Below are 57,143 nucleotides of genomic sequence, written 5' to 3' on the forward strand. Positions count from 1 at the left end.
GGCCACGCCCGGGGGGGGCCGCCCCCCCCCCCGCCCCCCGGGGGGGGCCCCCCCCCCCCCCCGGGGGGGCCCCCCGGTCCTGCATTCCGGACACCTCACTGTGGATCGAGTGAATTACATCGGTGTAGTCGTCAAGCCGACACGCCGACGTTTCGCAAAAAGATTGCGTCAGATGTTTCGGATGTGACGAAAGTTCCCTACCGTGACGGACGTGATCAGCCCCCAGAGCCGCCCCGCCCGCCTCGGACGGCGACCCGTGCGCCCCTCGGTCGCACGCGTCGCCCGCCGGGGCGTGGCCGGGCGGACGCCGGCCGTCCGCACCACCGTCGCCGCTCTCACGGGCTCCCTGGCGCTCACCGCCGTGCTGGGTGCCGGCGCGGCCCCCGCGTCGGCCCGGGACAGCGACGACTACCCCAGCCGCACCGACGTGCAGCGTGCCCGCCAGGCCGTGCAGCAGGGCGAGGCCGACGTCGCCTCCGTGCGCGCCGAGCTGGCCGCGGCCGCCCAGCGACTGGAGCAGGCGCAGGTCGCCGCGGCGCAGGCGGCCGAGGCCTACAACGGGGCCCGCTACGAGGCGCAGCAGGCCCGCAAGGCCGCCCGCGCCGCCCAGCAGCACGCCGACGACGCGGCCGCCACGCTCGAGGACCGCCGCTCGGCCTACGCCGACGTCGTGGTCGCCAGCTACCAGATGGGTCCGCAGCTCTCCGCACTCGGCGCCATCGCCGGCGCGGACGCGGCGGCGGACAGCAGCGCCGAGACCGACGGCTCCGCGGCCACCGTGGGCCTGGACGGGCTCCTGGCCGCCATGGCGACCGTGCAGGAGGCGCAGGACGCGATGGACCGCCGCGTCCAGCAGATCACCGCCACCTCCACCCTCGCCGACGTCGCCTCCGACCAGGCCGAGGAGGCCGCCGAGAAGGCCGAGCGGCTCGAGGCGAAGGCCCGCGAGGCCAAGGTCGAGGCCCAGGCCGCCCAGGACTCCGCGGCCGCCGAGACCGCCTCCGTCGCGCAGCGCCGCGACGCGCTCATCGCCCAGCTCGCGGTGCTCCAGGAGACCAGCGTCCGGATGGCCCGCCAGCGCCAGGAGGCCCTCGAGGCCGCCGCCCGCGCCGAGGCTCGCCGTGCCGCACGCCAGGCTGCCGCGGAGGCCGCTGCGCAGGCCGAGGCCGCCGCGCGGGCCCAGGCCCGCCGGGAGGCGCGTCGCGAGGCCCGCCGCGAGGCGCGGCAGCAGGCCGCGGCCTCGTCGTCCTCCTCCTCTTCCTCGTCGTCCTCGTCGTCCTCGTCGTCCGGGGGGTCGAGCTCGTCGGGCTCCTCGTCGTCCTCGGGCTCCTCGAGCTCCTCCGGCTCGTCCGGGTCCTCGGGGTCGAGCGGCGGCAGCACCACCGTGCCGTCGGCCGGCGGCGTCTCCGCCGTCCTGGCCTACGCCCGCGCGCAGTTCGGCGAGCCCTACGTGTGGGCCGCGGCCGGCCCGGACTCCTGGGACTGCTCCGGCCTGACGATGATGGCCTGGGCCCAGGCGGGCGTCTCGCTGCCGCACTACTCGGTGGCGCAGTACGAGGCCACCACGCCGGTCAGCATGAGCGCGCTGGAGCCGGGCGACCTGCTGTTCTGGGGCACCAGCTCCGACCCGTCGTCGATCTACCACGTGGCGATCTACTCGGGGAACGGGATGATGATCCACGCCCCGCGCACCGGCGACGTCGTCAAGGAGGTCTCCATGTACGAGTGGACCCTCCCGAACTTCGCCGGCCGTCCCTGACCCGGCCGTCCCTGACCCGTCCCGGCTGGGCCGTCCCCGTCCGGGGAGGCCCGCGGGACGGTGAGCACACCCGTCCACCGGGTGGTTCCGCCCTTTGCTACTCGGGAGTAGCCTGGCTCACATGGCCACGCACGTGGAGACTCCCGCCCCGTCCGCCTCGCGCCCCGACGAGGGTGCCCCCGCCCCTGCTCCCGGCGGTGCGCCGGCCGGGGTCGCCCCCTTCGACGTCGCGGAGATGACCGCGGCGCTCGACGGCCGCTGGGCCCAGGTGCGCCGCGACGTGCGCGCCCAGCTGCCCCTGGAGGCGGAGCTGATCGCCTCCGCGGACGACCTCACCCGCGCCGAGTACCGCGAGCGCGTCAAGGACGTGCTCCTCGAGCTGGCCGCGACCGGCCAGACCGGGCTCGGCTTCCCGACCTCCCACGGCGGGGGAGGGGACGTCGGCGCCTCGATCGCGGCCTTCGAGACGCTGGCGATGGGCGACCTGTCGCTCATGGTCAAGGCCGGCGTGCAGTTCGGCCTCTTCGGCGGCGCCGTGCTCCAGCTCGGCACGAAGGCCCACCACGACGCCTACCTGCGCGACATCGTCGAGGGTCGGCTGCTGGGCTGCTTCGCGATGACCGAGACCGGCCACGGCTCCAACGTCCAGGCGCTCGGCACCACCGCCACCTACGACCCGGCCACCGACGAGATCGTCGTGCACACCCCCGACGCCTCGGCCACCAAGGACTACATCGGCAACGCCGCCGCCCACGGCACGATGGCGGCCGTCTTCGCCCAGCTCGTCGTGGACGGCGAGGAGCACGGCGTGCACGCGGTGCTGGTGCCGATCCGGGTGGACGGCGAGCCGGCGCCCGGCGTCACGCTCACCGACGACGGCCCCAAGCTCGGCCTCAACGGCGTCGACAACGGCCGCATCGCCTTCGACCAGGTGCGCGTGCCCCGCGGCAACCTGCTCGACCGGTTCGCCGAGATCACCGACGAGGGCCGCTACACCAGCACCATCGCCAACCCGAACCGCCGCTTCTTCACGATGCTCGGCACGCTCGTCCAGGGCCGTGTCTCGGTCGGCGGCGCGGGCGTGAGCGCCGCGAAGGCCGCCCTCACGATCGCCGTGCGCTACGGCGACCACCGGCGCCAGTTCGACACCGGGGACGGCGAGGAGCAGGTGCTGCTCGACTACGGGATGCACCAGCGCCGCCTGCTCCCGCGGGTCGCCCGCACGTACGCGCTCTCGGCGGCCCAGGAGGTGCTGGTCGAGCGGCTGCACGAGGTCTCCACCGCCCGCAACGGCGGCTCCGGCACGGAGGTCGACGACCACGCCCAGCGCGAGCTGGAGTCCCGCGCCGCCGGCACCAAGGCGCTGGCCACCTGGCTGGCCACCGACGTCATCCAGGAGTGCCGGGAGGCCTGCGGCGGAGCCGGCTACCTCGCCGAGAACCGGTTCGCCGCGCTCAAGGCCGACACGGACGTGTTCACCACCTTCGAGGGCGACAACCACGTGCTGCTGCAGCTCGTGGCCAAGGGCCTGCTCACCGACTACGCCTCGTCCTTCGAGGACCTGGACCAGTTCGGGCTCGTGCGCATGGTCACCGGCCTGGCGGTCGAGACGGTCGTGGAGAAGACCGGCGCGCACGCGCTGCTGGAGCGGGTGCGTGACCTGCTGCCCGGTGGCGACGACTGGTCCAGCGAGGCCCGGATCACCGACCCCGAGTACCACCTGGCCATGTACCGCTTCCGTGAGGAGCACCTGGTCAGCGGCGTGGCGCGCCGGCTCAAGCGGGGCATCGACCGGGGCGAGAAGGCGGGTGCGGTGTTCTCCCGCGTCCAGGCCCACGTCATCGCGGCGGCCCGCGCCCACGTGGAGCGGCTCGTGCTGGAGGCGTTCGTGGCGAAGGTGCGGGCGCAGCCGGCCGGCCCCGTCCGCGACGCCCTGGCCGCGCTGTGCGACCTGCACGCGCTCGCGGGCATCGAGTCCGACCGCGCCTGGTTCCTCGAGCACGGCCGGCTCACCGTCGCCCGCTCCAAGGCGATCACCCGCGAGGTCGAGACGCTGTGCGCCCGCCTGCGGCCCGTCGCCGTCGACCTCGTCGACGCCTTCGCGGTGCCGCGCGAGGTGCTGCGCGCCGAGGCGCTGCTCGGCTGAGCCCCACGCGGACCCCCGGCCGGAGGAGCGCCCTCCGGACGGACGACGGCCCCGGACCTGCTGGTCCGGGGCCGTCGTGCACGGGTGGGGCGAGCGGTCAGTGACCCTCGGCCTTGTGCCGGTCGAAGGAGGCGTGGATCTCGGCCTCGGCGGCGGCACGGTCGACCCAGTCGGCGCCCTCGACGGACTTGCCGGGCTCGAGGTCCTTGTAGACCTCGAAGAAGTGCTGGATCTCCAGGCGGTCGAAGTCGGAGACGTCGCCGATGTCCTGGAGGTGGGCCAGGCGCGGGTCCGAGGACGGCACGCACAGCACCTTGTCGTCGCCGCCGGCCTCGTCGGTCATGCGGAACATGCCGATCGCGCGGCACTTGATCAGGCAGCCGGGGAAGGTCGGCTGCTGGAGGATGACCAGCGCGTCCAGCGGGTCGCCGTCCTGACCGAGGGTCTCCTCGATGTAGCCGTAGTCGGCGGGGTACTGGGTCGAGGTGAACAGCGTGCGGTCCAGCCGCAGGCGCCCGCTCTCGTGGTCGACCTCGTACTTGTTGCGCTCCCCCTTGGGGATCTCCACCAGGACGTCGAACTCCAGCACGCGCGCTACTCCTCCGTTGATCCCGAGCCTCGGTGCCCGGGTGTCGTTGCGGTCAGATTCGAGTCGACCAGCCGCGGCAAGTCAACAAGACGACGGGCCCCAGGATCGGGGCCCGGGTCCAGTGTCCCGCACAATGGCCGCTCCACGCGAGAGAGGGGGCACCCGGTGCCGCGGAGTGACGCACGCCACACGTCGGGCGGCGGTCGACGCACCGCTCGTCGGGCCGCGCGTGCCGCCCGTCGTGACGCCCGTGCGCGCCGCCGCTGGCCGCGCCGTGTCGGGCTCACCGCGCTCGCCCTCGTCCTGGTCGCCACCGGCGTCGTCGTGAGCGGGGTCGCGGACCCCGTCGTGGCCCCCGTGGCCGAGCCGCTGCGACGGGCCGCGGAGGACGCCTTCGACTCCGTGAGCGACTCCGTCACCGGCTCCCTGCCCGGCGCCTCGCAGGACGAGGACCCGACCGACCCGCTCGCGGTGGCCGCCCCCGCGGCCCTGGGCCTGACCACCCCGACCCCCGCCGCCGTGCCCGCCGAGCCGGTCACCGACCAGCCCGTCGACGCCGCCGCCGTCCGCCGGGCCCTGCGCGGGCCGCTGGCCGCCGACGTGCTGGGGCCGCACGTCTCCGTGGCCGTCGCCGACCTGGACGGCGACCTGGCCCTGAGCCGCGGGGGAGCGGCGATCCCCGCCTCCACCACCAAGCTGCTCACCTCGGCCTCCGCGCTGCGCCTGGTCGGCGCCGGCACCACGTTCTCCACCACGACGGTGCTCCAGGGGCGGCGCGTCGTGCTCGTCGGCGGCGGCGACCCGCTGCTGGCCTCGTCGCCCGTCGACGACGACACCTGGCCGGCCCGCGCCGACGTGGTGACGCTGGCCCGGCGCACGGCCGCGACGCTGGTGCGCGACCTCGCCGACGCCCCGGCGGGGCGCCGCACCCTGCGCGTCGGGTACGACGACACGCTCTTCTCCGGCCCCGGCTTCAACTCCACCTGGCCGCTGGGCTACCGCGGCGAGGTGGCGCCCCCGACCTCGGCGCTGTGGGTGGACGAGGGGTCGTCGCTGACCGGCTCGGGCTACTCCACGGACCCCGCGGCCGATGCGGCCACGGTCTTCACCGCAGCGCTGCGGGACGCCCTGGCCGCCCAGGCGCGGACGGGGCAGGTGCGGGTGCGCCTGGTGGGCTCGGCGTCGCCGGTGACCTCCACGCAAGCCGCCGCCACCCTGGCCTCGGTCGAGAGCGCCCCCGTGGGCCAGCTGGTGGAGCGGCTGCTCCAGGTCAGCGACAACCAGGTGACCGAGGTGCTCCTGCGCCACGTGGGCCTGGCCGCGCGCGGCACCGGCTCCATCGCGGCCGGGCTGGCCGGGGTCCGCCGGGTGCTGACCTCGCTGGACGTGCCGCTGCCGCGCCGCCAGGAGGACGGCTCCGGTCTCTCGCGGCGCAACCGCATCGACCCCCGCACCTTCGTGGGCCTGCTCGCCGCCGCGGCCGACAGCGACGAGGACGACCCGCTGCGCGGGCTCTTCCCCGGGCTGCCCGCCGCGGGCTCCACCGGCTCGCTCACCTACCGGTTCGCCGACGCCCCCGCCGCGGCGGTGGGCCACGTCCGCGCCAAGACCGGCACCCTCAGCAACGTGACCTCGCTGGCCGGCGTCGCGCTGGACGCGGACGGCACGCCGTTGGTCTTCGCGCTCCTGGCCGACCGCGTCGCCGACGTCGACGAGCTCTCCGCGCGCGACGCGCTCGACCGTGCCGCCGCCGCGCTGGGCGCCTGCGCCTGCGGGGGCTGAGCGCTCGGCGAGCGCGGGGCGGGCCGTGACCGGCGCGCCGGTGCGGTGCACAGCGCGTTCCCCGCTGCGGGGGATGGTGCGTCACCGCCTGCTGACTAGGGTCTGTCCATGACCTCCACGGCCTCGTCACCCGAGATGATCGACTGGGACCTCGCGGTCTCCCTGGGCGGTCGCCTCGCCGGCGACGGCCCCACGGTCACCCCCGCCCAGGCCCGCCGGGCCGTGGGGGACCTGCGCAACGGCGCCGAGCGCGCCACCGACCTCGTCCGCGCCTACACCGGGCTCGACGGCGGCCGCGACACCGCGCCCGTGCTGGTCGTGGACCGGCCCGGCTGGGTGCAGGCCAACGCCGACGCCTTCCGGCACGTGCTGGGCCCGGTCGCCGGCCGCCTGGCCCAGCGCAAGCCCCCGGGCCGGCTCAGCCTGGCGGTGGGCTCGAAGATCACCGGCACCGAGGTGGGCGGCCTGCTCGGCTTCCTGGCCGGCAAGGTGCTCGGCCAGTTCGACCCCTTCCACGAGCCGCACGGCCGGCTGCTGCTGGTCGCGCCCAACATCGTGCACACCGAGCGCGAGCTCGACGTGGCGCCCCGCGACTTCCGCCTCTGGGTCTGCCTGCACGAGGAGACCCACCGCGTGCAGTTCACCGCGGTCCCGTGGATGCGCGACCACCTCTTCGGCCTGGTCGAACGGCTCTCCGCCAGCCTCGAGGACACCTCGGCCATCGAGGACGGCCTCAAGCGCGTCACCTCCGCGCTCAAGCAGCGCGGTGGCGGCGACCAGCCCGGCCCCGGCGGCGCGCTGTCGCTGCTGGCCACCCCGGAGCAGAAGGCCGTGATGGACGACGTCACCGCCGTGATGTCGCTGCTCGAGGGGCACGCGGACGTGGTGATGGACGGCGTCGGCCCCGAGGTCGTGCCCACCGTCGACACGATCCGCGCCCGCTTCAACGAGCGCCGCAAGGGCGTCGGCGTGCTCGACCGGGCGCTGCGCCGCTTCCTCGGCCTCGACGCCAAGATGGCGCAGTACCGCGACGGCGCCGTCTTCGTGCGGCACGTGGTCGACACCGTCGGCATGGACGGCTTCAACGCCGTCTGGTCCGGGCCGGCCTCGCTGCCCACGCGGGACGAGATCGCCGACCCGGCCCTCTGGGTCGCGCGCGTCCACGGCTGAGGTGGGCCTGCACCCCAGCGTCGCGGCGGTGCGCCGGGCGGTGCGCGAGGGCGTCGCCGACCTGCCCGAGGACGCCACCCTCGTCGTCGCCTGCTCCGGTGGGCCCGACTCGCTCGCCCTCGCCGCGGCCGCCGTCGCGGAGAAGCGCGACCGCCGGGTCGTCGGCGCGACCGTCGACCACGGCCTCCAGGAGGGCTCGGCCGCCCAGGCCGCCCGCGTCGTCGAGCAGCTCGCGACGCTCGGCGCGGACGAGACGATCACCGCCCGGGTCACCGTCGACCCCGGTGGCCTGGGCCCGGAGGCGGCCGCCCGCCGCGCCCGGTACGCCGTGCTCGACCAGGTCGCCGAGCACACCGGCGCCGCCGCCGTCCTGCTCGGGCACACGCGCGACGACCAGGCCGAGACGGTGCTGATGGGGCTGGCCCGCGGCTCCGGCGGACGCTCGCTGGCGGGGATGCGCCGGGCGTTCGACGTCTACCGTCGCCCGCTGCTCGACGTGACCCGCGACGACACGGTCACGGCCTGCCAGGTGCTCGGGCTGGAGGCCTGGGACGACCCCCACAACAGCGACCCCGGTTACACCCGGGTGCGGGTGCGCCGCCGCGTCCTGCCCCTGCTCGAGGAGGACCTCGGGCCCGGCGTCGCCGCCGCGCTCGCCCGCACCGCCGACCAGCTACGCACCGACGCCGACCTCCTCGACGACCTGGCCGACGCGGCCTGGGAGCGGCTGCGCCCCGCGGACCCCGTTGGCGGCCTGGACGTCGGCGCCCTCGCCGACCTGCACCCCGCCCTGCGCCGACGGGTGCTGCGCCGGCTCGCGCTGGCGGCCGGGTCGCCGGCCTCGGAGCTGTTCCACGAGCACGTCCTCGCCGTCGAGCGACTCGTCACCGCCTGGTCCGGCCAGCGCTGGATCGACCTGCCCGGGCACCTGCGCGCCGTGCGCGCCGACGGCGTGCTGCGCGTGGTGCCCGCGGACTCCTGACCCACCGCGCCCGACCCACCGCGCCCGACCCACCTGTCTGGCCCGTCCGGGCCACCCCGGGTGACCCGCACGGGCCATCTGGCCGGGGACAGCCGTAAAAGAACACGAACTCACTCAGTCGCGCCCCTCGCGCGCCCGATACTCCGAGCGGACCATTCCGCGCGCCGGATCGCACCCCGATTACCCGATGCTGGGTACGCGCCAGACCTCGAGGACAACCATGACCCGCCTTCGTCGTGCCCTGGCCGCCGTCACCGCCGTGTCGGTGACCGCTGTCGGTGGCTTCGCGTTCACCACCCACTCCGCCACCGCTGCCGGCGGCTCCGTCACCTCCGCGCAGGCGGAGGTCGCCGCCGCGGACACCAGGATCTCCGGCTACCTCGTCGACCCGCAGACCCTCGAGTACCTCGACGACGTCTTCATCGTCGCCAAGCAGGGCGGCGAGATCGTCGCCACCGCGCTGAGCTACGGCGCAGACGGGTTCGAGCTGTGGGTGCCGGCCGGCGTCACCAAGGTCGAGGTCAAGGACCCCGACTACATCGACGTCACCCGCACCTTCGACACCACGACCGGCAACAAGACCGGCGTCACGATCTTCCTCAACCGCGCCCGCTACCTCGCCGGCTACGTCACCGACGACGCCGGCAACCCGCTCCTCGACGCCTCGGTCGTCGCCGTCACCGGCAGCCAGACCGTCGCCAGCCAGCTCACCTACACCGACGGCGACGACGCCGACGGGTTCTTCAACCTCGAGGTGCCCGCCGGCCGTTACAAGGTCGTCGTGGACGCCGGCGACGCCTACTACCCCCGCGTCGACACCGGCGTCCAGGTCACCGAGGCCAGCTCGGGCGTGCCCGGCGACTACACCGTCTATCGCCGCAGCAGCGTCTCCGGCGTCGTCAGCGACGGCCTCGGCGAGGTCGCCGGTGCGAGCGTCGTCCTCACCGCGCGGGCGGACGACTCGCCCACGCCCGAGGTCACCGCCACGAGCAAGCGCAACGGCAGCTGGTCCGCCGACCTCGCCGCCGGCAAGTACACCTGGAAGGTCACCAAGCGCGGCTACCCGGCCGAGCGCGGCACGCTGGCCGTCGGCGGCCGCCCCGCCACCCAGGACGTGCTGCTCACGACCACCCTGCCGACCCGCACCTCCCTCGAGGGCCCCGGTCGGCTGCGCCCCCGCAAGCTGATCGAGCTGGACATCGACGTCGCCGCCAAGGGCGCGACCCCGACCGGCCGGGTGCGCGTCGTCGCCCCGGCGCTCGACGTCGACGAGGTCGTGACGCTGCGCCGCGGTGCCGCCACCCTGACGCTGCCCAAGCCGCGGGACCTCGACCGCGTCGTGGTGAAGGCCGTCTACGGCGGCAGCACCAAGCCCGGGCTCGTCCTCCAGGGCTCGAGCACCCGCCTCGTCCTGACCCGCTGAGCCTGACCCGCTGAGCCCGACCCGCTGAGCCCGACCCGCTGAGCCTGGTCCGTCGGGACCGACCTCCGGCCCCGTCCGCCGGCACCTCGCGTGCCGGTGGGCGGGGCCGAGGCGTCCCCGGTTCTGTGCTCCGACCCGGGGGCCGTAGGCTGCCGCCCATGGACTCTGCCCACGTGGAGAACGACCTCGTCAACGTGCTCTTCACCGAGGCCCAGATCCAGCAGCGGCTGGGCGAGCTGGCCGACGAGATCGAGCGGGACTACGAGGGCGAGGAGCTGCTCGTCGTCGGCATCCTGCGCGGCGCCGTGATGGTGATGGCCGACCTCGCCCGCTCGTTCGACCGGCACGTCGAGATGGACTGGATGGCCGTCTCCTCCTACGGCTCGGGCACCCAGTCCAGCGGCGTCGTCCGCATCCTCAAGGACCTCGACACCGACATCTCCGGGCGGCACGTCGTCATCGTGGACGAGATCATCGACACCGGGCTGACGCTGTCGTGGCTCACCTCGAACCTGTCGAGCCGCAACCCGGCCTCGGTGGAGATCTGCACCCTGCTGCGCAAGCCGGAGGCCCTGCAGATGCCCGTCAACGTCAAGTACGTCGGCTGGGACATCCCCAACGAGTTCGTGGTCGGCTACGGCCTGGACTTCAACGAGAAGTACCGCAACCTGCGCGACATCGGCACCCTGGCGCCGCACGTCTACTCCTGACGGACGGCCGGGCACCACCCGGCGTACCCAGCGCGGGGGTTCCTCCCCCGTCCGGGCGCTCGTCCGCTACCACTCGCCTGAGACACTGGGCCCAGCGTCGGCGTGTACCGTCGTCGATCCGGAACGTCTGCACAACGAGAGAAGCACGTGAAGCGCATATTCAAGGGCCCCTGGCTGTGGATCGTCGTCGCGGTGATCGGCGTCTTCGTGGCGCTCCAGTTCCTCGCCCCCAGCAGCGGCGGCGACGAGATCTCCTCCTCGGAGATGACCTCCTACATCACCGACGGTGACGTCAAGGAGATCACCTTCGTCGGCGGCGACCAGGAGATCCGGGCGACCCTCGACGACGGCGTGCGCTCCGAGGGCGCGGACGTGATGACGTACTGGATCACCGGCACCCAGTCGCGCATCTACCAGCAGGCCATCAAGCAGTTCGAGGCCGGCACGATCGACGAGGTCAACACCGAGATCAGCGAACCCAGTCTGCTGACCTCGCTGCTCGTCTCGTTCCTGCCGTTCGTCATCCTGCTGCTCGTCTTCCTCTGGCTGCTCAACAACATGCAGGGCGGCGGCGGCCGCGGCGTCATGCAGTTCGCCAAGTCCAAGGCGAAGCTGATCTCCAAGGACATGCCGAAGTCGACGTTCTCCGACGTCGCCGGCGCCGAGGAGGCCATCGAGGAGCTCGGCGAGATCAAGGAGTTCCTCCAGGAGCCCGCCAAGTTCCAGGCCGTGGGCGCCAAGATCCCCAAGGGCGTGCTGCTCTACGGCCCTCCGGGCACCGGCAAGACGCTGCTGGCCCGCGCGGTCGCCGGCGAGGCCGGCGTCCCCTTCTACTCCATCTCCGGCTCCGACTTCGTCGAGATGTTCGTCGGCGTCGGCGCCTCCCGCGTGCGCGACCTGTTCGAGCAGGCCAAGGAGAACGCCCCCGCGATCGTCTTCATCGACGAGATCGACGCCGTCGGCCGCCACCGCGGCGCCGGCATGGGCGGCGGCCACGACGAGCGCGAGCAGACCCTCAACCAGCTCCTGGTCGAGATGGACGGCTTCGACGTCCGCGGCGGCGTCATCCTCATCGCCGCGACGAACCGCCCCGACGTGCTCGACCCCGCGCTGCTGCGTCCGGGCCGCTTCGACCGGCAGATCCAGGTCGACGCCCCCGACCTCGCCGGCCGCCACATGATCCTCAAGGTCCACTCCCGCGGGAAGCCCGTGGCCGAGGACGTCGACCTCATGGCCGTCGCCCGCCGCACGCCCGGCTTCACCGGTGCCGACCTGGCCAACGTGCTGAACGAGGCGGCGCTGCTGACCGCCCGCAGCAACGCCAAGCTCATCACCAACGAGTCCATGGACGAGGCGATCGACCGCGTCATCGCGGGCCCGCAGCGCCGGACCCGGCTGATGAACGACAAGGAGAAGCTGATCACCGCCTACCACGAGGGCGGCCACGCCCTCGTCGCGGCGGCGCTGCCGGGCAACGACCCGGTCCACAAGATCACGATCCTGCCGCGCGGCCGCGCGCTCGGCTACACGATGGTGCTGCCCGACTCGGACAAGTACTCCCAGCCGCGCAGCCAGATGCTCGACCAGCTCGCCTACATGCTCGGCGGCCGCGCCGCCGAGGAGCTGATCTTCCACGACCCGACCACGGGCGCGGGCAACGACATCGAGAAGGCCACCAGCGTGGCCCGCGCGATGGTCACCCAGTACGGCATGACCGAGCGCCTCGGCGCGATCAAGCTGGGCGAGTCCAACTCCGAGCCCTTCCTGGGCCGCGACATGGGCAGCAGCCGGAACTACTCCGAGGAGGTGGCCGCCGCCGTCGACGCGGAGACCACCCAGCTGCTGGCGTCCGCCCACCAGGAGGCCTTCGACATCCTCGAGGAGAACCGGGACGTCCTGGACGCCCTCGTCCTCGAGCTGCTCGACAAGGAGACGCTGGACAAGGAGCAGATCGCCCGCGTCTTCGAGCCGCTGCGCCGCCGTCAGCCGCGCCCGGCCTGGACCGGCTCGGCGACCCGCCGTCCCTCCGACATCGCGCCCGTGGAGATCCCGCAGGAGATTCGCGACCGCGCGAACAGCAACGGCAAGGTCGAGCAGGGTGCCGGCGCGGTCGTCACGCCCCCGGGCGAGGGCGGCGACGTGCACGGCGGCCCCGGTGGCCCCGGCAGCCTCCCGGGCGGCCCCACCCCGCCGTCCGGCCCCTCCGACGGCGCGCTCTGAGCTCGTCGCCCCCACGCAGGAGACCCCCCGCATGACGGACCCCGTCACCCTCCCCGAGCGCTCGCGCGCCGACGTCCCCGAGTTCGACCACGCCCGTGCCGAGGCCGCCGTCCGCGAGCTGCTCGCGGCCATGGGCGAGGACCCCGACCGCGAGGGCCTGCACGAGACCCCCGCGCGCGTCGCCCGGGCCTACGCCGAGCTGACCCAGGGCCTGCGGCAGGAGCCGGAGGAGGTGCTCACCACCACCTTCGACCTCGGCCACGACGAGATGGTGCTGGTGCGCGACATCGAGCTGTGGTCGATGTGCGAGCACCACCTGGTGCCCTTCACCGGCGTCGCGCACGTCGGCTACATCCCGGCGGCATCCGGCAAGATCACCGGCCTGTCCAAGCTGGCCCGGCTGGTCGACGTCTACAGCAAGCGCCCGCAGGTGCAGGAGCGGCTCACCACCCAGGTGGCCGACGCCCTCATGGACATCCTCGAGGCCCGCGGCGCGATCGTGGTGATCGAGGCCGAGCACCTGTGCATGACGATGCGTGGCGTCCGCAAGGCCGGCGCCCGGACCATCACCTCCGCCGTGCGCGGCATCATGCACAACGCCGCCACCCGCTCCGAGGCGATGGCGCTGATCCGGGGCGGGACGCGCTGAGGATGGCTGTCTCGCAGGAGGCCGCGGCGCTGCTGGCGCCGCTGGGCCGCCCGCGCGTCATGGGGGTCGTCAACGTCACCCCCGACTCCTTCTCCGACGGCGGACGCTTCCTCGACCGCGACGCGGCCGTCGAGCACGGTCTCGCGCTGCTGGCCGAGGGGGCCGACGTCCTCGACATCGGCGGGGAGTCCACGCGCCCCGGCGCGACCCGCCCGCTGGTCACCGAGGAGCTGGACCGGGTGGTGCCCGTCATCGAGCGCCTCGCCGCGGCCGGCGCCGCCGTCTCGGTGGACACCATGCGCGCCGAGGTGGCCCTCGCGGCCGTCCGGGCCGGCGCCGTCGTCGTCAACGACGTCTCCGGCGGCCTCGCGGACGAGGCGATGGCCGGCGCGGTCGCCGGCACCGATGCGCTCTTCGTGGCCATGCACTGGCGCAGCCACTCCGACGCCATGTACGACCTGGCCTCCTACGACGGTCCCGGCGGGGTCGTCGGCGCCGTCGTGGGCGAGCTGCGGGCCCGCCTGGACGCGCTCGCCGCGGCCGGCCTCCCGCCCGAGCGGGTCGTGCTCGACCCCGGCCTGGGCTTCGCCAAGCGCGGGGAGCAGAACTGGGAGCTGCTGCGCGGCCTCGACGTCCTCGAGGGGCTCGGTCGTCCGCTGCTGGTGGGCGCCAGCCGCAAGTCCTTCCTGGGGGCCCTGCTGCCGGGGCCCGACGGCTCCCCGCGGCCGGTCGAGGGGCGCGAGCACGCCCACCAGGCCGTCGTCCTCGACTGCGCGCGCCGAGGCGTGTGGGGGGTCCGGGTGCACGACGTCCGGGCGGCCCGTGACACCCTCGCAGCGGCGACGGCGCTGGGCCTCGCCGTGAGCGAGGAGGACGCATGAGCGGCTCCGCAGGGTCGGCCACGGGGCCGGTGGACGGGCCCGTGACCGGGCTGGACGAGCTGAGCGTCACCGGCATCGAGTGCTTCGCCCACCACGGCGTCCTCGAGCACGAGAAGCGCACCGGTCAGACGTTCGTCATCGACCTCGTGCTGGGCGTCGACACGCGTCGGGCCGCGGCCTCGGACGACTTGCGCGACACGGTTGACTACGGCAGCCTCACGGCGGCCGTGAAGGCGGCCGTCGAGCGCGACCCGGTCGACCTGATCGAGACCCTCGCGACCCGGATCGCCGGTACCTGCCTCTTGCAGGACGGTGTTGAATGGGCGAGGGTCACGGTCCACAAGCCGGACGCACCCATCGACGCGACGTTCACCGACGTCACGCTCACGATCACCCGGACACGCAAGGACCTCACGTGACTGAGACCCCGAACCCCCACATCATCGACGCCGACACGCTGACCGGGGAGATGCGCCCCATCCGTCGCGCCGTGCTGTCGCTGGGGTCCAACCTCGGCGACCGGGTGACCACGCTCCAGGGCGCCGTGAACGCGATCGCCGACACCCCCGACGTGTGGGTGACCTCCGTGTCCGCCGTCTACGAGACCGCACCGGTGAACTGCCCGCCGGGCTCCGACGACTTCCTCAACATCGTGCTGCTGTGCGACACCACGCTCGCCGCCCACCGGCTGCTCGAGCGCTGCCTCACGGTCGAGGACGCCTTCGACCGGGAGCGCGGGGAGGCCAACGCGCCCCGCACCCTCGACGTCGACCTGATCGTGGTGGGCGACCGTCGCAGCGACGACGAGAACCTGCGCCTGCCGCACCCGCGGGCCAAGGAGCGCGCGTTCGTCCTCAAGCCCTGGTACGACCTCGAGCCCGACGCGGTCCTCCCCGACGCCGGCCCGGTCGCCGACCTGCTGGCCGACCTCGGCACCGACGGCGTGACGCTGCGCGAGGACATCACGCTCGAGATCGAGTGACGCGGGGGTGACCCCGCCGCTCGACCCTCCTCCCGACCCCGACGACGGTCAGGACGAGCCCACCCAGGGCACCATCCAGCCCGCCTCGGCGGGCGCCATGACGGCGCTCGTCGTGCTCGGCATCGTCATCGGCTGGACCTACCACCGCGTCGCGGTCGCCCTCTTCGGCACCGCGCCCCTGGTGACGTGGGCACCGCCGGCCGTCCTGGCGCTGGTCGGCGTGAGCCTGCTCGTCACCGCTCGGGCCACTCACCGGCAGGTGCACGTGCGCCGGCAGCGGCTCGAGGCGCACCGTGCCGTCAACCGCCTGGCGCTCGGTCGCGCGGCCACCTACGTGGGCGCCCTGGTCGGCGGCGGGTACCTGGGCTACGCGATCAGCTGGCTCGGTGTGCCCTCCGAGGCGGCCACCCAGCGACTCGTCCTGTCCGGCCTCGCCGCGCTGGCCGCGGTGGTCGTCGTGGTGGGCGGGATCCTGCTGGAACGCGCGTGTCGCGTCCCCGAAGACGACTCCGACGCCTAGCCTGCGTCCATGAGCACCACTTCTGCCCCCTCCGCCACATCAGTCACAGCTGACCAGGGCGGGGAGGCGCAGGACGCCGGCACGCCCGGTCGTTCCTCATCGCGCCGGCTCCAGCGCTCCACCCGGCTGACCGTCGCCACCGGCCTGGTCGCGCTCTCGGCGCTGCTGGTCGTCGGCGCCGTGCCCACCGGGTCGTGGCTGCTGGTCAGCGCGGCCGCGGTGGCCTCCGTCGTCCTCGGCCTCGCGGCCAGCCGGATCACCTACGCCGAGCTGCGCGAGTCCCGCCGCGAGCACCAGCGCGACCGCGCCGAGCAGGCCCAGGCCTACCGCCGGCTCGCCGAGGCCCGGGCCGAGGAGCACGCCGCCCGCGTCGCCACCTTGAACGAGCAGATCGCCGAGCGCGAGAAGGCGCTCGAGGAGCTCGGCACCGAGCTGGGCGGCGCCCAGAAGAACGTCGCCGAGGGCGTCCGCGCCCTGGGCGTGGAGAAGCGCCGCTACGAGGAGCTCCAGCGCCTCCAGCGCCGCACCGAGGTCGGCCGGGACGAGGCGGAGAACCGCGCCGCCGAGGCCATCGTGAGCCTCGCCGAGCTCGAGGGCGAGGTCGAGACCCTCCGCGCCGAGCTCCAGCAGGTCACCGCCGCGTGGCACCGCGCCGAGGCCGCCTCGCGCCGCCACGCCTGAGCACCGCCCCCAGGACGCCCGCCGCATCCCTCACTCAGGCGGTGGGCCAGCGACGTCGCGCGGCCGGACACCACCCCCTTCCTCGTCCGGCCGGGCGACGTCGTCGCGTCCGGGCCGGCGCGCACGGGTGTCGGGCACCGGTGCTGGCTCCTGCCGGGTGAGGCCGGTGCGGCATGATGTCGTGCCGTGACTGACCCGCTGCCTGAGATCAAGACCGACCTCGTGAGCCGGTTCGAGGACGACCCCGACGAGCTCGTGGAGCGCACCGAGCTGCCCGTCGGGTGGCACGTCGACAGCCCCGACGCCGGCGACCGGTTCCAGGTGGCCCGGCTGACGCACCTGCTGCGGGCCCACGAGCGGCACGGCCGCGGCTGGGCGGGCGCCGGCGTCGACGACGTCCTGCTGGAGGTCTCCGAGCAGGGCCTGCTGACGCGGGAGAACGTCGTCGTCCGCGACGCCGCCGGCACCATCCAGGCCTGGGGCAGCGTGCACGACCGCGCGGGTGGGCGGATGCTGTTCGTGCACGTCGTCTCCCGCGAGCTGCACGGCGCCGAGGCCGACGCCTGCTCCGACGCGCTGTTCGAGTGGGCCCGCGGCCAGGCCCGCGCCATCGGCGCCGCCCGCGGCCTGCCGACCCAGCAGATCGACACCGGCGCCTTCGAGGACGACGAGCGCCAGGCCCGCTGGCTCACCGGCGCCGGCTTCCGGCACGTCCGCACCTGGTGGCAGATGAGCCGCCCCGGCGAGGAGGGCGACGCCGACCTCGTGCCCGACCCCACCGACTGGGAGCGCAAGGGCATCCGGTTCCGGCTCGTCGACCGCGAGGGCAGCGACCTGCCGGCCGAGGAGGACCTGCGCGCCGTCCACGACGTGCTCGAGCAGGCGTTCAAGGACCACTTCAACTCCTTCGAGGAGACCTTCACCGAGTTCCTGCGCCGCACGCGCGAGGAGCCCGGGCACCGGTGGAGCCACTGGTGGATCGCCGAGATCGTCGACGGCGAGGGCGACCCCGAGCCCGTCGGTGCGCTGGTGGGCGAGGCCTCGGAGTCCTCCACCGGCCCCGGCTCGTCCTACGTCTCCTACATCGGCGTGCTCGAGGCCGCCCGCGGCCGCGGCGTCGCCACCGGCCTGCTGCGCACGATCATCGCCGACGCCGCCCGCCGTGGCCGCGGCTCCGTGGGCCTGGAGGTCGACGCGGACTCCTCCACCGGTGCCCAGCGCCTCTACTCCGGCCTCGGCTGGCGGACCAAGTACGTCACCCAGTCCTGGCACTTCGACGTCCCGGTGGGCTGAGCCGCCAATAGTGCGCGACGAAAAGCACCGGAATCGCCGCCGACGAGGTGCTTTTCGTCGCGCACTATGTGGCGAGCGGTGGTGGATGAAGCCTCAACCACCGGGGCCTAGGCTGGGGGAGTGAACCGCCCCCTCAAGCGCCTCGGCTTCCTCACCATCGGTCTCTTCGACCCGGCCTCGCCGCGGGAGGGGCACGAGTCCACGCTGCGGCTGATCGAGCACGGCGAGCGCCTCGGCCTGGACTCCGCGTGGCTGCGGCACCGGCACCTCCAGCACGGCATCTCCTCGCCGGTCGCGGTGCTGGCGGCGGCCACCCAGCGCACCTCGCGCATCGACCTCGGGACGGCGGTGACGCCGCTGGGCTGGGAGAACCCGCTGCGCCTGGCCGAGGACTGGGCGACGGTCGACGTCCTCTCCGGCGGCCGGCTGAACCCGGGGGTCTCGGTCGGTCCGCCGATGCGCTGGGACGACGTGAAGGGCGCGCTCTACCCCGACACCGCCGACGTCGAGGACCTCACCTACACCCGCGTCGAGCGGCTGCTGGGGCACCTGCGCGGCGAGCCGACCAGCCCGTTCGAGGGGACGGTGGGCATCGAGACCTTCTCGCGCCAGGTGCAGCCGCAGGCGGCCGGCCTGGCCGAGCGGGTCTGGTACGGCGCCGGGTCGCTGCGGTCGGTGGCGTTCGCGGCCTCGCAGGGGCTGAACCTGCTCACCTCGTCCGTGCTGACGGGGGTGCGGGCCGAGCCGGGGGAGGAGCCCGACTTCGCGGCGCTCCAGGCCGAGCAGGTCCGGGCCTTCCGGGCGGCGCACCCGGCCGGCGAGGCGGCGCGCGTCTCCCAGGGCCTGGTGGTGATCCCCACCGACTCCGCGAGTCCCGAGCAGGCGCGCCGCTACGCCGAGTACGCCGCGTCCCGCCTCGAGCGCACCCGCAGCCCGCAGGGGCCGGGCGGCCTGCTGTTCGCCCCCGACCTCGTCGGCCCGAGCGAGGAGCTGGCCGAGCGGCTGGCCGCGCACGCGGCCTTCGCCGAGGTCGAGGAGGTCGCGTTCGCGCTGCCGTTCACCTTCGGCGAGGCCGACCTCGTCCAGATCCTCACCGACTACGCCACGCGCCTCGGCCCGCTCCTCGGCTGGTCGCCCGCCCGCTGACCCCGCCGAGTCGGCAGCACGTCACTGCCGACTCGGCGCAGGGGTCGGGCAGAGGCGTCAGGCGGAGTCGGCCAGGGACGCGCGCAGCGCCTTGTGCAGCCCACCGGGGGTGAGGACGCCGGCGAAGCCGACGCGCCCGTCGCGCACCGCGACCCGGGGCTGGTCGTGGCGCAGCATCGTGGCCAGGGCCTCCTCCAGGGTGCAGCCGAGGTCGACCACGGCCTCGACGTCGCCGCCGGAGACCCCGTCGAGCGGCTCGAGGTGCTCGCGGGTCAGCTCGATTACCGAGAGCCGGCGCAGCCCGCGCTCGGCGCCCACGAAGTCGGCCACGAACGCGTCGGCCGGGTGGGCGAGCACCTCGGCCGGCGACCCGTGCTGGGCGAGGCGGCCGCCCTCGGCGAAGACCGCCACCCGGTCGCCCATGGCGATGGCCTCGTCGATGTCGTGGGTGACCAGCACGACGGTCTTGCCCAGCTCGCGCTGGAGGCGGCCGAACTCCTCCTGCAGCCGCACCCGCACGACGGGGTCGACGGCGCCGAACGGCTCGTCCATCAGCAGCACGGGCGGGTCGGCGGCGAGCGCCCGGGCCACGCCGACGCGCTGGCGCTGCCCGCCGGAGAGCTGGTGCGGGAACCGGCGCCCCTGCGCGGCCGGGTCGAGCCCGACGAGCTCGAGCAGGTGCTCGGCGCGCTCGCGGGCCACCTTCTTGGACTCCCCGAGCAGCAGCGGCACGGTCATGACGTTCTCGGTGATCCGCTGGTGCGGGAACAGCCCGACGGCCTGGATCACGTAGCCGATGCCGCGCCGCAGCTCGGTGGCGTCGAGGCCGGTGACGTCGCGGCCGTCGATCTCGATCGTGCCGTGGGTGGGCTCGATCAGCCGGTTGATCATCTTCAGCGTCGTCGACTTGCCGCAGCCCGAGGGGCCGACGAGCACCGTCAGGGAGCCGCGCGGGACGTCCAGGTCGAGGTCGTGCACCGCCACCGTGCCGTCGTCGTAGCGCTTGCCCAGACCACGCAGCCTGATCATCGGGGTGGTCGAGGAGGCGGTGCCGTCACCGGTAGCGTCCATGCGCGTGACCCTACTGGCGAGCGCCGACGCGGGGACCACCTGCTACTCACGGCTGACCAACGACTGGCTGTGCTGGCAGTACGTCTCCGACTACCGCACCGAGATCACCGACGCGACCGTGCAGCACCTGCAGATCACGCTCGTCTCCGTGGTCGTGGCGCTGGCCCTGTCCTTCCCGCTGGCGCTGCTGGCCCGGCGCTACGCCCGGCTCGAGTCGCCGATCCTCGGGCTGGCCACGGGGCTCTACACGGTGCCCTCCATCGCGCTGCTGCCGCTCCTGGTGCCCTTCACCGGCCTCAGCGCCACCACCGTGGTGATCGGGCTCGCGCTGTACGCGCTGACGGTCCTCGTCCGCGCCTTCCTCGACGGCCTGCGCTCGGTGCCCGAGGAGGTGCGGGAGTCCGCCACCGGCCTGGGCTACGGACGAGGCAGGCTGCTGCTCCGGGTGGAGCTGCCGCTGGCGATCCCCGTCGTGATGGCCGGGCTGCGGGTCGCCACCGTCTCCACGGTGGCACTGACGACGGTGGGCTCGCTGGTCGCCCACGGCGGGCTGGGCAACCTCATCGCCAGCGGTGTCACCAGCGACTTCCGTGCCGAGCTGCTCACCGCCGCCGTGCTCTGCGTCGTCATCGCGGTGGCGCTCGACGTGGTGCTGGTGCTGGTGCAGCGGCTGTTGACGCCGTGGACCCGGACGGGGGCGGGCGCATGACCGTCCTCTCCGACGCCTGGGCGTTCCTCACCGACCCGGCCAGCTGGACCGGCTCCGGCGGCATGCTCCAGCTGCTCGGCCAGCAGCTGCTGATCACGCTGGTGGCGCTGCTGCTGGCGCTCCTGGTCGGGCTGCCGGTCGCGCTGTGGCTCGGGCACCTCGGCCGCGGCGGCTTCCTCGCCGTCAACGTCTCGAACGTCGGCCGCGCCATCCCCACCTTCGCGCTGCTGGCCCTCCTGGTCGCCGCCGACCCCTGGGACGTGACCGGCGGGCTCTTCCCCGGCACCGCCTACGCGGGCCCGTTCGGCCGGGCCGGGGTCTCGACGCTCGTGGCGCTGGCCCTGTTCGCGCTGCCGCCGATCATCACCAACGCCTACACGGCCGTGCGCGAGGTGCCGGCCGACGTGCGCGAGTCGGCCACCGGCCTCGGGATGAGCGGGAGCCAGCTGTTCTGGCGCACCGAGCTGCCGCTGGCGATGCCGCTGATCGCCACCGGCGTCCGGCTCGCCCTGGTGCAGATCTGGGCGACGGCCACGATCGCGGCCCTCGTGGCCGGCCCGGGCCTGGGCCGGGTGATCACGGACGGCTTCTACCGGACCCTCTACGGCCAGGGCATCGCCGGTGCGCTCGTGGTCGCGCTGGTGGCCCTCGTCCTGGAGCTGCTCGCAGCCCTCGCCCAGCGCCTGGTGGCGCCCGCGCACCTGCGGGCCTGAGGCCGCCGGGGCCGCGGGGCGGCCCGCCACGGGACCCCTCACCCGGGTGAGAACGGAATGTCGGCGGCCGCGCCTAGGCTCGACCGTCGTCCCTCCGGTGGCCGCGCTCGGCGGCCGCAGCACGGGAGGACGAGGCAGCGGGGGCCTCCCGCTGACCGGACACGCGCGGTCCGCACCCTGCCGGGTGGGCCGCGGGACACAGAAGGTTGGACCCCGCCATGAAGCAGACCCCGCTGCGCCGTGCCCTCGGCGCCCTCGCCGGCACGCTGGCGCTCTCCGTCGCCCTCACCGCCTGCGCCGGCGACGACCTGGCCTCCGACAGCGGCAGCTCCGAGGGGTCCTCGGCGTCGGCCGGCGGCTCGCTCACCATCGCCAGCCAGAGCTTCGCCGAGGCCGAGCTGGTCTCGAACATGTACCAGCTGCTGCTGGAGGACGCCGGCTACGACGTCACCCTCCAGCTCGTCGACGCCCGCGACGCCTACATGGCCGACTTCCCCGGCGACGTCGACGTCGTGCCCGAGTACGTGGGCGGCATCGTCAACTTCCTCAACACCCGCGAGAACGGCGCGAACGCCGAGGCCTTCACCGAGGCCGACGGCCAGGACATGGCGGACGCCGGTGCGGACCTGCTCGACGCCGCGGGCATCACCCTGCTCGACGTCTCCGAGGCCGCGGACGCCAACGCCTACTTCGTCACCCAGGACTACTCCGACGCCAACGGCGTCACCGCGCTCTCCGACCTCGAGGGCCAGAAGGTCGTCCTCGCGGCGGCCCCCGACTGCGAGGGTCGCGCCGACTGCGAGGCCGGGCTCGAGGACGTCTACGGCATCGACATCACCAAGCTGCTGCCGCTCGGCTACGCCTCCGAGCAGACCTACTCGTCGGTGATCGACGGCGAGTCCGACCTCGGCCAGACCTCCACCACCGACGGCACGCTGGAGTCCCAGGGCCTCGTCGTCCTGGACGACGACCAGGGCATCCAGCCCGCCCAGAACCTGGTGCCGGCCATCTCCACCGAGTTCCTGGACGCCCACCCCGACGTGGCCGACGTGCTGGACCCGCTGATGGCGGCGCTCGACACCGACACCCTCGCCGAGCTCAACGGCCGGATCAGCGTCGACCGGGCCAAGCCCGCCGACGTGGCGCAGGAGTTCCTCACCGACGCCGGCCTGCTCTGACGCAGCCCGTCTCCCGACGCCCCCGGACGCAGCCCGCGTCCGGGGGCGTCGTCGTGCTGGAGGGGCCGGGCGGGAGGGGCCGGGCGGGAGGGGCCGGGCGGGAGGGGCCGGGAAGGTCGCGGCGCCGGCTACTTCTCGTTCGGCCGCAGCTCGATGGCGGCCCGGGGCACGGTGGCGCGGTCCAGGTCCGGCACGTCGATGACGCGGCCCTGCGGCTCGACCCGGCGGGGCAGCGACCCGTCGTGCTCGCGGACCAGCGTCGCGACGTGCTCGGCCTCGGCCCGGCGGTCCTGCTCGACCAGCCAGCCGACCAGCCGGTGCTCGGGGGCCAGGGCGGCGTCGACGAGCGAGCCGTGCGGCCCCCACAGGGAGACGACGCCGCGCTGGAGGGCGCTCCACCAGGCGTCGCTGCACCCCGGCACCTCGGCCAGGTGGCGCGGCAGGTCGGCGGCCAGCACGGAGCCGCGGAACGTCTCGGACACCTTCTCCGAGCCGTACTCCTCCACCGCCCCCAGCGTGGCCCGCTTGGCCCGCCAGAGCGCCTCCAGGTCCTCGGGCGAGGAGCCGGCGCCGTCGTCGTCGGCCGGGCGCCAGTGGAGGACGACCTCGGGCACGATCCCGATCAACCGGGCCTGCAGGTAGGCCAGCGTGGTGGTGGGCGCGTCGCCCGCCGGGTCCCCGGCCAGCTCGCCGAGCGGCCAGGCCAGGCCGGCGACGTCGTAGAAGCTCCGCTTGAACATCTTGTTGCCGGCCATCGAGTCACCGAGGACCCGCGGGTACTGCTCGAGCAGGCACGCCCGGCGCGCGTGCGTGTGCCGCATGCGGGCGGGCTCGAGCAGGCGGTCGCCCTCCCAGCGGGCGTAGGAGCCCGTGACCACGTCGGCGCCGCTGCGGCGCATCTGCTTCCACAGGGCGGCGTAGGCGCCGGGAGGCACGACGCTGCTGCCGTCGACGAACGCGAGCAGGGCCCCGGTGGCCACCTGCACGCCGGCGTTGCGGGCGGCGCCGGTGCCCACGCGCTCGCGTCGCAGCACGCGGACGCGGTCGGGGTGCGCCTGCGCGTAGGAGTCGGCCACGTCCGCGGAGGAGTCGGTCGAGCCGTCGTCCACCACGACCACCTCGAGCGGGCCGTGCTCCTGGCCGAGCACCGAGTCGAGGCAGGCGGCGAGCCGGTCCTCGTCGTCGCGGACGGTGACCACCACGCTCAGCAGGGGAGGGGTGCGGCGCAGGAGCCCGGTCAACGGCGTCATGGCGGTCACCGTAGTCAGCCGGGTGCTCGGGAGGACGACGGGCGTCCGCATGTGACCTGCGCCACTCCCAGGAGATGTTCGGAACCCGGCCGCCCGGTCGTACCGTGGTCACCGGAACACCAGACGTCTTGTACCCGGAGCCGGCCCGTCCCTGAGACCAGGGGCAGGTGGACGGCCGGGACGGGAACGGAGAGGTCCTGAGGATGCACCCTGCCCACACCGACGTGGCACCCACCCAGCCCGAGCGCGCCCGCCTGAGGATCGGCGTCATCGGCGCCGGCCGCGTGGGAGCCGTCCTGGCGGCCCGCCTGCGCGCCGCCGGCCACGAGGTCGTCGCCGCCTCGGGCGAGTCCGACGCGAGCCGTCGGCGCCTGGCCGACCTGCTGCCGGGCGTCGGAGTGCGCAAGCCGACCGACGTCGCCCGCGCCGCCGACCTGCTGCTGCTCACCGTCCCCGACGACATGCTGCGCAACGTCGCGACGACCCTGGCCGACGCGGGCGCGCTGCGCCCCGGACAGGTCGTGCTGCACACCTCCGGCCGCCACGGCCTCGCCGTGCTCGAGCCGGCCCGCGCGGTCGGCGCCCGCACCGGCGCCCTGCACCCCGCGCTCACCTTCACCGGCACCGCCGTCGACCTCGACCGGCTCGCCGGCTGCGTGTTCGGGCTGACCGCCGACGAGGCCGAGCACGACCTGCTCGACGGGCTCGTCGCCGACCTCGGCGGCCGCCCCACCTGGGTGCCCGAGAGCCGCCGCACGCTCTACCACGCGGGCCTGGCGCACGGCGCGAACCACCTGGTCACGCTCGTGGCCGAGGCCAAGGAGGTGCTCGCCGCCGCCGGCGTCGACGACACCAGCGGCACGCTGCGCCCGCTGCTCGAGGCAGCCCTGGCGAACGCCCTGGAGTCCGGGGACGCGGCGCTGACCGGCCCCATCGTCCGGGGGGACGTCGGCACCGTCCGCGCCCACGTCAGCGACCTTCTCGCCCAGGCGCCGCACACGCTCGGCTCCTACCTGGCGCTCGCGCAGGCCACGGTCTCCCGGGCGGTGCTCGACGGTCGGCTCACGGCCCTGCGCGCCGCCGCCGTCCGCACCGTCCTGGCCGACGCCGAGGAGCGGCTGCTCTCCCGCAGCGCGCCGCGGGCGACGTCCGGGCAGACCCTCGGCGCGACCATGCGTGGCTACCAGGGGGACGTCCGATGACCGCGACCACCACTGCGACCGCCACCCGGCGCCCGGTCCTCGTCCGCACCCGTGAGGAGCTGGCGGCGGCGATCGCCGAGCGCCAGGTCGTGCTCGGGCGGCCGGGGCGCGTGGGCCTGGTGCCCACCATGGGCGCCCTGCACGACGGCCACGCGAGCCTCATGCGCGCGGCCCGCGAGCAGGTCGGCGACGGCCCGCTGGTCGTCTCGGTCTTCGTGAACCCGTTGCAGTTCGGCGCGGGCGAGGACCTCGACCGCTACCCCCGCACCCTGGACGCCGACCTCGAGGTCTGCGCCGAGGCCGGGGTCGACGTCGTCTTCGCCCCGACGGTCGCCGAGATGTACCCGACGTGGCCGGCGCAGCCGCAGGTCACCGTCGAGCCCGGCCCGCTGGGCGAGGTGCTCGAGGGGGCCACCCGGCCCGGCCACTACCGCGGCGTCCTCACCGTCGTGGCCAAGCTCTTCGGCCTCGTCCGCCCCGACCTCGCGATCTTCGGCGAGAAGGACTACCAGCAGCTCGTGCTCATCAAGCAGATGGCGGCCGACCTCTGCCTGCCGGTCGAGGTCGTCGGCGGCGCCACCCGCCGCGAGACCGACGGTCTCGCCCTCTCCAGCCGCAACCGCTACCTGGACGAGGACCAGCGCCGCGTCTCCCTCGCGCTCTCCCGCGCGCTGCTGGCGGGGCAGGCCGCGGGGGTGGACGGTGCGGCCGCCGTCCGCGCGGCCGCCGGTGCCGTGCTCGCGGCCGAGCCCGGCCTCGAGCTGGACTACCTGGCCCTCACCGACCCGGCCCTCGGCGACCTGCCGCAGGCGCCCGAGCCCGGCACCGCCGCGCAGCTGCTCGTGGCCGCGAAGGTCGGCACGACCCGCCTCATCGACAACGTGCCCGTCTCGCTCGACTGACGCCGGCCCGTCGACGACCCCCACCCCTGGAGGACCCGTGCTCCGCACGATGATGACCTCGAAGATCCACCGCGCCACCGTGACCCAGGCCGACCTGCACTACGTCGGCTCGGTGACGGTCGACGAGGACCTGCTCGACGCCGCCGACCTGCTGCCCGGCGAGCTGGTGCACATCGTCGACATCACCAACGGCGCCCGGTTGGAGACCTACACGATCGCCGGGCCCCGCGGCTCCGGCGTGCTCGGCATCAACGGCGCCGCCGCGCACCTGGTGCACCCGGGCGACCTGGTCATCCTCATCGCCTACGGCCAGATGGACACCGCCGAGGCCCGCACGCACGTGCCGCACGTCGTCTTCGTCGACGAGCACAACCGCGTGCTGGAGACGGGCGGCGACCCGGCGTCCGTGGGCACGGGCGACGGGCGCGTCAGCGACCCCCGCACCGGTCTCACCCGAGGTGACGCCGTCGGGGCCGTCGGCGTCGGGCGCTAGCCTGACCAGGATGTCCACGCCTGCCGCACGGCTCCCGAGCCGCACCGTCCCCGGCCGTCTCGCGGCCCCCGAGCCCGGCTGGACCGAGCGGGCCGACGTGGTCGTGGTCGGCTCCGGCGTGGCCGGCCTGACCGCCGCGCTGCGGCTGGTCGAGGCGCTCGGCCCCGACGCCGACGTCGTCGTGGTCACCAAGGACCGGATCTCCGTCGGGTCCACCCGGTGGGCGCAGGGCGGTGTGGCCGCCGCGCTCGGCCCGGGCGACACCCCGCACGAGCACGAGGTCGACACCCTCGTCGCGGGCGCCGGCGCCTGCGACGCCGAGGCGGTCAGGGTGCTGGTCGAGGAGGGCCCGGAGGCCGTCCGTGAGCTCATCGGCCTCGGCGCCCAGTTCGACCTCGACCCCGAGGGCGAGCTCTCCCTGACCCGCGAGGGCGGCCACCACCGCGACCGGATCATCCACGCCGGCGGCGATGCCACCGGCGCCGAGATCCAGCGCGCCCTCGTCGCGGCGGTGGGCCGCAACCCGCAGATCCGCATCGTCAAGCGCGCCCACGTCCTCGACCTCGCGCTGGCCGAGGACGGCGGCGTGGCCGGCCTGACCCTGCACGAGATGGGCCAGGGCCAGCACGACGGCGTCGGTCTCGTCCGTGCCCGCGCGGTGGTGCTCGCCTCGGGCGGGCTCGGCCAGGTCTTCAGCCAGACCACGAACCCGTCGGTCTCCACCGGCGACGGCATGGCGCTGGCCTTGCGCGCCGGTGCGACGCTGCGCGACCTCGAGTTCGTCCAGTTCCACCCCACCGTCATGTACCTCGGCCCCCTGGCCGCGGGGCAGCAGCCGCTGATCTCGGAGGCGGTGCGCGGCGAGGGTGCGTTCCTCGTCGACGGCCTCGAGAGCGAGGGCGGGACGCGGTTCATGACCGGCGTCCACGAGCTGGCCGACCTGGCCCCGCGCGACGTCGTCGCCAAGGCCATCCGCCGCCGGATGATCGAGACCGGCATGCCGCACATGTGGCTCGACGCCCGTCACCTGGGCACCGACCGCGGCGAGGACCCGGAGGCGTTCTGGCAGCGCCGGTTCCCGACCATCCTCGCCACGTGCCGCAGCCACGGCGTCGACCCGGTCACCGACCTCATCCCCGTCGCCCCCGCCTGCCACTACGCCTCCGGCGGCGTCGCCACCGACACGTGGGGACGCACCGACGTGCCCGGCCTCTACGCCACCGGCGAGGTGGCCTGCTCCGGCGTGCACGGGGCCAACCGGCTGGCCTCCAACTCCCTGCTCGAGGGACTCGTCTTCTCGCGCCGGATCGCCGACGTCCTGCCCGGTGAGCTGCGCGGGTGGGCCGAGCCCGTCGAGGACGCCCGCACCGCCGGACTCGTCGCAGCCGAGGCCCGGCACGGGCTGCAGGAGGTCATGACCGACCAGGTCGGCGTCCTGCGCCACGCCGCGGGCCTGGCGATCGCCGACCAGGTGCTCGCGCAGATGCACGGAGCCACCGACGAGGAGCCGTACCTGGACTCCTGGGAGGTCACGAACCTCGCCACCCTGTCCACCGCGCTCACCGGCGCCGCGACGCTGCGCCAGGAGACCCGCGGCTCGCACTGGCGCGAGGACCACCCCGACCGCGACGACGCCGCGTGGGCGGGCCACGTCGACGTCCGACTCCTCGACGGCGAGATGAGCTGGACGTTCTTCCCGGCCGGGGCCACGGACCAGGACCTGGACGCCGCGGACGGCGCCACCGCCGGCACCACCGCTGGCACCACTGCTGACACCACCGCTGACACCGACGGGGAGGGCGCCGCGTGAGCGCGATCCGACAGACGCCGCTGGCCGGCATGGACCCCGCGCTGGTCGCGGAGATCGCCGACGCCGGCCTCTCGCCGGAGGCGGTGCACGCGCACGTGGCGCTCGCCTTCTCCGAGGACCTGCCGGGCGGCGCCGAGGACGCGACCTCGGCCGCGATGCCGCCCATGGGCACGGCGACCGCCGACCTGGCCAGCCGCCAGGAGGGCGTCGTCGCCGGCCTCGCGATCGCCGAGCTGGCCTTCCGCTACGCGCTCGGCCCGGCCGTCGAGGTGCTGGCTCGCGTGCCCGACGGCACCCGGGTCGTCCCCGGCGACGTCGTGATGACGGTGCGCGGTCCGGTGGCCGGCGTCCTCACCGCGGAGCGGACCGCCCTCAACTTCGCCTCCCACCTCTCGGGCGTCGCCACGGCGACCGCTCGGTGGGTCGACGCGCTGGAGGGCACCGGCTGCCGGGTGCTGGACACTCGCAAGACGCTGCCCGGGTGGCGCGACCTGCAGAAGTACGCCGTGCGCTGCGGTGGCGGCGTCAACCACCGGTTCTCCCTGGTCGACCGGGCGATGGTGAAGGACAACCACGTGGTGGCCGCGGGCGGGGTCGTGGAGGCCTACCGGGCCGTCCGCGAGCGCGACGGCGTGATCCGGGTGGAGGTGGAGGTCCAGGACCTCGACGAGCTGCGCGCGGTGCTCGAGGCGGGTTGCACGGAGGTGCTGCTCGACAACATGGGTCCCGACCTGCTGCGCCAGGCGGTCGCGATCAACGCCGAGCTGACCGGTGGCGAGGCCACCCTGGAGGCCTCCGGCGGGCTGACCATCGAGCGCGCCCGGGCGGTCGGGGAGACCGGGGTCGACTTCGTCTCCTCCGGCGCGCTCACGCACTCGGTGACGGTGCTCGACCTCGGCCTGGACTTCCGGGAGGACTGAGCCCGTGGCCCCCGCTGCACCGCAGCCCGCCGGGCGGCTGCTGAGCGTCGTCCTCGGCAACGCCAGCACCGCCCTGGGCGTCGTCGCCCCCGGCGAGCGGGGCGGCGAGGTGGTGCGGCACTGGACGCTCTCCTCCGACGAGCGCCGCACCGCCGACGAGTGGGCCGTGCTGGTGCGCGGCCTGGTCGGGCCCCACCTGGACGAGGTGGAGGGCGTCGCCGTGGCCGCCACGGTGCCGTGGGTGCTCGGCCGGTGGCGCGAGATGCTCGAGCGGCACCTGCCCGACCTGCCGGTCGTGGTGGTGGGCGCCGGCGTGCGCACCGGCATCCCCGTGCTCACCGACAACCCGCGCGAGGTGGGTGCCGACCGGGTCGTCAACGCCCTCGCCGCGCTCACGCGCTGGGGCGGGCCGGCGGTCGTGGTCGACGTCGGCGGCACCGCCGTCACCCTCGAGGTGGTCAACGCCGCGGGGCAGTACGTGGGCGGCGCGATCGCGCCCGGCGTGGAGGTCGGGCTCGAGGGTCTCGGACGACGGGCCGCGCAGCTGCGGCAGGTCGAGCTGGTCCGCCCGCGCTCGGTGGTCGCCCGCAACACCGTGGAGGCCGTGCAGTCCGGCCTCGTCCACGGCACCGCCGCGATGGTCGAGGGACTGGTCCGCCGGGCGCTGGCCGAGCAGGACCTCGACCCCGCCACCACACGGGTCGTCGCCACCGGCGCCTACGCCGGCCTCGTCGCGGACGAGGCGGGCTGCTTCACCGACGTCGAGCCGCACCTCACCCTCCTCGGCCTGGGGCTGGTCTTCGCGCGCAACCACCGCTAGCCGGCGGTCGAGGAAGGACGAAGTCCTGTCTCGAGACCACCGACGCCTCTCCGGTGCGCGCCCCGGCCGGGTGCGGGGATCTCGTGGCTCCTCGCCGGTGCTCGTCGCACCTCGATCACCGGTGAGGCGACGAGCGCACGTCGAGACCACCACCGCCACGGAGCCCCGCCGGCCCAGGACCGGCCCAGGACCGGCCCAGGACCGCCCCACCCCGCTGGTGCGCCCGGGCTGGCTACCGTCTGCTCTCGTGCAGATGATCCTGGGGCCGGCCGTCGGCCCGGTCGAGGCCGACGCTGTCGCCGACCACTACCCGTGGCCCGAGCGCGGGCCCGCCGAGGTCCGTCGCCCCTGGGTGCGGGCGATGATGGTCTCCACGCTGGACGGCGCGGCCGCAGGTGCAGACGGCCTCAGCCTCTCGGTCTCCGGCACCGCCGACCGGGCGGTCTTCACCGCCGTCCGCAGGTTCGCCGACGTCGTCCTCGTGGGCGGCGGCACGCTGGCCGCCGAGGAGTACGGGCCCATGCGGGCGAACCCGGACGACGCGGCCCGCCGCGCCGCGCAGGGGCAGGCCCCGGCCTCGAGGCTCGCGGTGGTCTCCGGCTCGCTGCGCCTCCCGCTGGGCGAGGACGGCTTCCTCGCCTCCGACCTGCCGCCGCTCGTCTACACGACCGAGCAGTCCCCGGCCGACGCCCGCGCGGCCCTGGCCGACCGGTGCGAGCTGGTCGTGCTGCCCGGCGAGCGCGTCGACGTCGCCGCCGTCCTGGCCGACCTCGCGGCCCGCGGCCTGTGGCGCGTGGTGTGCGAGGGTGGCCCGACCCTGCTGCGGCAGGTGACCGCCGCCGGCCTGCTCGACGAGGCCGACCTGACCTTCTCGCCGGTGCTCGCCGGCACCTCCACCACCCCCACCACCGAGGTGCTCGGCGACCCCGCCCGGTTCGCCCTGCGCCACGTGCTCACCGAGGACGGGTTCCTCATGGGCCGCTACGTCCGGGAGGACCTCGCATGATCGACCTCCGCTCCCTCGCCGCCCTGCTCGACCGCTACGGCGACGACCTCGACCTGCCGGTGGCCCCGTTCACGATCGACGGCACCGAGCACGACACCGACACCGACCCGGTGCTCATGGGCGTGGTGAACCTGTCGCAGGACTCCTGGTACCGGGAGTCGGTCGTGCCGGACGCGCCGGCCGCGCTGCGGCTGGGCCGCATCCTGGCCGCCCAGGGCGCCCACGTGGTGGACGTCGGCGCGGAGTCCGTGCAGGCGCACGCCGCCCGGGTCGCCGAGCAGCGGCAGGCCGACCAGCTGGTGCCCGTGGTCACCGACCTCGTCGCTGCGGGGGTGCCGGTGTCGGTCGAGAGCTACCACCCCTCCGTCGTGGAGGCCTGCCTGAAGGCGGGGGCGAGCGTGCTCAACCTGACCGGTTCCGGCGAGGACGAGGCGATGTTCGACCTCGCCGGTCGGCACGGCGCGTCCGTGGTGATGTGCGACGTCGGTGGCGAGAACCCGCGCGAGCTCGAGGCGGCCGCCGGCCCCGCCGACGACCCGATGGGTGCGGCGCTGGACCGGTTCGCCGCCCGGATCGAGCACGCCCGCTCGCTGGGGGTGCGCTCGATCGCCGTCGACCCCGGCGTCGGGTTCGGGTTCGCCTGGAACCCCGACTACGTCGACCGGGCGCGGTACCAGGCCGCCGTCCTGCTGCAGACGTTCCGGCTGCGCCGCCTCGGGGTGCCGGTGTGCCACGCGCTGCCGGCGGCGATGAACCACTTCCGCGAGGAGGTCACCACCGCCGAGGGGTTCTTCGCGGTGCTCGCCTCGCTCGGCCGCACCGGCGTGCTGCGCACCCACGAGATCTCCCGCGTGCGCGGCGTGCTGCACGCCATGGCGGACTTCTCCCCGGACCCGGACCGTCGCTGATCCCGTTTTCCGGCGGCCCTGCTCTCCCGAGGCCTGTCCAGGAATTCATGCCGATTCCCGGTGGTGGAGCAATCTTCGCGTATTCGTGCTGGCGCGACCCCGGCCCGGGCAAAGGTCCTGTGCGACGGGCGTCGTTTCGCGAATTCAATTCCACAAGGGCGTCCGCGAGTTTGCGCGGAAAGGCGTAATTACTGCTAGCGTCGGCGACGAATTGATTCAGAGTCTTCTCGCGGCCCGCATTGTCAGGGTGGCATTGCCGCCGAATTCTGCGGGAGTCTCACCGACGAAAGGAAAATGTTCATGGCGCAGAAGGTGCAGATCATTCTCGAGGACGACCTCGACGGTTCCGAGGCCACCGAGACGGTGCAGTTCGGGCTCGACGGCGTCTCCTACGAGATCGACCTCTCCGACGAGCACGCCGGTGAGCTCCGCGAGGCGCTGGCCCTCTACGTGGGCAACGGCCGCAAGGTCGCCGGCCGTCGTTCCTCGGGCGGGGCCAAGAAGGCCGCCGCCGCGACCGGCTCCGGCCCCTCCGCCAAGGAGATCCGTGACTGGGCCCGCGAGAACGGTCACGACGTGCCCGACCGCGGCCGGGTCTCCGCCGAGGTGCGCGAGGCCTACGACGCCGCGCACTGACGCCACCGCAGCACCCCGACCCGCCCGCCGGCGGGTCCCACGGCGCTCGTCCCCGGTGCGGGGCGGGCGCCGTGCCCGTCCCTCCCTCGCCGTGGCGTGTTCGCTGACAGCGGATGCCCTCCTGACCCGTTCCGGGAACGCGTAGGGTGGGCGAAGGGTTGGAAGGACCAGAGCCCCACCGTCCCTGGCGGTGGGTTCCCCCAGTACGAGGAGCGATGCCCATGTTCGAGCGGTTCACGGACCGTGCCCGCCGGGTGGTCGTGCTGGCCCAGGAAGAGGCCCGCATGCTCTCCCACAACTACATCGGGACCGAGCACATCCTGCTCGGCCTCATCCACGAGGGTGAGGGTGTCGCCGCGAAGGCTCTGGAGTCCCTGGACATCTCGCTCGAGGCTGTGCGTGCGCAGGTCGAGGAGATCATCGGTCAGGGTCAGCAGGCGCCGAGTGGCCACATCCCGTTCACCCCGCGCGCCAAGAAGGTGCTCGAGCTGTCCCTGCGCGAGGCGCTGCAGCTCGGCCACTCCTACATCGGGACCGAGCACATCCTGCTCGGCCTCATCCGCGAGGGCGAGGGCGTCGCCGCCCAGGTCCTGCAGAAGCTGGGCGCGGACCTCAACCGCGTCCGCCAGCAGGTCATCCAGCTGCTCTCCGGCTTCCAGGGCAAGGAGTCCAGCCAGTCGGCGCAGGCGGCGACGACCGGCGGGGGCGAGTCCCCCTCATCCTCCCTGGTGCTCGACCAGTTCGGGCGCAACCTCACCCAGGACGCGCGCGACGGCAAGCTCGACCCGATCATCGGTCGGGCCGTGCAGATCGAGCGCGTGATGCAGGTGCTGTCCCGCCGCACCAAGAACAACCCGGTCCTCATCGGCGAGCCCGGCGTCGGCAAGACGTCGATCGTCGAGGGCCTGGCGCAGGACATCGTCAAGGGCAACGTGCCGGAGACGCTGAAGGACAAGCAGATCTACACGCTCGACCTCGGCGCCCTGGTGGCGGGCTCCCGCTACCGCGGTGACTTCGAGGAGCGCCTGAAGAAGGTGCTCAAGGAGATCCGCACCCGCGGCGACATCGTCCTGTTCATCGACGAGATCCACACCCTCGTGGGTGCGGGTGCCGCCGAGGGCGCGATCGACGCCGCCAGCATCCTCAAGCCGATGCTGGCCCGCGGCGAGCTGCAGACCATCGGCGCGACCACCCTCGACGAGTACCGCAAGTACCTGGAGAAGGACGCCGCGCTCGAGCGCCGCTTCCAGCCCATCCAGGTGCCCGAGCCCTCGATCGCCGACACGATCGAGATGCTCAAGGGCATCCGCGACCGGTACGAGGCGCACCACCGCGTCACGATCACGGACGAGGCGCTGGTCTCGGCCGCGACGCTGGCCGACCGCTACATCTCCGACCGCTTCCTGCCCGACAAGGCGATCGACCTCATCGACGAGGCGGGCTCGCGCCTGCGCATCCGTCGCATGACGGCCCCGGCCGACCTGCGCGAGTTCGACACCGAGATCGGCGAGGTCCGCCAGCGCAAGGAGGCGGCGATCGACGGTCAGGACTTCGAGGCCGCCGCGCGCCTGCGCGACGAGGAGAAGCAGCTCATCCTCAAGAAGTCCGAGCGCGAGAAGCAGTGGCGCTCCGGCGACATGGACGAGGTGGCGGAGGTCGACGAGGAGCTGATCGCCGAGGTGCTCGCCGTGGCGACCGGCATCCCGATCGTCAAGCTCTCCGAGGAGGAGTCCACGCGACTGCTCAAGATGGAGGACGAGCTCCACAAGCGCGTCATCGGTCAGGACGAGGCCGTCAAGGCCCTCTCCCGCGCCATCCGCCGCACTCGTGCCGGCCTGAAGGACCCGAAGCGCCCCGGCGGTTCGTTCATCTTCGCCGGCCCCTCCGGTGTCGGCAAGACGTGGCTGTCGAAGACGCTGGCGGAGTTCCTCTTCGGTGACGAGGACGCGCTCATCCAGCTCGACATGTCCGAGTTCAGCGAGAAGCACACCGTCTCGCGGCTGTTCGGCTCCCCGCCAGGATACGTCGGTTACGAGGAGGGCGGCCAGCTCACCGAGAAGGTGCGCCGCAAGCCGTTCTCCGTGGTCCTCTTCGACGAGGTCGAGAAGGCCCACCCGGACATCTTCAACAGCCTCCTGCAGATCCTGGAGGAGGGGCGACTGACCGACTCGCAGGGTCGTGTCGTCGACTTCAAGAACACCGTCATCATCATGACCACCAACCTGGGTAGCCGGGACATGGCGCAGTCCGTGAACCTCGGCTTCAACCAGGCCGGTGACGCCGCCGGCTCGTACGAGCGGATGAAGTCGAAGGTGTCGGAGGAGCTGAAGATCCACTTCCGCCCCGAGTTCCTGAACCGTGTCGACGAGGTCATCGTCTTCCCGCCGCTGAGCCAGGAGCAGATCATCTCGATGGTCGACAACATGATCGCCGCCGTGGAGGTCCGCCTCCGCGACCGCGACATGGCGATCGAGCTGACCCAGGCGGCCAAGGACCTGCTCGCCGAGCGCGGCTTCGACCCGGTGCTCGGTGCCCGTCCGCTGCGCCGCACGGTGCAGCGCGAGGTGGAGGACGTCCTGGCCGAGAAGATGCTCTACGGCGAGGTCGGCCCCGGCCAAATCGTGCTCGTGGACGTCGAGGGCGAGGGTGCTGCCCGCACCTTCACCTTCCAGGGCCAGAAGGTCGCCGAGCTGCCCGACCTGCCCCCGCTGGAGACCGCCAGCGCGAGCGAGTCCGGCGGCGGCGCGGCCGACGTGCCGAAGTCGGGCGGCAGCCCGTCCAGCGGTGAGGGCGGCGCGACCGCCCAGGGCTGAGCCCGCCACCGGCTGACCAGCAGCCGACGGCCCCGGGACCGCGAGGTCCCGGGGCCGTCGTGCGTCCGGAGCCAGGGACCATGCGGCGTCAGGGCAGGGCGTAGACGTCCTCGGCGACGTGCACGAGGAGGCCGTCGGCGACCAGCGCGGCCAGGCACCGCAGCCGCTGGGCCTCCGGGCCCCACGCCGCGTCCAGGGCGGAGCGGTGGACGGGTCCGTCGGCGTCGCGCAGCACCGCCATGAGGCGCCCGCGGCACTGGCGGTCGGTGCCGTCCCAGGCCTGGGCGCGGCGGGCGGGCCCGTCGTAGGCGGGGTAGCCGGCCGCGCGCCAGGCGCACTGGTCGGCCACGGGGCACGCCTCGCACCGCGGCCCGGCCGCCGTGCAGACCAGGGCGCCGAGCTCCATCACGGCCACCGCCCAGGTGGCGGCGGTCGCGTCGTCGTCGGGCACCAGCAGCGCAGCCTCCTCGCGCTCGGCCTTCGTCACCGAGGGGCGGGGGTGCTCCGCGCCGCCGACGACCCGGCCCAGCACCCGCCGCACGTTGGTGTCGAGCACGACGTGCCGCCGGCCGAAGGCGAAGGACGCCACGGCCGCCGCGGTGTAGTCACCGACACCGGGCAGGGCCAGGAGAGCCCCGTGGTCGTCCGGGACGAGGCCGTCGTGCCGCTCGGTGATCGCCACCGCGGCCGCGTGCAGCCGCAGGGCCCGGCGGGGGTAGCCCAGGCGCCCCCAGGCCCGCACGGCCTCGCCCACCGGCTCGGCGGCCAGGGCGGCCGGGGTGGGCCAGCGCTCGAGCCAGGCGGCGTGCACGGGCAGCACCCGGACGACGGGCGTCTGCTGGAGCATCAGCTCGGAGACCAGCACCGACCAGGGGCTCGCCTCCGGCCGCCGCCAGGGCAGGTCGCGGGCGTGCTCGTCGTACCAGTCGAGGACGGGCTCGTGGAGCGTCGAGTCGGGCACGGCCCGACATTCTGCCCGTCGGTGTGCCTCCGACCGCCAGGGGGCACGGCTGACTAGCGTGCTGGCCATGCCCCGCCGTCGTCCCCGTGCCGCCCGGAGGGCCTCGTGAGCCGCGGTCGCCTGCCCGCCCGCGTGTACTGGGTCCGACGCGTCGTCGTGCTCGGCGCCGTCGCGCTGCTCGTCGCCGTCGTGGTGGGCGCGGTCCGGCTCGTCGCCGGGCCCGGCACCACCGAGCAGGCCCAGCAGGTCTCGGCGGGCACGGAGGCGGGCACGTCCGCGAGCGCCGACCCCTCCGCCGACGCCACCGCCGACGCCACCGCGAGCGCGGGCCAGAGCACGGGCCAGCGCAAGAAGAAGCGCACGGCCACCGCCACGCCCACGCCGACCCCCGCGGAGCCCGAGGGCACCTGCGAGGACAGCCAGGTGGTCGTGACCCCGACCGTCGGCACCGTCTACGCGGGCGCCGGCGCCACGTTCACCCTCGAGCTGAGCACCCGCAAGGTGGCCGCCTGCTGGTTCGACGTCTCCCCGCGCACGGTCGTGGTGAAGGTCAGCGACGACGACGGGGAGGTGTGGTCGACCCGTGAGTGCCGCCGCGCCCTGACCGACCTCTCGGTCAGCCGCCTGGCGGTGCGACGCGACTCCACGACGCCGGTGTCCCTCGCCTGGAGCGGCCGGGAGTCCGACGAGGGCTGCACGGTCAGCACCGACTGGGCCGAGCCGGGGGAGTACGAGCTCCAGGCGGCGTCGCTGGGCGGCGAGGCCGGCAGCACCACGTTCACCATCACCACGCCCTGACCGGCGAGCAGCCGGCGACCGCCCGGCACCGGCCGGGCCCCACCGAGGAGCACCCGTGACCGGACCCGTCGAGTACGACCTGCGCGGCGGCTGCGCCCGCCTCACCCTCAGCGCCCCCGACCGGGGCAACGCCCTCAACACCGCCTCGGCCGGTGCGCTGCTTGCCGCCGTGCAGCAGGCCGGGCGCGACGGCGCACGGGTGATCCTGCTGCGCGCCCAGGGGCGCTTCTTCTGCGTGGGTGGCGACCTCGCGGCCTTCGCGGGCTCCGACGACGTGGGCGGCTACGTCGACGACCTGGCCGAGACGCTGCACCGCACGGTCTCCGAGCTGACCCGCAGCCCCGCCGTCGTCGTCTCCGCCGTGCAGGGCGCGGCGGCCGGTGCCGGGTTCCCGCTGGCCGCGGCGGCCGACGTCGTCCTCGCGGCCCGCTCCGCCTCCTTCGGCCTCGGCTACGGCCGCGTCGGTCTCTCCGTCGACGGCGGCACCACCCTGCTCACCCAGACCCTCGGCCTGCACCGCACGCTGCGGCTGGCGCTGCTGGGAGACCGGCTCACCGCCGCCGAGGCGCACGACGCCGGCCTCGTCGCCCGCGTCGTCGAGGACGACGGCCTGGACGCCGCGTCCGAGGAGGTGGTCGCCTCCCTGCTGGCCGGCTCGGCGAGCGCCGCGGCCCGCACGAAGGCCCTGCTGCGCGAGGGCCTGGGGGTGGTGCCCGAGGCGCTCATGCGCGAGGAGACGTTGGCCATCCGCGCCCTCGTCGAGAGCCCGGACGGTCGGGAGGGCGTGCGCGCGTTCCTGGCCAAGGAGCCGCCGGCGTTCGGCTGAGCGCCCGGCCGCGGGAGACGTCCTCGTCAGTCCGCGGCTGCGGCCAGGACAGCGGTGAGGTACGGGGCGACCAGCGCGGCCAGCTCGTCCTCGTCGGCGTCCTGCGGCACGGCGCGCCGCAGGACCAGGAGCATCAGCGAGCCGTGCACGAGGTCGCCGAGCAGGTCGGTGGAGAGGCCGACGGGCTCGCCGCGCTCCAGGGCCCGGCGACGGATGAGGTCGATGGCCTCCACGGGGGCCGGGTCGACCGTGGCGCCGACCGGCGGTGCGGCCTCGGCCGGTCCACCGTCGGGGGCGGCGGGCAGCGCGTCGAGCGCCAGTCGGTGCCGGACGAGGGTGGCCGGCTGCGACCACGACTGGAGCAGCCCCACCATCAGCGCGCTGAGGTCGCCGGCGAAGGAGCCGGTGTCCTCCGGGTCGGGCTCGACCACCGAGGAGGCCACCGCGTCGGCCAGCAGGCGCTCCTTGTCCTGCCAGCGCAGGTAGATCGACGACTTGCCCACGCCGGCGCGGCGGGCCACGCCGTTGAGGCTGAAGCCGGCCCGACCGTAGGCGGCGTACTCCGCGACCGCGGCACGCATGATGCGCTCGTCCGCCCCGACCTCGCGCGGGCGCCCCACCGACCTGACCTGGCTCATGCGGCTGATCCTGGCAGAAGGTAAAGACCCGGGGCGGTTTGTTTCAGTTCCGCCTGCGTCCAGATATGCCGAGGCACCTACCCAGAACCGGGCTCGACCACCGTACGGGCGAGGCGGTAGCGCACACGCGCGCCTAGCGTCGGCACGCCCCCGCGTCCCGCGGGCGGCAGGACGACGGGCGCCGTGCACGTGCGGCGCAGGAGGGGGCGGACCGTGCCCGAGGAGCACAGCAGCAGCATCAAGGACCCGGAGCTGTACGAGTCGCTGCGGGAGGACGGCGCTTCCAAGCAGAAGGCCGCCCGGATCGCCAACGCGGCCGCGGCCTCGAGCCGCGAGGAGGTCGGGTCCCGCGGTGGTGGGTCGGGCAGCTACGAGGACTGGACGGTCGAGCAGCTGCGCGAGCGGGCCCGGGAGCTGGACGTGGAGGGGCGTTCCTCCATGACCAAGGACGAGCTGGTGGAGGCCTTGCGCGAACAGTGAGTCACTGGTCCGGACCAGGGACCGAGGTCCCACGGACACCGGGCAGGACGGCCTCGCCCGTCCGGGCGAGGCGCGTGACGTGCGGGCCTCGATGACGTATGACTGTGCGGCAGGTCGTCCGCGGTGGACCGGGCAACTTTGCACAAGCGTTCGACATACAGAATATTTACATTTGTGGGGTCACCTCCGCGGGTGAAACCCTTCTCGGCGTCTGTGCTGCGACCCCTCTCGGGGGCTACGTTCTAGTGGTGAGTGCCAACCGACCTGTTCGCGTCGCGCTCATCGACAACTTCGAGGTTTCGTCGGTGGGTCTGCGTTCCATGCTGACCTCCTACACCTCGCGCGTGGTGCTCCTCGACCCTCGCGCGGCCCTGGAGAGGCCGACGACCGTCGACGTCGTGCTCTACGAGCCGGCCCGGCAGACGCCGACCTCCCAGGCGATGCTCCGTGACCTGGTGCGCGGCTCCGGTGCCGTGGCCGCGATCTACTCGTGGCGCGACCCGGACGGCGACTCGGTGCGCGGCAGCTTCGCCATCCACCTCTCGAAGGCCATGCCGGTCTCCGACCTGGTGGCCTCCGTGGAGGCGTTGCGCGACGGCGGCGAGGTCGCCTCGCTGCGGCGCATCCCGGCCGACCCCGGTCCGCTGTCCGTCATCGACCAGACGGTCGACGGCGCGCACGACCTGACCCCGCGCGAGGCCGAGATCCTCTCGCTGGTCACCCAGGGGCTGACCAACTCCGAGATCGGGGCGCGGCTCTACCTGAGCATCAACTCGGTCAAGACCTACATCCGTGCGGCCTACCGCAAGATCGACGTGACCCGTCGCGCCCAGGCCGTGGCCTGGGGCATGGAGCACGGGCTGGCCCCGCTGGCCGAGATCCGCGGGCCGGAGGCTGCGCCCGGCGACGCGTCCCCGGACGCGTCGGCGGCCGTCGCCGAGGCGCGCCGGCACGCGGTGGAGGCGCTCGGCCAGGAGCCGGTTGCCGAGCAGGCGGGCTCCCTGTGAGTCCGCTTCCCTGACCCGCCTGTCGCGGAGCCTCATTCGTTCGGACGAGACCCGAGCGGGTGAGTTTCGCGGCGGACGAGGCGCCACTACTGTGGCGCCACGGCCCACCGATTCCACCGGCCTCGGGTGAGACATCACCGGACAACGGGTGGAGGGCCCACGCGGCTCTGCCGCAGCCCTCGGCGGGCCCCGAACCGTACTCGGGGCCCGCCGACCAGGCTGGGATCTCTCGACAGGTACCCCGCCTCCCGGCGTTCTAATCAGTGGATCAGTCCACTTCTCAGCCGCGCCGCCGCATGCGCTCGGTGAGGGCGTGCGCCTCGCGCAGCAGCAGCCTGCCCAGCTCGGGGCGGCGAGCGTCCTCGAAACGGTGCTCGACACCGGTGAGCGAGAGCGCGGCCACGGGCCGCTCGTGCAGGTCGAAGACGGCGGCGGCCATGCCCCACGAGCCCCGCACGACGAGCCCGGGGTTGGTCGCCCAGCCCTCGCGCCGGGTCCGCTCCAGCAGCGCGCGCAGCGGCGCCGGGGCGTGCTGCTCGCCGTGCTCGGCCACCAGGTCGACGCGCGAGAGGTAGTCGTCGATCTCGTCCTCGGGCAGGTGCGCGAGCACCGCGATGCCGGCCGAGACCACGCCGAGCGGGAAGCGGGAGCCCTCGTGCAGCACGTGGCTGCGCAGCGGGAAGCTGCCGTCCTCGCGCACCAGGCAGACGGTCTCCTCCCCGCGGCGCACCGAGAAGAAGGCGCTCTCGCCGGTGGCGTCGGCCAGGCGGCGCACGAACGGCTGGGCCAGGGCGGTCACGTCGTAGCGGCGCGCGGCGGCCGCGCCGAGCAGGTACAGCTCGGGGCCCACGTGCCAGTCGCCGGTGCCGGGGTCCCGGTCGGCCAGCCCGGTCTCGGCCAGTGCGGTCAGCAGGCGGTGGGTCGTGGCGCGGGGCAGGCCCGCCGCGCGGGCGAGGGCGGAGGTGCCCGCCCCGTCCGGCTCCGCCCCCGCGAGGGCGCGCAGGACGGCGGCGGTGCGGCCGACGCCGTCCACGGGGGTGTCCACTCACCGAACGGTAGCGGCTGGCGCTGCTCACTCACAGGCCAATCCGCGGCCGCCTGCCGGACGGCCGTTGACGTGACCGCCGTCACGGGGCTGGACTCGACGCATGGACAAGGTGGTCTCCTCTGCGGCCGAGGCCGTGACGTGCGTCGAGCCCGGCGCGACCCTCGCGGTCGGCGGGTTCGGTCTGTGCGGCATCCCCTCGGTGCTCATCAACGCCCTGCTCGAGGCCGGCGTCGACGATCTCGAGGTCGTCTCCAACAACGCCGGCGTGGACGACTGGGGCCTGGGGCTCCTGCTCGCCGCCGGCAGGCTGCGCCGCGTCGTGGCCTCCTACGTGGGCGAGAACAAGGAGTTCGCGCGGCAGTACCTCTCCGGCGAGCTGGAGGTGGAGCTGACCCCGCAGGGCACGCTCGCCGAGCGGATGCGCGCCGGCGGCACCGGCATCCCCGCCTTCTACACCGCCACCGGCGTGGGCACCCAGGTCGCCGAGGGCGGCCTGCCCTGGCGCTACGACAGCGAGGGCAACGTGGCCGTCGCCAGCCCGCCGAAGCCCACCGCGCGGTTCGACACCCCCGAGGGCGAGAAGGAGTTCGTGCTCGAGCGGGCGGTCGTTGCCGACGTCGGCCTCGTGCGCGCCTGGAAGGGCGACCGGCACGGCAACCTCGTCTTCCACGCCGCGGCCCGCAACTTCAACCCGCTCGCGGCGATGTGCGGCCGCTTCACCGTGGCGGAGGTCGAGCACCTCGTCGAGCCCGGCGAGCTGGCCCCCGACGAGGTCCACGTGCCCGGCGTGTTCGTGCACCGCGTCCTCCCGCTCACCCCCGAGCAGGCGGCCGAGAAGCGGATCGAGAAGCGCACGGTCCGCCCCGCCCACCCCACCGCCGAGACGGAAGGTGCCTGAGATGCCCTGGAACCGCGACCAGATGGCCGCCCGCGCGGCCACCGAGCTCAGCGACGGCATGTACGTGAACCTCGGGATCGGCCTGCCCACCCTCGTCCCGAACTTCGTGGACGACGACGTGGAGCTCGTCCTCCAGAGCGAGAACGGCATCCTCGGCGTGGGCGCCTACCCCGTCGAGGGCACCGAGGACCCCGACCTCATCAACGCCGGCAAGGAGACCGTCACCCTGCGGCCCGGGGCCTCCTTCTTCGACTCCGCGCTCAGCTTCGGCATGATCCGCGGCGGCAAGATCGACGCCGCCATCCTCGGCGCCATGCAGGTCTCGGCCACCGGCGACCTGGCCAACTGGATGATCCCCGGCAAGATGGTCAAGGGCATGGGCGGGGCGATGGACCTCGTGCACGGCGCCAAGAAGGTGATCGTGCTGATGGAGCACGTCGCCCGCGACGGCAGCCACAAGATCGTCACCGAGTGCTCGCTGCCCTACACCGGCCGCGGCGTGGTGCAGCGGATCATCACCGACCTCGCCGTCCTCGACGTCACCGACGACGGCCTCGTGCTCGTGGAGCTGGCACCGGACGTGACGGAGGAGCAGGTGCGCGAGGCCACCGGCGCACCGCTGCGCAGCGCCCTGGTCGCCTCCTGACCTCCCCGGCCTCCCGGGTGGCGACGCGAGGGAGCGGGCCGGCTCAGCCGGTCTGGAACCGACGCCACCGCCCGGCCGTGGTGCCGTGCTCGCCGATCGCGACCACCCGGACGCGGTGCGTGCCGGGCGCCGGGGCCGCGAGCACGACACGGCGGACGTCGGGGGAGACCCGGGTCCGCTCGGCGGTGCCGCCCAGACGGTAGGCGAGGACCGGCGCCCCGCTGTCGCCCGCGCCGCGCCAGGCGACCACGACGGAGCCGTCCGCGCGCACCCGGACGCGCGGTCGGCCGGGTCGGGCCGGGCGCAGCGCGTCGCCGCAGCCGGTGACCGAGACCTCGTAGGAGCCGAGGCTGGCGTAGTCGTCGTAGCCGCCGTCGCTCCAGGAGCCCTCGCCGACCCCGTCGACCAGCAGCACCCAGGCCTCGCCGGCCTCGGGCACGGACAGGGTGGCGTCCAGGCCCTCGACCACGCCGCGCGCGGCCATGGCGGTGGGAGCGGCGGTGACCAGGGGAGAGCCCGGGTCGGTGCTGCGCACCAGCCGGGCGCGCACGTCCACGTCGTCGCTGGTGCCGATCACGCCGGCGGCCACGACGGCCCCGCCGCCGTCCGTGGTGAGGCCGTCGGTGGTGAGGCCGTCGGTGGTGAGGACGGGCGTCGCGTCGGCGGGCAGCGACGGCGCCTCGTCCGCCCGCAGCCCGAGGCGGCCGACGAGGATCGCGAGGTCGTCCTGGGGGTTGGTCGCACCGGGGTAGTCGCCGCGGCTCCACTGGGTGAGGGGGCGGTAGTAGCCGACCCCCATGATCGGCGCCCACACCCCCTGCCCGCGCGAGTAGGACGAGGTGGCGTCGCCGTCGTGGGTGAGGCCGAGGTTGTGGCCGGCCTCGTGCGAGGCGGCCTCGGCCACCGACTTCGCGCTGCCGCCGGTGCCCTGCGGGAAGACCCAGGCGGGCTGGTGCCGTCCGCCCGTGGCGGCGAAGGTGCCGACGAAGGCGAGGCCGCCGCAGCCGCGCGTGCACAGCTCGGCGTAGGCGCTCACGCTCGGGGTGATGAGCACCCGGGTGCCGTAGCGGGTGTCGGCGGTGTCGGTGCGCACCAGGGCGTCGGTGCCGGGGTCCTCGGTGGTGACGTCCACGTCGAAGGCCGCGAAGTCCTCCGCGACCCGGGCCCAGACCTCCTGCACCCGTGCGAGCTCGGCGTCGGAGAAGGTGGGGCCGTCGCCGGCCGGGTCCCAGGCGGGGTGCGCCCCCAGCACCGTGAGGTTCCACGCGCTGCCGATCACCTGCTCCGCGGTGGTGGTGCCGTCGACGTCGAGCAGGATGGTGAGCGCGGCGCCGGGGTTGCTGTGCAGGGCGAACGTGCTCTCCAGCGGGGCCACCCGGGCGCTCGTGGCGTCGGCGGTCGCCCGCGCCGCGACGGGGGCGGCCGGCTCGGTGTACACGAGCCGCCCGTCGCGCACGGCCGCGGTCTCGTCCTCGGCGAGCACCTCGTGGGTCGCGGCGACCGACAGCCCCGCGCGGGCCGCGACCGCGGCCAGCGGGTCGCTCGCGGGCTCGGCGCTGCTGGGCCCGGTGCCGAGCACGCCGAGGGGCGCCGCGAGCGCGGCGACGGCGAGACCCGCCGCGAGGCGGGGCGGGAACGGCACGGGCACGGATCAACACCTCCGGGGCGTTGATCGGCCCCGGGGCGTGCCGGTGCAGGCGGGCACGGACAAGATCCGGCCAAGGACGGTGCAGGAACGGTGAAGACCGGGGCCGGACGGCCCGGGGACGCGGGGCGCCGGGCCCGCCGCGTCCGGGACGGGTGGACCTGCGTCCACCGAGTAGGCCCTGTCGGTCTCGAACCGACGACCAGCGGATTAAAAGTCCGATGCTCTACCAACTGAGCTAAGGGCCCGGGGTCGGCCAGGCCGACGGCGTCAGGGTAACCAGCGGGCGCCCGCGCGCCCGCATCCGCCTGCGCCGCCGGGCCGCCCGCGCGGGGTCAGGCGAAGAGCAGCCAGAGCACCAGGAGCGCGGCGAGCACGACCCCCACCACCACCAGGGTCACGAGGTGGAGACGGGCGGTGCCGGCGCTGCTGGTCGAGGGGGGCATGGCTCTCCGTGAGTCAGGTGGTCGGGTCGGGCGTCGCCGGAACCATGTCAAGACGCCACTGCTGACGGATACCCCCTGCCGCACCCTCGGACATCCCCGGACATCGCCCGTTCGGGCGAGGGCGTCCGGGGTGTCCGTGACCGGCGCCGGACGGCCGCACCTCCGGGTGAGCCCGTCCGGGCGAGGCCGTCGGGGTGGGACGACCCGGCGCGTGCCCGACCTAGCGTCGAGGGCGTCCAGCCACCGACCCGTCCCCAGCGAGAGGACCCTCGTGACCCGCATCGGCTACACCCTCATGACCGAGCAGTCCGGCCCCCGGCAGCTCGTCGGCTACGCCCGCGACGCCGAGCGTGCCGGCTTCGACTTCGAGGTCTCCAGCGACCACCACAGCCCATGGCTGACCGAGCAGGGCCACGCGCCCTACGCCTGGTCCGTCCTCGGTGCGGTCGCGCAGGTGACCGAGAGGGTCGAGCTGATGACCTACGTGACCTGCCCGACGATGCGGTACCACCCCGCCGTCGTCGCGCAGAAGGCCGCGACCATGAGCCTGCTGTCGCAGGGTCGCTTCACCCTGGGCCTCGGCTCGGGGGAGAACCTCAACGAGCACGTCATCGGTGAGGGCTGGCCGGCGGTGGAGACGCGGCAGGAGATGCTGGAGGAGGCGATCCACATCATCCGCCGCCTCACCGACGGCGAGCTGCTCACCTACCGCGGCGACCACTTCGCCGTGGACGCGGCGCGGGTCTGGGACCTCCCGGAGGAGCCCCTGCGCATCGGCGTCGCGGCAGGCGGCCCGAAGGCGGTCGGACGGTTCGCGCCGCTCGCCGACGACCTCATCGCCACGGAGCCGGACGCGGACCTCGTGCGGGCCTGGAACGACGTCGACGGTGTCTCCGCGATCGGCTCCGGCGCCCGCGCCATCGGCCAGGTGCCGATCTCGTGGGACCCCGACGAGAAGGTCGCGATCGAGCGCGCCCACGAGCAGTTCCGCTGGTTCGCCGGCGGCTGGAGCGTCAACGCCGACCTCCCCACCACCCAGGGCTTCGCCGGCGCCACGCAGCTGATCAGCCCCGACGACGTCGCCGCCAACATCGCCTGCGGCCCGGACCTCGACAGGCTGGCGGCGTCCATCACCGCCTTCGCCGACGCCGGGTTCACCGACGTCGCCCTCGTCCAGATCGGGGACGAGGCGCAGCAGCGCTTCCTCGACGAGGCCGCCGAGCCCCTGCTGGCGCGGGTGCGGGAGCGGCTGCAGGGCTGAGGCCGGGCGGGGTCAGGGCGCCGCTGCCCCGAACGCCGAGGCGAGGAACGCCTGCGTCACCGGGGTGACGGTCTCGGCGTGCACCACGAGGCTGACCCGGTGCCGGGGGTCCGCGTCGGCCAGCGGGCGGGTGGTGACCGCGCCCGGCCCGGCCGCGTCGCCGAGGTCGCGCACCGTCGAGCGCGGGGCGATCGCCACGCCCAGCCCGTGCGCCACGCAGCGCACGACGTCCTCGAGCAGTGCCATCTCCAGCACGCGGCCCGGTACCAGGCCGTGCGCGGCCAGCGCCGCGTCCACCTCGACCCGCGCCCGGGAGGAGTCGTGGAAGCGCACCAGCGGCCCGGCGGCCAGCAGGGCGGCGAGCGGCACGGCGTCCTCGTCGGCCAGCACGTGGGCTGCCGGCAGCACGGCCACCTGCTCCTCGTCCAGGAGCACGCGTGCCTCCAGCCCGGCGGGCAGCGTGCCCGGGCCGCCGCCGACGACCGCGGCGTCGAGGTCGCCGGCGGCCACGGCGGCGGCCATGACGGGGCTCGGGTCGGCCACCGTGCGGATCTCGACGTCGGGGTGGGCTGCGTGGAAGCGGCCCAGCATCCCGAGCACGTCCGTGGTGCGGGTGGCGGTCTGGGTGAGGCCGAGACGCAGCACGCCGCGTCGTCCCCCGCCCATCTCCGCGAGCTCCTCGCGGGCGTCCGCCACCTGTCCCAGGATGCTGCGGGCGCGCAGGCGCAGGGTCTCGCCGGCCTGCGTCAGCCGCACCGAGCGGGAGGTGCGCAGCAGCAGGGCGGCCCCGACCTCGCGCTCGAGGCGGGCCACCTGGGTGGACAGGGCGGACTGCGCCACGCCCAGCTCCCGGGCGGCGCGGGTGAAGCTGAGGTGGTCGGCGACGGCGAGGAAGTACCGCAGCTGCCTGAGCTCCACGTCGGTCTCCGTCCGGTCGGGGGTGCGGGATTCGGGGCGGAGTCTTCAGCGTTGATGATCTGCTTGCAACATCAATAGCCGGTGACTTCTCTCGGAGGCAGATGGATGGACACGTGTCGGGCAGCCCTCGGGTCCTGCGGCGTCCGATGTCACAACGCCGTTGCACACCTTTCACTTGCGCGACTCACGATCACTGAGATCTCGGCACCCTCGACCCACCTCGGAGCGGTAGTGTCGGAAACAGCAACAGGTGCAAGTTCCAGCAGGTCGACGCCCGCGGAGTTTGTGATCCAACGGCGTTTCTGCTTGCACGGAGTCCTGCCGGACGAGCAAGTCGGAGCGGCGTGTCACCGCATCGGTTGCGGGGCCGTCGCAGTGGCGGTTCCACGCCCCGACAACAGGAGTAAGTGAGCGAACATGGCTCAGGGCACCGTGAAGTGGTTCAACGCCGAGAAGGGTTTCGGCTTCATCGCGCAGGAGAACGGCGGCGACGACGTCTTCGTGCACTACTCGGCCATCCAGGTCCAGGGCTACAAGAGCCTGGACGAGAACCAGAAGGTCGAGTTCGACGTCACCCAGGGCCCCAAGGGCCCGCAGGCGGAGAACGTCCGCCCCGTGTGACTTCCGTCCGGCCCTGGGTCGGACGAGGACGAGGTCCTGGCCCTGCGGGGTCGGGGCCTCGTCCCTTTTTCCTGGTGCCCGCCGGCAGTGCCTCGGTCCCCGGACTAGTCGGGTGCTGGGAACACGTTTCCTCGCCGCCGTCGTGGGGCAGGCTGGTGCGTGATGGAGACCAGCGGAGCTAGTGAGGCACGGGTGCAGGACCAGTTCGACGTGTCCCTCGAGGACGCAGACCTGCTCGGCGAGGTGGAGCTGACCACCTCGCTCATCATTGCTGCCTCCGAGTCGGAGGAGCACCTGCCCCAGGACGTGATCGACGAGCTGCTCGGGCTGAGCGGGGACTGACGCCCACCGCCTGCACGAGCCGTGCGCGGCCCACCGAGACCAGCGCGGACGACGAGCCCCGGCCACCGGCCGGGGCTCGCGCGCGTCCGGAGCTGCTGATGGTCGTGGGGCCCGCGCCCTTGCGTGGATAGGGTAGGGGGGTACCCTATGGGCATGACCGAGAACGAGACCCCGCCGCAGGTGGACGTGAGCGACCCCGCGATCGACGCGGTGCTCGATCCTGTGCTCGATCCCGAGCTCGACCCGGACCACCAGCACGGGTACCTGAAGTCCAAGGACGACTACCTCAAGCGGCTGCGCCGGATCGAGGGCCAGGCGCGAGGGCTCCAGCGGATGGTCGAGGAGGACAAGTACTGCATCGACATCCTCACGCAGGTCTCCGCCATGACGAAGGCCCTGCACTCGGTCTCGGTGAAGCTCCTCGAGGAGCACATCAACCACTGCGTCATCGGTGCTGCCCGCACCGACGAGCAGGCCGGCCGGGAGAAGGTCGCCGAGGCGGTCGACGCCATCGCGCGTCTCGTCCGCTCGTGACCCCCGGCCCGTGACCACACCAGCACCACACCAGCAGGAGGCACCACCCATGACCACCAGCACCTTCACCGTCACCGGCATGACCTGCCAGCACTGCGTCTCCTCGGTCACCGAGGAGGTCTCCGAGATCCCCGGTGTCACCGACGTCGCCGTCACGCTGGACGACGGCAGCCTGGTCGTCACCTCCGAGCAGCCCCTCGACCGCGCCGCCGTCAGCGCCGCCGTGGACGAGGCCGGCTACCAGCTCGCCTGATGAGCGCCACGACGCCGACCCCTGCCCAGGCCTCGTCCCCGGGCGCCCCGGGTGCCGGTGAGGAGGCACCCGGCCAGGACGTCGACCTCGCCATCACCGGCATGACCTGCGCGTCGTGCGCGAACCGCATCGAGCGCAAGCTGACGAAGCTCGAGGGCGTCACCGCCAGCGTCAACTACGCCACCGAGACCGCGCACGTCACGGCCCCGGTCGGCTACGACCTCCAGCGGCTGCTCGACACCGTCTCCGCGGCGGGCTACGGCGCCAGCGTGCCCGAGCCCGACGCCGAGCCGGAGGACGGCGACCCCGTGCTCGCCGGGTACGCGCGGCGCCTGGTCGTCAGCGCGGTGCTCACCGTGCCGCTGGTCGTGCTGTCGATGGTGATGCCGCTGCAGTTCCCCGGCTGGACGTGGGTGGCCCTCGTGCTGGCCGCGCCCGTCGTCACCTGGGGCGCCTGGCCGTTCCACCGGGCCGCCGTGCTCGGGGCCCGGCACGGCGCCACGACCATGGACACCCTGGTGTCGCTGGGCGTGACCGCCTCGACCGTCTGGTCGGTGGCCGTGCTGGTCAGTGGCCCCGACAGCGGTCACCTCTACCTCGAGACCGCCGCGGTCATCACCACGTTCCTGCTCGCCGGCCGCTGGCTCGAGCGCCGCGCGCGTCGCTCGGCCGGCGCCGCGCTCCGCTCCCTGCTGGAGGCGGGCGCCCGCGAGGCGACCCTCCTGCCGGGCTGGAGCCAGGAGCACGGGGAGGACGGCGTCGAGCGCACCGTGCCCGTGGCCGAGCTGGCCGTGGACGACGTCGTGCTCGTGCGCCCCGGGCAGCAGCTGCCCACCGACGGCGTCGTGTTGTCGGGGGCGTCGGCCATCGACGCCTCGGTGATCACCGGCGAGTCCGTGCCGGTGGACGCCGGCCCCGGCGACGAGGTCGTCGGCGGCACCCTCAACGTGGGCGGGCGGCTCGTCGTCCGCGCCACCGCGGTGGGGGAGCAGACCCGGCTGGCCCAGCTCGCGCGCATGGTCGAGGAGGCCCAGACCGGCAAGGCGGCCGCGCAGCGGCTCGCGGACCGGATCTCCGGGGTCTTCGTCCCCGTCGTCCTGGTGATCGCCCTGGCCACCCTGGTGGGCTGGGTGGCGCTGACCGGTGACCTCGGCAGCGCCATCACCGCGGCCGTCGCCGTGCTCGTCGTGGCGTGCCCGTGCGCGCTCGGCCTCGCCACGCCCACCGCCCTCGTGGCGGGCACCGGACGCGGCGCACAGCTGGGCATCCTCGTCCGGGGGCCCGAGGCCCTCGAGGCCGCCCGCGCCGTGTCGGTCGTCGCCCTCGACAAGACCGGCACCCTGACCACCGGTCGCATGAGCCTGGTGGGCGTGGTCGCCGCCTCCGCCGAGGCCGTGGAGGTGCACCGGGTCGCCGGTGCGCTGGAGTCGGCCTCCGACCACCCGGTCGCCCGCGCGATCGCCGAGGACCGGCCGGTCGACGGCGCCCGCGTGGAGGACTTCGCCGACCGGCCCGGTCACGGCGTCGTCGGCACGGTGGTCTCGCCCGACGGCACCGCCCTGCGCGCCGTCGTCGGCCGCCCGGAGCTGCTCGAGCGCGAGGGGCTCACGATCTCGCCGGTGCTGCACACCGCGCTCGACGCCTCCCGGGAGCAGGGCCGCACCGCGGTCCTGGTCGGCTGGGACGGGGAGGCCCGCGGCCTGCTCGAGGTCGCGGACACCGTCCGCGACGGTGCGGTGGACGCGGTCGCCGACCTGCGGCGGCTCGGGCTGCGGCCCGTCCTGCTCACCGGTGACCACGAGGCCGCCGCCCGCGGGGTGGCCGCGCAGGTCGGCATCGACGAGGTGGTCGCCGGCGTGGTGCCCGAGGAGAAGGTGGACGCGGTCCGCCGGCTCCAGTCCGACGGCACCGGCGTCGCCATGGTCGGGGACGGCGTCAACGACGCCGCAGCCCTGGCCACCGCCGACCTCGGCATCGCCATGGGCACGGGCACGGACGCGGCCAAGCAGGCCGGCGACCTGGTGCTGGTGCGGGGCGACCTGGCCGTCGTCGCGGACGCGGTGCGGCTCTCGCGGCGCACCCTCGGCACCATCCGGGCGAACCTGTTCTGGGCGTTCGGCTACAACGTGGCCGCGCTCCCGCTGGCCGCCCTGGGGCTGCTCAACCCGATGATCGCCGGCGCGGCCATGGCCGCCTCGAGCGTGTGCGTCGTGGCCAACAGCCTGCGGCTGCGTCGCTTCCGCTGACCCAGCGTCGACTCGGCGTCAGCGGCAGGCGGCGAAGAGCAGCGGGCCCTCGGAGAGGTCGGAGAGGAACGGGCCGTCGGCGGGGGCCAGGCGCAGCGTGGCGACGTCGCCGTCCACCGCGGTCTCCTCCACCGAGAACCGCTCGGGGAACGTGCCGCCCTGGCCGGGGGCCTCACCCGAGGCCAGGGTGGCGCGGGTGGTGGCGTTGTCGGTGGCCTGGTCCTCGTTCTCGAAGGCCATGGCGACCAGCACGTCCGCGCCGGCCTCGGGGTCGCCCGCCCCGTCGCCGTCGAGGGCGGCCATGGCCCAGCCGGCCAGCGGGTCCAGGTCGCCGGCCTGCGCGATGAGCGAGGCGCCGACCTCCTCGTCGGACGGGTCGGCCTCGGCCATCGAGAGCTCCGTGCACGCCTGGGAGCCGGTCAGCAGCGCGACCGAGAGCGGTGTGCCCGCCGCGTCCACCGCGTCCAGGGCGTCGGTGACGCCGGCGTCGTCGGTGCCCTCGCCGATGCCCGCCACGGCGTCCTCGAGGTAGGCCCGGTTGTCGCTGAGCAGCACGAGGTCGTCGTCGGCCAGCAGCGCCACGTGCGCCAGCTGCGGGGCACCCTGCAGCCCGGTGCTCGACTCCAGTGCGGCCACCACGTCGTCGCCGCCGGCCCACACGCCCGAGGTCGGGTCGGAGGGGGCGGTGTACCCCGCCGCGGAGAGCGCGTCGGCGAAGCCGGGGTAGAGGTCCTCGTCCGGGCCCGCGGGCACTCGCAGCACCTCGACGGCGCCTTGCGTGCCCTGCGCGAGCACCTCCCAGTCCGCGGTGAGCGGCGACCAGCCGTAGACCTCGTCCAGCAGGGTCGCGGCCTCGACCAGGCCGGAGCGGGAGGTGAGGTCGGCGTCGTAGCCGTCGTCGAGCAGGGCCTCCAGGTCGGCGGGGTCGGTGCCGACCACGCCCAGGCGCTCGCGGACGGCCTCCCAGTCGGTGAACGACCAGCGCTGGGTGTCCGCGGGCGTCGCGGCCACCGCCTGCTGGAGCGAGGTGGCCTGCGGGGCGAAGCGGGTGAGCCCGACCAGCACGAGGACCAGCACCGCGAGCACCAGCAGCGCCAGCACCGGTGGCGGCAGCGACCGCAGGCCGCGGCGGCGCTGAGGCTCGGTGGCGCTGCCGTCGTCCGGGCTCGTGCTGGTCGTGCCCGGATCGGGTCGCTGGCTCACCGAGGGTGCCTCCTTGCGGGTGGTCGTCGGGGTGTGAGACTACGGGGCATGGAGCTCAGCCCGCCGCTCTCCGGTGCCGAGGTGGCCGCGACGCAGGCGTCGACCGCCGAGACGACCGCCGCCGGGTGCGTGGTCCTCCGCAAGGGCGGCGACGTGCTGCTGGTGCACCGGCCCAAGTACGACGACTGGTCGTTCCCCAAGGGCAAGGTCGACCCAGGCGAGCACCCCGTGGCGACCGCCGTCCGGGAGGTCGAGGAGGAGACCGGGCTGACCGTCCACCTCGGCGCCCGGCTCGCCGACCAGACCTACCCGGTGGCGGCAGGGCGCAAGCGGGTCCACTACTGGCACGCCCGGGTCGCCGGGGACGACAGCGACGCCGGCGTGGCCGGCTACCACCGCGGCAACGAGATCGACCGGGTGCGGTGGGTGCCGCGCCGCGAGGCGGTCGGCCTGCTCACCTACGAGCGCGACCGTCGGCTGCTGGTCACGGCGATCCCGTCGCGCAAGCGCACCACGCCCGTCGTCGTCCTGCGCCACGGCGTGGCCACCGCCCGCAGCGAGTGGCGCCGCGACGACCGCGTGCGCCCCCTCTCCGACGTCGGACTGATGCAGGCCCGCGGCCTGGCCCCGCTGCTGGCCGCCTACGGCATCGAGCGGGTGCTGTCCTCGACGTCGACGCGCTGCCTGCAGACCGTCGCGCCCTACGCCCAGGGCCTCGGCCTCGCGGTGGCCCGCACGGGGGAGCTGAGCGAGGAGGGCGGCACCGCCCAGGGCGTGCGCGACCTCGCCGCCAACGCCGCCTCGGAGGCCTCCGGTCGACGGCGGCCCACCCTGATCTGCTCGCACCGCCCCGTCCTGCCGTGGGTGCTGGAGGGGATGGGTCTGGAGTCGGTCCGCCTCGATCCCGGCGAGATGCTCGTCGCGCACCTGCGCGGCGACGACGTGCGCGACGTCGAGCTGCACCGGCTGCACGGCTGAGCAGGCCGTTCCCCGCGCCTGTGAGCCGGGTCACCTAGACCCGGTGGGCGCGAGCGTCAAGGCCGACCCGGGCGTGTTCACCTGCCGGCCCGCACACCTTTGCACCGAGGTCGCCGGATCGCCCACGTCGGTTCACTGCTCGTTCACCCAGCGCCCCGTGACGCGTCACTTCCGGTCCCTAGCGTCGCCGTCGCAACGCAGCAACCCCACTGACTTCTCAGGAGCACCTGAAGTGAAGACCACTCTCCGTCGCGCCATCGTTCCCGGTGTGGCCGCCCTCGCTCTCGCCCTCACCGCCTGCGGTGCCAGCAACGAGGAGACCGGCGGCGCGTCCGCCGACGCGGACACCAGCCTCTCCGGCGACCTCAGCGGCGGCGGCGCCTCGACCCAGCAGGCCGCCATGGGCGCCTGGGCCGTGGGCTTCAACGCGACCTACCCCGACGTGACGGTCAACTACGACCCGGTCGGCTCGGGCGGTGGCCGCGAGTCCTTCATTGCCGGCGCGTACCCCTTCGCCGGCTCGGACGCCTACCTCACCGACGACGAGGGCGAGCTCTCCGCCGCCAACGAGCAGTGCGGCGGCACCGCCATCGAGGTGCCCTCCTACGTCTCGCCGATCGCGATCGTCTTCAACGTCCCCGGCGTGGACGAGCTGAACCTCTCGCCCGACACCCTCGCGGGCATCATGGCCGGCCAGATCACCCAGTGGGACGACGAGGCCATCGCCGCCGACAACCCGGACGCCGACCTGCCGTCCGAGCGGATCAACGCCGTGCACCGCTCCGACGAGTCGGGCACCACCGAGAACTTCACCGACTACCTCACCGCCGTCTCCCCGGACGTGTGGGACGCGGGCGCCATCGAGGTCTGGCCGACCGAGTACGGCGGCGAGGGCGCGCAGGGTACCTCCGGCGTCATCCAGACCGTCTCCGGCGCCGACTACTCCATCGGGTACGCCGACGCCTCCCAGGCCGGCGACCTGGGCACCGCCAACATCGGTGTCGGCGACGAGTTCGTGGCCCCCTCCGCCGAGGCCGCCGCGAAGATCCTCGAGGTCTCCCCGGAGGCGGACGTCGCCACCGACACCCAGCTGGTCTTCGACCTCGACCACGAGACCCAGGAGTCGGGCACCTACCCGATCGTGCTGACGTCCTACCTCCTCGGCTGCACGTCCTACGACGACGCGAACACCGCCGACATGGTCAAGGCGTTCATGAGCTACGTGGTCTCCGACGAGGGCCAGGAGCAGGCCGCCTCCGAGGCCGGCTCGGCGCCGCTCTCGGACAGCCTCCAGGAGTCCGCGCAGGCGATCATCGACCAGATCGGTTCCTGATCACGATCTCGTCAGGTTGATCGAGGGGCCCGGACAGGTGAGCATCCTGTCCGGGCCCTTCGGCACGACGGCTCCCGCTCCACCCCGAACCCTCCGCGAGACCAGGAGAACCACCCGGTGTCCGTGACAGACCCCGAGACCGACCTGCAGCCGATCGGCAGCACCAGCAGGGCCGGTGACACCATCTTCCGCGGCTTGGCGACCGCCTCCGCCGTGGTGATCGTCCTGGCCCTGGCCGGCGTCGCCGCGTTCCTCCTCGCGCAGGGCCTCCCGGCGCTGGACGGCGCCGGCGCCCGGTCCTACGGCTACGACAACATCTGGGTCTACACCGGCCCGCTGCTGTTCGGCACGCTGCTCGCGTCGGTGATCGCGATGATCGTGGCGACGCCGCTGGCGATCGGCGTGGCGCTCATCATCAGCCACTACGCGCCGCGGCGGTTCGCCAAGGGCCTGGGCTGGCTGATCGACCTGCTGGCCGCGATCCCGTCGGTCATCTTCGGCATGTGGGGCATCGAGTTCGTCGCCCGCAACATGGTGCCGGTCTACAACTGGCTCAACGACTACCTCGGGTTCATCCCGCTCTTCGCCGGCCCCGTGCCGACGTCGGGCCGCACGATGATGACGGCGGGCCTGGTGCTCGGCGTCATGGCGCTGCCGATCATCACCGCGATCTGCCGCGAGATCTTCGCCCAGACGCCGGTGATGCACCAGGAGGCCGCGCTGGCCCTGGGCGCCACCCGCTGGGAGATGATCCGGCTCGCCGTCTTCCCCTACGCCTCCTCCGGCATGGTCTCCGCGATCCTGCTCGGCCTGGGCCGCGCGCTGGGCGAGACCATGGCGGTCGCCCTCGTGCTCTCGCCGAGCATCGTGGTGAGCTTCAACCTGCTGACCGCCGAGTCGGGCTCCTCGTCCTCGACCATCGCGGCGAACATCGCGCTGAACTTCGGCAACGCGTCCGGCTCCAAGGTCGACGCGCTGATCTTCACCGGCCTCGTGCTGTTCGTGATCACCTTCGCCGTCAACTTCCTGGGTCGCTGGGTCGCCGCCCGGGCCGTGAAGAAGGGCTGAGCCCATGACCGACCTGGACACCAAGCCGGCCGAGACCCACCTCGCCCCGCTCTCCCACGCCACGCTGCCCGGCTGGGCGCCGTGGGCCACCGTGGTCGTCGGCCTCGTCGTCGGCGCGATCGTCGGCGGCGTCATGCTCGGCGGCGGCGTGGTCGCCACCGTCGTGGTCGCCTGGTTCGTCGTCGTGCTCGCGCTGCCGCTGTGGTCGCGCGCCGTCGAGGGCGGCCGCAAGGGCACCGACCGGCTCGTCACCGTGCTCGTGTGGTCGACGTTCGGCCTGGCGATGATCCCGCTGGTCTCGCTGACCTGGCAGGTCGTCAGCAAGGGTGTCGGCATCCTGTCGCCGCAGTTCTTCCAGAACTCGATGGCCGGCGTGCTCGGCTCCGGCGGTGGCATCTACCACGCGCTGATGGGCACGCTCATCATCACCGCCCTGGCGACGCTCATCTCGGTGCCGATCGGTGTGCTCACCGCCGTCTACCTGGTCGAGTACGGCAAGAACAACACGTTCTCGCGGATCATCACGTTCCTCGTGGACGTCATGACCGGCATCCCCTCGATCGTGGCCGGCCTGTTCGCGTACGCGCTGTTCGTCGCGTTCTTCGGCCCCGGGGTCAAGATGGGCTTCGCCGGGTCGATCGCCCTCTCGGTGCTGATGATCCCCGTCGTCGTCCGCTCGACCGAGGAGATGCTGAAGCTCGTCCCGGCCGACCTGCGCGAGGCGTCGTACGCCCTGGGCGTGCCCAAGTGGCGCACGATCACCAAGGTCGTCATGCCCACCGCGGTGGCCGGCATCGTCACCGGTGTCACCCTCGCCGTCGCCCGCGTGGCCGGCGAGACCGCGCCGCTGCTGCTGACCGCGGGCCTGACCAACTACGTGAACTTCAACCCGTTCGACGGGCGCATGACCACCCTGCCGGTGTTCATCTACTACGCGATCAAGGAGCCCGGCATCTACGCCGAGGAGATGACCGCGTACGCCTGGGGCGCCGCCCTGGTGCTGGTCGTGATCGTCATGGCCCTGAACGTCGTCGCCCGGGTCATCGGTGGCGTCTTCGCCCCCAAGACCGGCCGCTGACCCCGACTCCTCCACGAATCAAGGACACTGAACTCATGGCCAAGAGCATCGACGTCTCGGACCTGAACATCTACTACGGCGACTTCCTCGCCGTGGAGGGCGTCAACATCTCCATCAAGGCCCGCGCCGTGACCGCCCTGATCGGGCCGTCCGGCTGCGGCAAGTCGACCTTCCTGCGGTCCCTGAACCGCATGCACGAGGTCATCCCCGGCGCCCGCGCCGAGGGCAAGGTCATGGTCGACGGCCAGGACCTCTACGCCTCGGACGTGGACCCGGTGGCCGTGCGCCGCCAGATCGGCATGGTCTTCCAGCGGCCCAACCCGTTCCCGACGATGTCGATCTACGAGAACGTCCTCGCCGGCAAGCGGCTCAACGCCAAGAAGCTGAAGAAGTCCGAGGCCGACGACCTCGTCGAGAAGTCGCTGCGCGGCGCCAACCTGTGGACCGAGGTGAAGGACCGTCTCGGCAAGCCCGGCATGGGTCTCTCCGGTGGTCAGCAGCAGCGCCTCTGCATCGCGCGTGCGATCGCCGTCGAGCCCGAGGTCCTGCTC

The 57,143-nt window shown here is 74.0% G+C and carries 55 protein-coding genes and 1 tRNA gene (1 of these 56 running past the window's edge); 46 read left to right on the forward strand and 10 right to left on the reverse strand.

Translation table 11 applies throughout. From position 1 onward, the window contains the following. The first annotated feature begins 211 nt into the window (after positions 1-211). Complete coding sequence (locus M8316_RS21120; RefSeq protein ID WP_250054964.1) at positions 212-1,759, forward strand: C40 family peptidase; 1,548 nt, start codon at positions 212-214, stop codon at positions 1,757-1,759. A gap of 121 nt (positions 1,760-1,880) precedes the next feature. Then, on the forward strand, positions 1,881-3,905 hold the full coding sequence (locus M8316_RS12240; protein WP_250054966.1) for an acyl-CoA dehydrogenase family protein: 2,025 nt from the start codon (positions 1,881-1,883) through the stop codon (positions 3,903-3,905). Positions 3,906-4,002: 97 nt separating this feature from the next. On the opposite strand, the gene M8316_RS12245 is transcribed toward M8316_RS12240, so the two are convergent. Continuing rightward, positions 4,003-4,491 (reverse strand): inorganic diphosphatase, encoded by a 489-nt coding sequence (locus tag M8316_RS12245; protein ID WP_250055119.1) that lies wholly within the window; start codon positions 4,489-4,491, stop codon positions 4,003-4,005. A gap of 168 nt (positions 4,492-4,659) precedes the next feature. Here M8316_RS12245 and dacB point away from each other — a divergent pair, with 168 nt between their 5' ends. From dacB to M8316_RS12315, 14 genes are all read left to right on the forward strand, one after another. Further along, positions 4,660-6,276: a D-alanyl-D-alanine carboxypeptidase/D-alanyl-D-alanine endopeptidase gene (gene dacB, locus M8316_RS12250; protein ID WP_250054968.1), complete on the forward strand. Its 1,617-nt coding sequence runs from the start codon at positions 4,660-4,662 to the stop codon at positions 6,274-6,276. Between the two features lie 108 nt (positions 6,277-6,384). After that, positions 6,385-7,446: an Rv3626c family coenzyme F420 biosynthesis-associated protein gene (locus M8316_RS12255; RefSeq protein WP_250054970.1), complete on the forward strand. Its 1,062-nt coding sequence runs from the start codon at positions 6,385-6,387 to the stop codon at positions 7,444-7,446. Between the two features lies 1 nt (position 7,447). Continuing rightward, positions 7,448-8,428, forward strand: coding sequence for a tRNA lysidine(34) synthetase TilS (tilS, locus tag M8316_RS12260; protein ID WP_250054972.1), 981 nt, complete (start codon positions 7,448-7,450; stop codon positions 8,426-8,428). 220 nt (positions 8,429-8,648) lie between these two features. Further along, on the forward strand, positions 8,649-9,851 hold the full coding sequence (locus M8316_RS12265) for a carboxypeptidase regulatory-like domain-containing protein (protein ID WP_250054974.1): 1,203 nt from the start codon (positions 8,649-8,651) through the stop codon (positions 9,849-9,851). Positions 9,852-10,009: 158 nt separating this feature from the next. Further along, positions 10,010-10,561: a hypoxanthine phosphoribosyltransferase gene (gene hpt / locus M8316_RS12270; RefSeq protein ID WP_250054976.1), complete on the forward strand. Its 552-nt coding sequence runs from the start codon at positions 10,010-10,012 to the stop codon at positions 10,559-10,561. 147 nt (positions 10,562-10,708) lie between these two features. Beyond that, positions 10,709-12,781 carry an ATP-dependent zinc metalloprotease FtsH gene (ftsH, locus tag M8316_RS12275; protein ID WP_250054978.1) on the forward strand — a complete coding sequence of 691 codons (2,073 nt, stop codon included), beginning with the start codon at positions 10,709-10,711 and terminating at the stop codon, positions 12,779-12,781. Positions 12,782-12,812: 31 nt separating this feature from the next. After that, on the forward strand, positions 12,813-13,430 hold the full coding sequence (gene folE / locus M8316_RS12280) for a GTP cyclohydrolase I FolE (protein ID WP_272495168.1): 618 nt from the start codon (positions 12,813-12,815) through the stop codon (positions 13,428-13,430). Positions 13,431-13,432: 2 nt separating this feature from the next. Further along, on the forward strand, positions 13,433-14,311 hold the full coding sequence (folP, locus tag M8316_RS12285) for a dihydropteroate synthase (protein WP_250054980.1): 879 nt from the start codon (positions 13,433-13,435) through the stop codon (positions 14,309-14,311). Then, positions 14,308-14,730 (forward strand): dihydroneopterin aldolase, encoded by a 423-nt coding sequence (folB, locus tag M8316_RS12290; protein WP_250054983.1) that lies wholly within the window; start codon positions 14,308-14,310, stop codon positions 14,728-14,730. Before folP ends, folB begins: the two co-directional genes overlap by 4 nt. Beyond that, positions 14,727-15,293 carry a 2-amino-4-hydroxy-6-hydroxymethyldihydropteridine diphosphokinase gene (folK, locus tag M8316_RS12295; protein ID WP_250054985.1) on the forward strand — a complete coding sequence of 189 codons (567 nt, stop codon included), beginning with the start codon at positions 14,727-14,729 and terminating at the stop codon, positions 15,291-15,293. Before folB ends, folK begins: the two co-directional genes overlap by 4 nt. Before the next feature lie 7 nt (positions 15,294-15,300). After that, positions 15,301-15,813, forward strand: a complete 513-nt coding sequence (locus tag M8316_RS12300; RefSeq protein ID WP_250054987.1) for a DUF3180 domain-containing protein — start codon at positions 15,301-15,303, stop codon at positions 15,811-15,813. A 9-nt stretch (positions 15,814-15,822) separates the two neighbouring features. Beyond that, positions 15,823-16,494, forward strand: a complete 672-nt coding sequence (locus tag M8316_RS12305) for a hypothetical protein (RefSeq protein WP_250054988.1) — start codon at positions 15,823-15,825, stop codon at positions 16,492-16,494. Between the two features lie 186 nt (positions 16,495-16,680). After that, positions 16,681-17,787, forward strand: coding sequence for a GNAT family N-acetyltransferase (locus tag M8316_RS21125; protein WP_250054989.1), 1,107 nt, complete (start codon positions 16,681-16,683; stop codon positions 17,785-17,787). A 120-nt stretch (positions 17,788-17,907) separates the two neighbouring features. Continuing rightward, positions 17,908-18,933 (forward strand): LLM class flavin-dependent oxidoreductase, encoded by a 1,026-nt coding sequence (locus M8316_RS12315; RefSeq protein ID WP_250054990.1) that lies wholly within the window; start codon positions 17,908-17,910, stop codon positions 18,931-18,933. Positions 18,934-18,990: 57 nt separating this feature from the next. Here the strand turns inward: M8316_RS12315 and M8316_RS12320 are convergent, their stop codons facing one another. Beyond that, a complete protein-coding gene (locus tag M8316_RS12320; protein ID WP_272495169.1) occupies positions 18,991-20,004 on the reverse strand; it encodes an ABC transporter ATP-binding protein in 1,014 nt (337 codons plus the stop codon). Between the two features lie 4 nt (positions 20,005-20,008). Between M8316_RS12320 and M8316_RS12325 the strand changes: the two genes are divergently transcribed. The 3 genes from M8316_RS12325 (at position 20,009) to M8316_RS12335 (ending at position 22,604) form a co-directional block, all read left to right on the forward strand. Beyond that, positions 20,009-20,713 (forward strand): ABC transporter permease, encoded by a 705-nt coding sequence (locus M8316_RS12325; RefSeq protein WP_250054991.1) that lies wholly within the window; start codon positions 20,009-20,011, stop codon positions 20,711-20,713. Then, positions 20,710-21,426, forward strand: coding sequence for an ABC transporter permease (locus tag M8316_RS12330; RefSeq protein ID WP_250054992.1), 717 nt, complete (start codon positions 20,710-20,712; stop codon positions 21,424-21,426). Before M8316_RS12325 ends, M8316_RS12330 begins: the two co-directional genes overlap by 4 nt. Positions 21,427-21,644: 218 nt before the next feature. Then, the gene (locus M8316_RS12335; protein ID WP_250054993.1) at positions 21,645-22,604 is read left to right on the forward strand and encodes an ABC transporter substrate-binding protein; all 960 of its coding nucleotides are present in this window, start codon (positions 21,645-21,647) and stop codon (positions 22,602-22,604) included. 128 nt (positions 22,605-22,732) lie between these two features. On the opposite strand, the gene M8316_RS12340 is transcribed toward M8316_RS12335, so the two are convergent. Then, positions 22,733-23,854, reverse strand: a complete 1,122-nt coding sequence (locus tag M8316_RS12340) for a glycosyltransferase family 2 protein (protein ID WP_250054995.1) — start codon at positions 23,852-23,854, stop codon at positions 22,733-22,735. A 203-nt stretch (positions 23,855-24,057) separates the two neighbouring features. Here M8316_RS12340 and M8316_RS12345 point away from each other — a divergent pair, with 203 nt between their 5' ends. From M8316_RS12345 to M8316_RS12390, 10 genes are all read left to right on the forward strand, one after another. Further along, positions 24,058-25,056, forward strand: a complete 999-nt coding sequence (locus tag M8316_RS12345; RefSeq protein ID WP_250054997.1) for a Rossmann-like and DUF2520 domain-containing protein — start codon at positions 24,058-24,060, stop codon at positions 25,054-25,056. Further along, complete coding sequence (panC, locus tag M8316_RS12350; RefSeq protein ID WP_250054999.1) at positions 25,053-25,958, forward strand: pantoate--beta-alanine ligase; 906 nt, start codon at positions 25,053-25,055, stop codon at positions 25,956-25,958. Before M8316_RS12345 ends, panC begins: the two co-directional genes overlap by 4 nt. A 37-nt stretch (positions 25,959-25,995) precedes the next feature. Further along, entirely contained in the window at positions 25,996-26,451 is a 456-nt protein-coding gene (panD, locus tag M8316_RS12355) for an aspartate 1-decarboxylase (RefSeq protein ID WP_250055001.1), read from the forward strand. A gap of 10 nt (positions 26,452-26,461) precedes the next feature. Next, positions 26,462-28,261 carry an L-aspartate oxidase gene (locus M8316_RS12360; protein WP_250055003.1) on the forward strand — a complete coding sequence of 600 codons (1,800 nt, stop codon included), beginning with the start codon at positions 26,462-26,464 and terminating at the stop codon, positions 28,259-28,261. Further along, the gene (gene nadC, locus M8316_RS12365) at positions 28,258-29,181 is read left to right on the forward strand and encodes a carboxylating nicotinate-nucleotide diphosphorylase (RefSeq protein ID WP_308196012.1); all 924 of its coding nucleotides are present in this window, start codon (positions 28,258-28,260) and stop codon (positions 29,179-29,181) included. Before M8316_RS12360 ends, nadC begins: the two co-directional genes overlap by 4 nt. Positions 29,182-29,185: 4 nt before the next feature. Then, entirely contained in the window at positions 29,186-30,001 is an 816-nt protein-coding gene (locus M8316_RS12370; protein ID WP_250055004.1) for a type III pantothenate kinase, read from the forward strand. A gap of 253 nt (positions 30,002-30,254) precedes the next feature. Next, entirely contained in the window at positions 30,255-31,007 is a 753-nt protein-coding gene (locus M8316_RS12375) for a dihydrofolate reductase family protein (RefSeq protein WP_250055125.1), read from the forward strand. Continuing rightward, positions 31,004-31,915 carry a dihydropteroate synthase gene (locus M8316_RS12380; RefSeq protein ID WP_250055005.1) on the forward strand — a complete coding sequence of 304 codons (912 nt, stop codon included), beginning with the start codon at positions 31,004-31,006 and terminating at the stop codon, positions 31,913-31,915. The genes M8316_RS12375 and M8316_RS12380 overlap by 4 nt, the downstream gene beginning before the upstream one ends. Positions 31,916-32,215: 300 nt before the next feature. Continuing rightward, on the forward strand, positions 32,216-32,551 hold the full coding sequence (locus M8316_RS12385) for a histone-like nucleoid-structuring protein Lsr2 (RefSeq protein WP_250055006.1): 336 nt from the start codon (positions 32,216-32,218) through the stop codon (positions 32,549-32,551). A gap of 221 nt (positions 32,552-32,772) precedes the next feature. Beyond that, positions 32,773-35,364 (forward strand): ATP-dependent Clp protease ATP-binding subunit, encoded by a 2,592-nt coding sequence (locus M8316_RS12390; RefSeq protein ID WP_250055007.1) that lies wholly within the window; start codon positions 32,773-32,775, stop codon positions 35,362-35,364. 88 nt (positions 35,365-35,452) lie between these two features. On the opposite strand, the gene M8316_RS12395 is transcribed toward M8316_RS12390, so the two are convergent. Then, the gene (locus M8316_RS12395) at positions 35,453-36,325 is read right to left on the reverse strand and encodes an HhH-GPD family protein (protein WP_250055008.1); all 873 of its coding nucleotides are present in this window, start codon (positions 36,323-36,325) and stop codon (positions 35,453-35,455) included. A gap of 105 nt (positions 36,326-36,430) precedes the next feature. On the opposite strand from M8316_RS12395, the gene M8316_RS12400 reads away from it, so the two are divergent. Further along, positions 36,431-37,123, forward strand: a complete 693-nt coding sequence (locus M8316_RS12400; RefSeq protein WP_250055009.1) for a hypothetical protein — start codon at positions 36,431-36,433, stop codon at positions 37,121-37,123. 55 nt (positions 37,124-37,178) lie between these two features. Continuing rightward, positions 37,179-37,949, forward strand: coding sequence for an enoyl-CoA hydratase/isomerase family protein (locus tag M8316_RS12405; RefSeq protein WP_250055010.1), 771 nt, complete (start codon positions 37,179-37,181; stop codon positions 37,947-37,949). 26 nt (positions 37,950-37,975) lie between these two features. On the opposite strand, the gene M8316_RS12410 is transcribed toward M8316_RS12405, so the two are convergent. Next, positions 37,976-38,587 (reverse strand): TetR/AcrR family transcriptional regulator, encoded by a 612-nt coding sequence (locus M8316_RS12410; protein ID WP_250055011.1) that lies wholly within the window; start codon positions 38,585-38,587, stop codon positions 37,976-37,978. A 213-nt stretch (positions 38,588-38,800) separates the two neighbouring features. Here M8316_RS12410 and M8316_RS12415 point away from each other — a divergent pair, with 213 nt between their 5' ends. Beyond that, the gene (locus M8316_RS12415; RefSeq protein ID WP_250055013.1) at positions 38,801-39,067 is read left to right on the forward strand and encodes a DUF7218 family protein; all 267 of its coding nucleotides are present in this window, start codon (positions 38,801-38,803) and stop codon (positions 39,065-39,067) included. Positions 39,068-39,372: 305 nt separating this feature from the next. Then, positions 39,373-40,074 (forward strand): helix-turn-helix transcriptional regulator, encoded by a 702-nt coding sequence (locus M8316_RS12420; RefSeq protein WP_250055015.1) that lies wholly within the window; start codon positions 39,373-39,375, stop codon positions 40,072-40,074. Positions 40,075-40,354: 280 nt separating this feature from the next. Here the strand turns inward: M8316_RS12420 and M8316_RS21130 are convergent, their stop codons facing one another. After that, positions 40,355-41,119 (reverse strand): IclR family transcriptional regulator, encoded by a 765-nt coding sequence (locus tag M8316_RS21130; protein ID WP_250055017.1) that lies wholly within the window; start codon positions 41,117-41,119, stop codon positions 40,355-40,357. 103 nt (positions 41,120-41,222) lie between these two features. Here M8316_RS21130 and M8316_RS12430 point away from each other — a divergent pair, with 103 nt between their 5' ends. Both M8316_RS12430 and M8316_RS12435 read left to right on the forward strand, forming a co-directional pair. Beyond that, entirely contained in the window at positions 41,223-42,020 is a 798-nt protein-coding gene (locus M8316_RS12430; protein ID WP_250055019.1) for a CoA transferase subunit A, read from the forward strand. 1 nt (position 42,021) lies between these two features. After that, entirely contained in the window at positions 42,022-42,666 is a 645-nt protein-coding gene (locus M8316_RS12435; protein ID WP_250055021.1) for a CoA transferase subunit B, read from the forward strand. Positions 42,667-42,709: 43 nt separating this feature from the next. Here M8316_RS12435 and M8316_RS21135 read toward each other — a convergent pair whose 3' ends face one another. Beyond that, entirely contained in the window at positions 42,710-44,314 is a 1,605-nt protein-coding gene (locus tag M8316_RS21135) for a zinc-dependent metalloprotease family protein (RefSeq protein WP_250055023.1), read from the reverse strand. 172 nt (positions 44,315-44,486) lie between these two features. Further along, positions 44,487-44,559 (reverse strand) — tRNA-Lys (locus M8316_RS12445). A gap of 469 nt (positions 44,560-45,028) precedes the next feature. Between M8316_RS12445 and M8316_RS12450 the strand changes: the two genes are divergently transcribed. After that, a complete protein-coding gene (locus tag M8316_RS12450) occupies positions 45,029-46,018 on the forward strand; it encodes a TIGR03557 family F420-dependent LLM class oxidoreductase (protein ID WP_250055025.1) in 990 nt (329 codons plus the stop codon). Between the two features lie 12 nt (positions 46,019-46,030). On the opposite strand, the gene M8316_RS12455 is transcribed toward M8316_RS12450, so the two are convergent. Continuing rightward, positions 46,031-46,936, reverse strand: a complete 906-nt coding sequence (locus tag M8316_RS12455; protein ID WP_250055026.1) for a LysR family transcriptional regulator — start codon at positions 46,934-46,936, stop codon at positions 46,031-46,033. Between the two features lie 417 nt (positions 46,937-47,353). Between M8316_RS12455 and M8316_RS12460 the strand changes: the two genes are divergently transcribed. From M8316_RS12460 to M8316_RS12480, 5 genes are all read left to right on the forward strand, one after another. Beyond that, positions 47,354-47,557, forward strand: a complete 204-nt coding sequence (locus M8316_RS12460; RefSeq protein WP_250055028.1) for a cold-shock protein — start codon at positions 47,354-47,356, stop codon at positions 47,555-47,557. 162 nt (positions 47,558-47,719) lie between these two features. Next, entirely contained in the window at positions 47,720-47,899 is a 180-nt protein-coding gene (locus tag M8316_RS12465) for a hypothetical protein (protein WP_250055127.1), read from the forward strand. Positions 47,900-48,085: 186 nt separating this feature from the next. After that, positions 48,086-48,433, forward strand: a complete 348-nt coding sequence (locus tag M8316_RS12470; RefSeq protein WP_372490226.1) for a metal-sensitive transcriptional regulator — start codon at positions 48,086-48,088, stop codon at positions 48,431-48,433. A gap of 49 nt (positions 48,434-48,482) precedes the next feature. Beyond that, positions 48,483-48,686 (forward strand): heavy-metal-associated domain-containing protein, encoded by a 204-nt coding sequence (locus M8316_RS12475; RefSeq protein WP_250055030.1) that lies wholly within the window; start codon positions 48,483-48,485, stop codon positions 48,684-48,686. Continuing rightward, positions 48,686-50,932: a heavy metal translocating P-type ATPase gene (locus tag M8316_RS12480; protein ID WP_250055032.1), complete on the forward strand. Its 2,247-nt coding sequence runs from the start codon at positions 48,686-48,688 to the stop codon at positions 50,930-50,932. Before M8316_RS12475 ends, M8316_RS12480 begins: the two co-directional genes overlap by 1 nt. An 18-nt stretch (positions 50,933-50,950) precedes the next feature. On the opposite strand, the gene M8316_RS12485 is transcribed toward M8316_RS12480, so the two are convergent. Then, entirely contained in the window at positions 50,951-52,135 is a 1,185-nt protein-coding gene (locus tag M8316_RS12485) for a hypothetical protein (protein WP_250055034.1), read from the reverse strand. 48 nt (positions 52,136-52,183) lie between these two features. On the opposite strand from M8316_RS12485, the gene M8316_RS12490 reads away from it, so the two are divergent. From M8316_RS12490 to pstB, 5 genes are all read left to right on the forward strand, one after another. After that, positions 52,184-53,113, forward strand: coding sequence for an NUDIX hydrolase (locus tag M8316_RS12490; protein ID WP_250055036.1), 930 nt, complete (start codon positions 52,184-52,186; stop codon positions 53,111-53,113). Between the two features lie 232 nt (positions 53,114-53,345). Continuing rightward, positions 53,346-54,446, forward strand: coding sequence for a phosphate ABC transporter substrate-binding protein PstS (pstS, locus tag M8316_RS12495; RefSeq protein ID WP_250055038.1), 1,101 nt, complete (start codon positions 53,346-53,348; stop codon positions 54,444-54,446). A gap of 123 nt (positions 54,447-54,569) precedes the next feature. Continuing rightward, positions 54,570-55,514, forward strand: a complete 945-nt coding sequence (gene pstC / locus M8316_RS12500) for a phosphate ABC transporter permease subunit PstC (protein ID WP_250055040.1) — start codon at positions 54,570-54,572, stop codon at positions 55,512-55,514. Positions 55,515-55,518: 4 nt separating this feature from the next. Continuing rightward, positions 55,519-56,592, forward strand: coding sequence for a phosphate ABC transporter permease PstA (pstA, locus tag M8316_RS12505; protein WP_250055042.1), 1,074 nt, complete (start codon positions 55,519-55,521; stop codon positions 56,590-56,592). A gap of 35 nt (positions 56,593-56,627) precedes the next feature. Further along, positions 56,628-57,143: the 5' portion of a phosphate ABC transporter ATP-binding protein PstB gene (pstB, locus tag M8316_RS12510; RefSeq protein WP_250055044.1), read on the forward strand. It continues 264 nt past the right edge of the window; the window shows 516 of its 780 coding nt (coding positions 1-516); it begins with the start codon at positions 56,628-56,630; its stop codon lies off the right edge, out of view.

Source organism: Nocardioides bruguierae, from assembly GCF_023554635.1.
Lineage (GTDB): Bacteria > Actinomycetota > Actinomycetes > Propionibacteriales > Nocardioidaceae > Nocardioides > Nocardioides bruguierae.

Bases quoted from the DNA above. Each gene is read 5' to 3' on its own strand.
- hpt (WP_250054976.1), top strand. From the start codon at position 10,010: ATGGACTCTGCCCACGTGGAGAACGACCTCGTCAACGTGCTCTTCACC.
- M8316_RS12255 (WP_250054970.1), top strand. From the start codon at position 6,385: ATGACCTCCACGGCCTCGTCACCCGAGATGATCGACTGGGACCTCGCG.
- M8316_RS12265 (WP_250054974.1), top strand. From the start codon at position 8,649: ATGACCCGCCTTCGTCGTGCCCTGGCCGCCGTCACCGCCGTGTCGGTG.
- M8316_RS12330 (WP_250054992.1), top strand. From the start codon at position 20,710: ATGACCGTCCTCTCCGACGCCTGGGCGTTCCTCACCGACCCGGCCAGC.
- folP (WP_250054980.1), top strand. From the start codon at position 13,433: ATGGCTGTCTCGCAGGAGGCCGCGGCGCTGCTGGCGCCGCTGGGCCGC.
- M8316_RS12305 (WP_250054988.1), top strand. From the start codon at position 15,823: ATGAGCACCACTTCTGCCCCCTCCGCCACATCAGTCACAGCTGACCAG.
- M8316_RS12380 (WP_250055005.1), top strand. From the start codon at position 31,004: ATGATCGACCTCCGCTCCCTCGCCGCCCTGCTCGACCGCTACGGCGAC.
- folE (WP_272495168.1), top strand. From the start codon at position 12,813: ATGACGGACCCCGTCACCCTCCCCGAGCGCTCGCGCGCCGACGTCCCC.
- M8316_RS12375 (WP_250055125.1), top strand. From the start codon at position 30,255: ATGATCCTGGGGCCGGCCGTCGGCCCGGTCGAGGCCGACGCTGTCGCC.
- M8316_RS12360 (WP_250055003.1), top strand. From the start codon at position 26,462: ATGTCCACGCCTGCCGCACGGCTCCCGAGCCGCACCGTCCCCGGCCGT.
- M8316_RS12320 (WP_272495169.1), bottom strand. From the start codon at position 20,004: ATGGACGCTACCGGTGACGGCACCGCCTCCTCGACCACCCCGATGATC.
- M8316_RS12340 (WP_250054995.1), bottom strand. From the start codon at position 23,854: ATGACGCCGTTGACCGGGCTCCTGCGCCGCACCCCTCCCCTGCTGAGC.
- pstA (WP_250055042.1), top strand. From the start codon at position 55,519: ATGACCGACCTGGACACCAAGCCGGCCGAGACCCACCTCGCCCCGCTC.
- M8316_RS12465 (WP_250055127.1), top strand. From the start codon at position 47,720: ATGGAGACCAGCGGAGCTAGTGAGGCACGGGTGCAGGACCAGTTCGAC.
- M8316_RS12430 (WP_250055019.1), top strand. From the start codon at position 41,223: ATGGACAAGGTGGTCTCCTCTGCGGCCGAGGCCGTGACGTGCGTCGAG.
- panC (WP_250054999.1), top strand. From the start codon at position 25,053: ATGACCGCGACCACCACTGCGACCGCCACCCGGCGCCCGGTCCTCGTC.
- M8316_RS12410 (WP_250055011.1), bottom strand. From the start codon at position 38,587: ATGAGCCAGGTCAGGTCGGTGGGGCGCCCGCGCGAGGTCGGGGCGGAC.
- M8316_RS12435 (WP_250055021.1), top strand. From the start codon at position 42,022: ATGCCCTGGAACCGCGACCAGATGGCCGCCCGCGCGGCCACCGAGCTC.
- M8316_RS12475 (WP_250055030.1), top strand. From the start codon at position 48,483: ATGACCACCAGCACCTTCACCGTCACCGGCATGACCTGCCAGCACTGC.
- M8316_RS12490 (WP_250055036.1), top strand. From the start codon at position 52,184: ATGGAGCTCAGCCCGCCGCTCTCCGGTGCCGAGGTGGCCGCGACGCAG.
- M8316_RS12385 (WP_250055006.1), top strand. From the start codon at position 32,216: ATGGCGCAGAAGGTGCAGATCATTCTCGAGGACGACCTCGACGGTTCC.
- M8316_RS12460 (WP_250055028.1), top strand. From the start codon at position 47,354: ATGGCTCAGGGCACCGTGAAGTGGTTCAACGCCGAGAAGGGTTTCGGC.
- M8316_RS12480 (WP_250055032.1), top strand. From the start codon at position 48,686: ATGAGCGCCACGACGCCGACCCCTGCCCAGGCCTCGTCCCCGGGCGCC.
- M8316_RS12345 (WP_250054997.1), top strand. From the start codon at position 24,058: ATGCACCCTGCCCACACCGACGTGGCACCCACCCAGCCCGAGCGCGCC.
- M8316_RS12335 (WP_250054993.1), top strand. From the start codon at position 21,645: ATGAAGCAGACCCCGCTGCGCCGTGCCCTCGGCGCCCTCGCCGGCACG.
- M8316_RS12240 (WP_250054966.1), top strand. From the start codon at position 1,881: ATGGCCACGCACGTGGAGACTCCCGCCCCGTCCGCCTCGCGCCCCGAC.
- folB (WP_250054983.1), top strand. From the start codon at position 14,308: ATGAGCGGCTCCGCAGGGTCGGCCACGGGGCCGGTGGACGGGCCCGTG.
- M8316_RS12390 (WP_250055007.1), top strand. From the start codon at position 32,773: ATGTTCGAGCGGTTCACGGACCGTGCCCGCCGGGTGGTCGTGCTGGCC.